Below are 54592 nucleotides of genomic sequence, written 5' to 3' on the forward strand. Positions count from 1 at the left end.
ACCCTCGCAGCATAGGCTTCAACTAAACCAGTCCAACAAACGCGGACCAGTTCACTGCGGCATCCGCCCCCTTCTCGCGTATCTGTCAGCAGTCGAGTTCTAGGCTGGAGGATGTGAGCGACTACATCATCCGACCGGCGCGCACTGCGGACATCACCGGCATCCACTCGCTTCTGGAGCCGCTGGTCGAGCGCCGCATCCTGCTCGGCAAGGATCTCGCCGTGCTCTACGGCGCCGTACAGGAGTTCGTCGTCGCGGAGGTGGACGGGCAGCTGATCGGATGCGGAGCCCTGCACGTCATGTGGGAGGACCTCGGCGAGGTGCGCACACTGCTCGTGCGCGATGACTTCCTGCATCTGGGTATCGGCCGCGCGCTCGTCGAGGACCTGGAGCGACGTGCCGGCGACCTCGGCCTGACCCGCCTCTTCTGCCTCACGTTCGAGACCGAGTTCTTCACCCGTCGGGGCTTCGAGCCGATCGGCGAGCACATCGTCGACGCCGACGTGTACTCGCAGCTGCTGCGCAGCGGCGACGCAGGCGTGGAGGAGTTCCTCGACCTGGCCCACGTGAAGCCGAACACGCTCGGCAACACCAGGATGATCAAGCACCTGAATTAGCCTGGAGTCATGCCCCGTCAGTCCGCCGCCGTGTATCGCCGCCGGAGGCTCGCGGTCCTCGTTCTCGTCCTCGTGCTGGTGGGCGCGGTCGCCGGCGGCGTATGGCTGGCTCTCGCGCAGCCGTGGAAGCCAACGGCATCCGCATCGCCTCGGGCGACGACGACGCCGTCCGCCACGCCGACGCCGTCGGCGGCCACCGCGGGGCCGACGGAGTCGCCGAGCCCGGCCCCTTCCGAGACGCCGGAGATCGTCGCCTGCGAAAAGGGAGATGTCGAGGTGACCGCCGTGACGGATGCGGACGCCTACGCGGCCGGCGAGCTGCCGCAGCTGTCCATCCGGCTCACGAACACGAGCGACGCGGACTGTACGCTCGATGTCGGTTCCAGTACGCAGAAATACACCGTGACCAGCGGCGGAGACGTCTGGTGGCGCTCGACCGACTGTCAGACGGAGCCCAGCGGCATGATCGTCACACTCAAGGCGGGTACGTCGGTGAGCAGCGCCACTCCCGTGACCTGGGATCGCACGCGCTCCTCCGTCGGCACCTGCGACGAGAAGCATCGGGCCCGCGCCCCGGGCGGAGGCGCCTCGTACCACGTGTCGGTATCGATCGGCGGGTTCGACAGTGTCGCCTCGAAGCAGATCATCCTGCGTTGAATCGATTCTTGCTGTCGGCTCTCAGGTGTCGCAAACCAGTATTTTGGGATACCATGGGAACAGTTCTCCAGAAAGTGCGGTGAAGCCATCCCCAGTGGTGTCGGATAAAGCGTCCCCAGCGCTTCGACACTCACCGCGTGAGAACCCGAGGGCCCTTTCGTATTCTCCAGTCCCCACTGGACGATTCGAGAGGGCCCCACTCTTTAAGCTGGAGGCATGGCTAAGAAGAGGGCGGGCGCGAAACGCCCCGCGCCGCAGGATTTCCGCGCCGAGGCACTGGCTCAGGCGCTCGAGAAGCAGGACATGGCCGCTGTCGCTCTGGCCCTGCGCAACGGCAACACAATCGTCCCGCTCATCAAGCCGGGCCCGCGCGACAGCCCGCTCGACGGGGGCGAGGTGTGGACCTATCGCGACCCGCAGACCGGGGATGTCGCTCTTCTGCTGTTCAGTGACGCGAAGAACAAGCCGGCCAACCTGCCGCCGGCGGTCGGCATCTACTCGCCGCTCTGGCTCAAGTCGTTCCTGACCACGCATCGCGACACGATCACGACCGTGTTCCTGGACATCGCGGGTCCGCATGCGATGCAGGCGGCGCCCGACGAGCTGTTGAGGGCGCTCGAGATCTGAGGGCCCAGGGGCCCACTCCTGCGTCCCTGAAGCTGAGCGGCAGAGTCAGAACGGCGGGATGTCGCTGTCGCGCTTCCGCTCGCCCGTCTGCGAGCGGACGTCGTTGAGGGCGTCCCGCAGTGTCTTCGAGCGCTCGTCGACCACCCGCTGATAGCCCAGGCGCGCCGCTTCATTGCGCCGTTGTGCGGCCTGGGTGACGGGACGGATCTCTCCCGCCAGCGACAGCTCGCCCACCGCGGCGATCGTCCGCGGCACGGACCTCTGCCGGATGGACCCCGCCACGGCGATCGCGATGGCGAGATCCGCTGCGGGCTCGGTGAAGCGGACACCCCCGACGGTGGACACGTACACGTCCAGCTTGGACGTGGCGATGCCCGCTCGTCGCTCCAGAATGGCCAGCACCATGGCGACGCGCGACGAATCCAGACCGTTCACCACGCGCCGAGGGTTCGGTGCGTTGGTGTCGATGGTCAGCGCCTGCACCTCGACCGGCAGCGCGCGCCTGCCCTCCATGGCGATCGCGACGCAGGTGCCCGGCTCTGCCGCGCCCTGTGAGAGGAACAGTCCGCTCGGATCCGGGACCTCCGCGATGCCGGCTCCGGTCATCTCGAAGCAGCCCACCTCGTCCGTCGGACCGAAGCGGTTCTTCAGTGCGCGGATGAAGCGCAGCGCCGTCTGCCGGTCGCCCTCGAAGTGGCACACGACGTCGACGAGGTGCTCCAGCACGCGCGGTCCCGCGACCTGACCGTCCTTGGTGACGTGGCCGACGATGATGACCGGGAGGCCGCGGTCCTTCGCGATGCGGATCAGGGTGGCGGCCACCTCGCGCACCTGACTGGGCTGGCCGGCAGCGCCGTCGATGAGACCGGACGCCACGGTCTGCACCGAGTCCACGATCACCAGATCGGGCTTCACATCGTCGATGTGGCCGAGGATCGTGGCCAGGTCGGTCTCGCTGGCGAGGAACAGCTCGTCGTGCAGGGCTCCTGTGCGCTCGGCCCGCAGCCGCACCTGTGCGGGCGACTCCTCCGCGCTCGCATACAGCACCCGGCGTCCGGACCTCGCCGTGGCCGCGGCGACCTCCAGCAGCAGCGTCGATTTGCCCACGCCGGGCTCGCCGCTGAGCAGGATGGCCGCGCCGGGCACGATGCCGCCGCCGAGCACACGGTCGAACTCGCCGACGCCGCTGGTGCGGCGTGGGGCGTCGGCGGTGGTGATCTGCGTGATCGGCCGTGCCGCCCGTCCCGCGAGCGGCGCGACGGCATCGGTCTGCCGGACGATGCCGGTGCGCGCGGCCTGCTCCTGGACGGTGCCCCACTGCTGGCACTCGCCGCAGCGGCCGACCCACTTCGCGGTCGTCCATCCGCACTCCGTGCAGGTGAACGCGGGCGGTGCGGGTTTACGAACAGCCATGCTGCAAGGCTATCCGCGGCATCCGACAGTCAGGCGGACTTGCGCCCCACGTCGCGCAGCATCCCGGCCACGACCAGCGCGAACGCGCCGACCAGCACCAGCAGCCACAGCCCCAGTGAGTACGAGTTCGACTCCGGATGGTACGTGGCTCCCATCACAAGCGGCGGGAAGTAGCCGCCCAGGCCGCCGGCCGCCGCCACCACACCGCTGACCGCGCCCACCTTCTCCTTGGGCGTCGACGGGCCGATCCAGGCGAACACGGCGCCCATTCCGAGTCCCATCGCCGACGCCATCAGAAGGAAGGTCGCACCCGTCAGGATTCCCTCGGCCGGCTGCTGGCCGACCACGTACGCCAGGGTCACGATGCCGCCCAGCGAGATGAGCGAGATGATCTTCGGCCCGAAACGGTCGGCGAGCACGCCGCCGATCGGGCGCGCGACCACGGCGGCCGCCGCGAACAGGGCCGTGCGCATTCCTGCGCCGAGCACGTCCACCTCGTCCGGGTAGATCGTGGTGAGGTACTTGGGCAGGAAGTTGGAGAACGCCACGAAGCCGCCGAAGACGATGCCGTACAGGAACGCCATCTCCCACGTCACCGGCAGCTTCAGCGCGCCGGACACCTTCGGCACCAGCTTCTCCCGGTTGGGCGTCCATGCCGGCGATTCCCGCATGAAGAACCAGACCACAACGGCCATGGCCACCAGAGCGCCGGCGATCACCAGGTGCGTGGGGAAGTAGCCGATCTGCTCGGCCAGACGCGGTGTGGCCAGCGCCGAGACGGCTGTGCCGATCATGCCCATGCCGAACACGCCGGTTGCGAACCCCCGCCGCGACGGCGGGAACCAGGCGCCCGAGAACGGCACGCCGACGGCGAAGATCGTCCCCGCCACCCCGAGGTAGAAACCGGCGACGATCAACAGGGGGAAGCTGCCGATGCTGCCGGCGAACGCGATCAGCAGCACCGCGGGAGCCGACAGCATGAGCACCGCGGTGAACATCAGGCGTCCGCCGAACCGGTCGGTCAGGGCTCCGATGACGATGCGACCCAGTGCCCCGACGAGCACGGGTGTCGCCAGCATGAGCGAGATCTGCCCCTCGTCCAGGCCCATCTCGGTGGCGTAGGTCTGCTGCAGCGGCGAGATCGACATCCACGCCCAGAACCCGATGGTCGAGGCGAGCGTGGCCAGCAGGACCTGCGCGAGTCCGCCCTTGAGGTCGGTTGATGAGGAAGCGGCGAGTGCGGTCGGAGCAGTCATCAGGTGTCCCTTTCGATACGGGCGACGGTAGCGCGGTTCCGGCGCGGTGGCTACAGCGGCGGCCGTATCAAATCCGGATACCGGGGATTCCCGGACGAGTGGATTAAAAACGGCTTGCCCTTGTATCGCCGATGCGTCTCCAGCAGGATGCTGAAGTACCACGAGTACCTCCGGAAGGAGCCGCGATGACCCCCGGCATCCGCACTCAGCAGTCGTCGACAGATGGGCCGCTCGCCGAAGCTCTTCTGAACATGGGGCGATTCGTGCGACCAGGTGAGACCAGCGAGGACCTGCGCGCGGTGTTCCTGAAGGGAGGCCGCGCGGGCGATGCGTTCTACCGCGACCGCTGGTCGCACGACAAGGTGGTGCGCTCCACGCACGGGGTGAACTGCACCGGTTCGTGCTCGTGGAAGGTGTACGTCAAGGACGGCATCATCACCTGGGAGGCGCAGCAGACCGACTACCCATCGGTCGGCCCGGACTCCCCGGAGTACGAGCCCCGCGGCTGCCCTCGAGGGGCCGCGTTCAGCTGGTACACCTACTCGCCGACCCGGGTGCGCTACCCGTACATCCGCGACACGCTGGCTCGCCTGTACCGTGCGGCCAAGACGCGGCATCCGGATCCCGTCGACGCGTGGGCGTCGATCGTCGAGGATCCCGAGACGGCCGTGCAGTACAAGCGCGTCCGAGGCAAGGGCGGCCTCGTGCGCACGAGCTGGGACGAGGTCATGGAGATCGCCGCGGCCGCGCACGTGCACACGGTCAAGAAGTACGGGCCCGACCGCATCGCCGGCTTCTCGCCGATCCCCGCCATGTCCATGGTGTCGCACGGTGCAGGCTCGCGCTTCATGAACCTCGTCGGCGGCACCATGCTGTCGTTCTACGACTGGTACGCCGACCTTCCGGTCGCGAGCCCCCAGGTCTTCGGGGACCAGACCGACGTGCCGGAGTCGGCGGACTGGTGGAACGCCGGCTACCTGATCATGTGGGGCTCGAACGTACCGGTCACCCGCACGCCCGACGCGCACTTCATGACCGAGGCGCGGTACCGGGGCCAGAAGGTCATCACCGTCTCGCCGGACTACACCGACAACACGAAGTTCGCCGACGAGTGGGTCTCGCCGCACCCCGGTACGGACGCCGCGCTGGCCCTGTCCATGGGGCACGTCATCCTGCGCGAGCACTTCGTCGACAAGCGCACGCCGCGCTTCGAGTCGTACATGCGCCAGTACACCGATGCGCCGTTCCTCGTCGAGCTCGAGGAGCGCGACGGGGGCCTGGTCCCGGGCAAGTTCGTCACGGCGTCCGACCTCGACGCCGAGACGGCCGCGCAGTCGCGCGCCGACTTCAAGCCGGTTCTGATGGATGCCGACGGCGAACCGGTCGTGCCCAACGGGTCGCTCGGCCACCGCTTCAGCCCCGACGACGAGGGCCGCTGGAACCTCGACCTGCACGGAGTCGTGCCGCCCCTGTCGGTCGCGGACCTGGCCGACTGGGCGGGAGAGACCGTCGAGGTGCGCCTGCCGCGCTTCGACCTGGACCCGCAGCCCGGACAGGAGCACGCCGGGGGATCGGGCTCGATCACCCGCGGCGTGCCCGTGCGCACCGTCGCCGGCAAGACCGTCACCACCGTGTTCGATCTCATGCTCGCGCAGTACGGTGTCGGCCGCGAGGGACTTCCCGGCCAGTGGGCCACCGGCTACGACGATGCGACCAGCCCGGGCACACCGGCCTGGCAGGAGGAGCACACCTCGGTTCCCGCGCAGCAGGCCGAACGGATCGCGCGCGAGTTCGCGGACAACGCGGAGCGCAGCGGCGGTCGCTCGATGATCCTGATGGGTGCGGGCACCAACCACTGGTTCCACTCCGACACGATCTACCGCACGTTCCTCGCGCTGACGACGATGACCGGATGCCAGGGCGTGAACGGCGGCGGCTGGGCGCACTACGTCGGCCAGGAGAAGGTGCGTCCGCTCACTGGATATCAGCAGTACGCCGGGGCATCCGACTGGGTGCGCCCGCCGCGCTACACGATCGGCACCGCGTTCTTCTACCTCTCGACAGACCAGTGGCGCTACGACGGGCTGCCGGCCGACCAGCTGTCCTCGCCGCTCGGCAAGGGCGCCTTCGCCGGACGCACCACCGCCGACTGCCTGGTGGAGTCCGTGCAGCGCGGCTGGATGCCCAGCTATCCCACCTTCGACCGCAACCCGCTCGACCTCGTCGCCGAGGCGGAGGCGGCGGGCAAGGACCCCGCGCAGCACGTCGTGGACAGTCTGGACGACGGCTCGCTGCGCTTCGCCGTGGAGGACCCGGATGCTCCGGAGAACTTCCCGCGGGTGATGACCATGTGGCGCGCGAACGTGCTGGGCTCCTCGGGCAAGGGCAACGAGTACTTCCTCAAGCACCTGCTGGGAACGGATGCCGCGGTGCGCGCCGACGAGGCGGCCGCGGGGTCGCGGCCCAGGTCGATGACCTGGCACGAGAGGGCCCCGGAGGGCAAGCTCGACCTGCTGATGACGGCCGATTTCCGCATGACCAGCACCACGCTGTTCAGCGACATCGTGCTGCCGGCGGCGACCTGGTACGAGAAGTACGACCTGTCCTCGACGGACATGCATCCGTTCATCCACGCGTTCAACCCGGCCATCGCCCCGCCGTGGCAGACGAAGACCGACTTCGAGACCTTCCGCATCCTCGCCGAGAAGTTCAGCGAGATGGCCCGCACGCACCTCGGCGTGCGCCGCGACGTGGTCGCGACGCCGTTGCAGCACGACACGCCCGACGTGATGGCGACCCCGCACGGCCGCGTGCAGGACCTGCCGCGCGTGCCCGGCGTGACCATGCCGAAGCTGACGGTCGTGGAGCGCGACTATCCGAACCTCGCCGAGCAGTGGAAGGCGCTCGGCCCACTCACCGCGAAGCTCGGGATGACGACCAAGGGCATCACCTACCACGCCGAACCCGAGATCGAGCAGCTGAAGAGCGTGAACGGCACGGTCGGCGCGGGTGCTTACACGGGCTCGGTGCGGCTGGACAGCGACCAGCGCGCCTGCGAGATGATCCTGGCGTTCTCCGGCACGAGCAACGGCCGCCTCGCCGTGCAGGGGTTCAAGGCGCTCGAGAAGCACACGGGACAGAAACTGGCGTTCCTCGCCGACGAGCACGAGGGAACCCACCTGTCCTTCCAGGACGTGTCGGTGCAGCCGCGCAGCGTGATCACCTCACCGGAATGGTCGGGATCCGAGCACGGCGGAAGACGGTACACGGCGTTCGCGATCAACGTCGAGCAGCTCAAGCCCTGGCACACGCTCACCGGGCGTCAGCACTTCTACCTCGACCACGACTGGATGGATGAGCTGGGCGAGGCGCTGCCGATCTACCGGCCGCCGCTGGACATGCACCGGCTGTTCGGCGACGTGGTGCCCGGCACGGCATCCAGGGTCGAAGGCTCTGCCGCAGAGGTGCATGTGCGCTATCTGACCCCGCACTCGAAGTGGTCGATCCACTCGGAGTACCAGGACAACCTCTTCATGCTGTCGCTCTCGCGCGGCGGCCCCACGATCTGGATGAGCCCACAGGATGCCGAGAAGATCGGGGTGCGCGACAACGACTGGATCGAGTCGTACAACCGCAACGGCGTCGTCGTCGCCCGTGCCAACGTGTCGCACCGGATGCCGGAGGGCACGGTGTACATGTACCACGCGAAGGACCGCACCGTGGATGTGCCGATCAGCGAGACGAGCGGTCTGCGCGGCGGCATCCACAACTCGCTCACCCGAATCCTGCTCAAACCCAGCCATCTGATCGGCGGGTACGCGCAGCTGGCATGGGCGTTCAACTACCTGGGGCCGACGGGGAACCAGCGCGACGAGGTCACCACGATCCGCCGCCGCTCACAGGAAGTGCAGTACCGATGAAGGGCGCGGTGTCATGAAAGTAATGGCCCAGATGTCGATGGTGATGAACCTCGACAAGTGCATCGGATGCCACACCTGCTCGGTCACGTGCAAGCAGGCGTGGACGAACCGCACGGGTGTGGAGTACGTGTGGTTCAACAACGTCGAGACTCGACCCGGCGTCGGCTACCCGCGCGGCTACGAGGATCAGGACAAGTGGCAGGGCGGCTGGGTGCGCGACAAGCGAGGCAAGCTGCGACTACGCGCCGGCGGACGCCTGGCGAAGCTCGCCCGCATCTTCTCGAACCCGAAGCTCCCCGAGATCGACGATTACTACGAGCCGTGGACGTACGACTACGACATGCTCGTCAACGCGCCCGCCGGCGAGCACACGCCGGTCGCCCGGCCGAAGAGCCTGATCACCGGCAAGGACATGAAGGTGTCCTGGTCGGCGAACTGGGATGACGATCTGGGCGGATCGATCGAGACCATGCAGCAGGATCCGATCCTGCAGAAGATGAGCGAAGAGGTGAAGGCCGAGTTCGAGAAGGCCTTCATGTTCTATCTGCCGCGCATCTGCGAGCACTGCCTGAACCCCTCGTGCGTGGCGTCCTGCCCGTCCGGTGCGATGTACAAGCGCCAGGAGGACGGCATCGTGCTCGTCGACCAGGACGCCTGCCGCGGCTGGCGGATGTGCGTGTCGGGCTGCCCGTACAAGAAGGTCTACTTCAACCACAAGACCGGCAAGGCAGAGAAGTGCACCATGTGCTATCCGCGCATCGAGGTGGGGTTGCCCACCGTGTGCTCGGAGACCTGCGTGGGACGCCTGCGGTACCTGGGACTGGTGCTCTACGACGCGGACCGGGTCGCCGAGGCCGCTGCCGTCGAGGACGAGCACGAGCTGCTGGCCGCGCAGCGGTCGGTGCTGCTGGACCCGCACGACCCCGAGGTCATCGAGGCGGCCCGACGCGACGGCATCCCGGAGGACTGGATCGAGGCAGCGCAGCGCAGCCCCGTCTGGCGCCTGCTGCACGACTACGAGGTGGCACTGCCGCTGCATCCCGAGTACCGCACCATGCCGATGGTCTGGTACATCCCGCCGCTCTCGCCGGTCGTCGACGTGGTGACCGGATCGGGCAACGACGGGGAGGATGCCAGAACGCTGTTCGCGGCGATCGACAAGCTGCGCATCCCGATCGGGTATCTCGCCGAGCTGTTCACCGCGGGCGACATCGCGCCGGTGGATGCCGCACTGCGCAAGCTCGCCGCGATGCGCTCCTACATGCGCGGGGTCAGCATCGACGACGTGCGCGACGAGAGCATCGCCAACGCGGTCGGCATGAGCGGTCGCGAGATCGAGGAGATGTACCGGCTGCTCGCGATCGCGAAGTACGAGGAGCGCTACGTCATCCCGCCCGCCCACCACGAGCAGGCGCACGACCTCGAGGAGATGGCGTGCTCGCTGGACTTCGAGGGCGGCCCGGGGATGGGCGGCGCGGGCGGCCCGTTCGGCGCGGCGAGCGGGCATTCAGTTCCAGTCGCGGTGGAGAACTTCCATGCGCTCTCCGACCGGCAGACCGCCGACCAGCCCTCCAGTCCCGGGCGGGTGAACCTGCTCAACTGGGACGGCAACGGACGACCCACCGGGCTGTTCCCGCCGTCGGAGCGCGCCGAACCGCGTTCGTATGAGGAGGGGTCGTGAGCGCCGTCCTTCCCCCTCGCGTCACGCCGAAGCGCCGGCTGCCCGAGGTTCTCGCGCCGGCATCCCTGACCCGCGCGCAGCGCCGCACCGTCCATATGCTGACGTCACTGCTGTTGGACTACCCGGATGCGCAGTGGTTCGAGCGGCTGGACGTGTTCGAGGCGAACGCGGTGACACTGCCGGCATCCGTCTCCGAACCGCTGCTGCGGTTCATCGCGCGTGCCCGTCAGGCGGGGGCGTCCGACTGGCAGAAGATGTATGTCACCACCTTCGACATGAAGCGCAAGTGCTCGCTGTACCTCAGCTACTACGCGACGGGCGACACCCGTCGACGCGGCACCGCGCTGGTCACGTTCCTGGACGCTTACCGCGCCGCCGGGTGGGAGTTCGACGCGTCCGAGCTGCCGGACTTCCTGCCTGCGGTGCTGGAGTTCTCCGCGCGCTCGCAGTCGGATGTCGCGGATGCCGTTCTCGCCGCGCACCGCGAAGGCGTCGAGGTGCTGCGCGCCGCGCTGGAGGGCATGGAGAGTCTCTGGGCGGATGTGGTCCGGGTCATCACCCTGTCGCTGCCGAAAGTGGATCAGCGCATCCGCGAGCGCGTGCAGGCGCTCGTGAGCGAGGGGCCGCCGACCGAGACAGTCGGGCTGAGCCTGCCCATGCCGACGTTCGGGGGCGCCGGGGGGCCGGGCCCGGCTTCACGAGGTTTCATCGGAACGGGGGATCGACCGTGAACACCATGCAGATCCTGCTGTGGGTGGCGCTGCCGTACATCTGCGCGGCCGTGTTCATCCTGGGGCACATCTGGCGGTACCGGTACGACAAGTTCGGCTGGACGACCCGATCGTCGCAAAGCTATGAGAACCGGATGCTGCGCTGGGGATCGCCGATGTTCCACCTCGGCATCCTGATGGTCATCGCCGGTCATGTCGTGGGGCTGCTCGTGCCGCGCGAGTGGCTGTACGCCATCGGCATCAGCGAGGAGATCTACCACATCGGTGCGACCGTGCTCGGCGCCTTCGCCGCAGTGCTGACCCTCGCCGGCCTCGCCATCCTCGTCTTCCGGCGCCGCACGGTGCCCGCGGTGTTCCTCGCGACAACAGTGATGGACAAGATCATGTTCGTCTTCCTGGGCGCCACGCTGCTGTTCGGAACCGCCGCGACCGTCGTCCATCAGGTGTTCGGATCCGGCTTCCACTACCGCGAGACGATCTCGCCGTGGATGCGCGAGGCCATCATCTTCCGCCCGCGCCCCGAGTTGATGCTGGAGGTGCCGCTGCTGTTCCAGCTGCACGTGATCACGGCGTGCCTGCTGTTCGCACTGTGGCCCTTCACGCGTCTGGTCCACGTGTTCTCCGCGCCGGTGGGATATCTGTTCCGGCCCTACATCGTCTACCGCTCGCGCGACGACCACCGTGGTTCGCAGTCGCCCAAGCGCGGCTGGGACCCGGTGGGCGCGGCGCCGGATCCGGCGCGCCTGCGAAGGCTGTAGGGATTATTCACGGCCGGTGTCCTCGCCATTGCGGCCACCGTGATCCACAATGGAGGCATGACCGTCGGCGGGCTCGTGTACGGGCCGATCTCGAGCTATTCACGGGTGCGCATTCTGCACCTGCTGTTCGAGGCGACCTCAGCTGAGGTACCCGCCGAGCTCACGATCGACGAGCTGTGCGAGAGGACCGGGCTGCACGCGAACACCGTTCGCGAGCACCTGCAGCGCCTCATCGACGGCGGCTACGTCATCCCGACCATCGAGCACCGGACCACGCGTGGCCGGCCTCGCACGCTGTACAGTGCGGCGACGGGAACGCCGGAGGCTTCGAGCCCCGTCGCCCGCGGCAAGGTGGCGGAGGCGGCGCGGCGCGGCGACATGATGCGCCGCATCATGGCCGAGGAGGACTCCGCGTTGGGGCGCGAGGCGACCAATCAGCTGGACGCCCTGATCGAGCACCTGGAGGAGAGCGGCTTCGAGCCCGTCGTCGACGAGGACGAGCTCACCGTCGATCTTTCCCCGTGCCCACATGTCGTCAGCCGCCCGGAGAATCGTCCCATGCTGTGCCAGGTGCACCTCGGACTGATGCAGGGCATCCTCGCCCAGGCGGGCGGACCGCTGGCCACCTCCTGCGTGCACGCGGCCGCACGGCCGGAGGAATGCACGGTGCAGCTGCGACTCACCACCCGCGCCGCCTGACCTCGGTACCATATGACGCATGACCAAGCATCGTCACGGTGACTCGTGAGCACCTTCGGCACGCTGCTCTCGCCCGCTGAGAGTCTGCGCGAGCAGGTGGAGAGCCAACTCGCATCCCGGATCGTCTCGGGAGAGATCCCGTCCGGACAGGTGCTGACAGTGCCCACCCTCGCCGGCGACTTCGGGGTCAGTGCGACCCCGGTGCGCGAGGCGATGCTGAACCTCGCCCGTCGCGGTTTCCTGCGCCCGATCCGCAACCGCGGTTTCGAGGTGACCGAGGTGTCACCCGACGAGCTGCGAGAGCTGAGCGAGGTGCGGATGCTGCTGGAGGCGCCACCCATGGCGATGGTCGCGGGCACGCTCGACGAGCCCACTGCGGCGGAATTGCGGAAGATCGCCGATCGGATCGTGGAGGCCGCGCGCGCCGCGAAGTTCGATGAATACCTCGCCGCCGACACCGAGTTCCATCTGCGAATTCTGGCGTGCACGGGCAACAGCAAGCTCGTCGAGACCGTGCGGGAACTGCGGCAGCAGACCCGGCTGGTGGGACTCGTCCAGCTCGCGTCGAGCGACGCGCTGGTGTCCACCTCGCTCGAGCACGCCGAGCTGGTCGATCTGCTGGTCAGCGACCGCGGTGAGGATGCGGTGGCGCTCATGCGGCGGCACATCCGGCATGTCGGCGGCGTATGGAGCGGCCAGGACGAGGACTGACGGAAGCGGCCGGAACGGGGACCGGCCAGCCGAGCATCACGGAACGGTATCGAGGGTTCCGCTCATCCCCGCACGTAGGTAATGTGTCACGTGCTATTCCGTGCCCATGCAACGAAGCATCCTGGAGGACCAGCTCATGCACACCCGAACACCCCGTATCCGACGCGCCCTGTCCATCGCCGCAGCCATCGGCGCGATCATCATCACCGTCGGCTGCTCGGGTGGCCTCGCCGGCGACGACGGGGGTGACTCCGGAAGCAGCGACGGCCCCATCAAGCTCGGCATGCTCGCTCCCTTCTCCGGCAGCGAATCGGCGTTCGGCGACTACATGAAGAACGGCGCTCAGCTGGCCATCGACGAGATCAACGACGACGGCGGCGTCGACGGTCGCGAGCTCGTGCTCGTCGTCGAGGACGACGCCTGCGACGCGACCACCGCGGTTTCGGGCGCCAACAAGCTGGTGACCGACGGCATCGTGGCATCCGTCGGCGGATACTGCTCGGGTGCGACGCTGCCCACCCTGCCGATCTTCGACGAGGCCGGCATCCCGATGGTGATCCCTGCCGCCAACTCGAACGAACTGGTCAAGCAGAATCTCCCCGGTGTCTTCCTCATCAACGGCACCGGCACGCAGCAGGCCGCCGCCGCCGTCAAGTATGCGCAGAAGAGCGGTGCGACCACCGTCGGCGTCATCGACGACGCCACCTCGTACTCAGCCGACCTCGCGAAGTCGTTCTCGGACCAGGCCGAAGAGGCGGGGCTGGACGTGAGCCTCAAAGCCACCGTCACCCCGGGCGAGAACGACTACTCGTCGGTCGCGACGCAACTCGCGTCCGAGAAGCCCGACCTCGTGTACTGGACCGGCTACTACCAGGAGGGCGGTCTGATCGTGCGTCAGGCCACCGACGCCGGCTACGAGGGTGCGTTCCTCGTCGGCGACGGCTCCGTGGACGCCAAGTTCGCCGAGATCGCCGGCAAGGGATACACGGAGCACGTCCTGGGCACGTTCACTCAGACCCCGGACATGATCCAGGGCGCCGACACGTGGATCGCGGACTACGAGAAGCTGGCCGGGGGCAAGCCGGGACCGTACTCCACCCAGTCGTACGACGCTGTGCGTGTGGTCGCCGAGGCGATGAAGGATGCGAAGAGCACCGACTTCGACGAGGTCGTCGCCGCTCTCGAAGGGCTGAAGGACTTCAAGACCTTCGCCGGTCCGCTGACCTTCACGAAGGACCACACCCTGTCGGGCGGAGGGTTCGTGATCGTCGGCATCGACCCGGCCACGGGCAGCTTCGTCCTCGAGGACGACCTCCAGGACTGATCCGGCACGCGGGGGCGGTGAGAGCCGCCCCCGCTCCAGGTCTGCGCACCCTTCGACGCGGAAGGATCACCCCGCAGTGATGCAACTCATCTGGAACGGCCTGATCGTCGGTTCCTTCTACGCCCTCGTCGCTCTCGGCTACAGCATGGTCTACGGGATCATCAAGCTGCTGAACTTCGCCCATGGCGACATCTACATGCTCGGCGCCTTCGCGGGTTTCGCGACCCTCTCGGCGTTCGGGATCTCGAACGAGTCCTCGATCCCGCTGCTGCTGGTGATCATGCTGCTGTCGATGGTCACGACCGGCCTGATCGGCGTCGGCATCGAACGCATCGCGTACCGGCCGCTGCGGAAGAGCCCGCGACTGGCGGTGCTGATCACCGCGATCGGCGTCTCGTTCACCCTCGAGTACGCGGTGCGTCAGATCTTCGGGCCCAACCCCGAGGCGTTCCCGGTGCGGCTCGAGTCCAACGGATTCGCGTTCGCCGGCATGCGCATCACCGCCGCGCAGATCGTGCTGGTTGTTATCGCCGCGGCGCTCATGCTCGTGCTGGCGCACATCGTCGAGCGCACCCGACAGGGCCGCGCCATGCGCGCGATCGCCCTCGACCCGCAGGGTGCGCAGCTGATGGGCGTGAACGTCAACCGCGTGATCGCCACGGTGTTCTTCATCGGGTCCGCGCTCGCGGGCGCCGCAGGAGTGATGGCGGGGGCCTACTACGGTTCGATCGACTTCATGATGGGGTTCATCATCGGCCTGAAGGCGTTCACCGCTGCCGTCATCGGCGGCATCGGCAACCTGTACGGGGCTATGCTCGGCGGCCTGCTGCTCGGCTTGCTGGAGTCCTTCGGCTCCGCATGGTTCGGAGGCGAATGGCGGGACGTCTTCTCGTTCGCCTTCCTCATCCTGTTCCTCACGTTCAAGCCGACCGGCATCCTCGGTGCCCGCGTCGTAGAGAGGATGTGACATGTCTCGCTCTGCACTGGCGCGCGACTCGGCGCTGCGCGCGCCCTCGCCGCTGTTCGACCGGGCGCCGGCACCCGGCGGCATCTTCGATTCCAATCGCGGATTCCTGCGGGCGCTGGGCGGGCTGTGCATCGTGCTGCTCGCCGTGCTGCCCTTCCTCGACGCCTCGCGGTACACGATCTCGATCGCCACCAGCGCGCTGATCTACGTCATGCTCGCCATGGGGCTGAACGTCGTCGTCGGGTACGCCGGCCTTCTCGACCTGGGGTACATCGCCTTCTTCGCCGTCGGCGCCTACACCTCCGGAATCTTCACCACCGTGCTCGGATGGCCGATGTGGGCGGCGCTCCCGGCGACGGTGGTCGCCTGCGTGCTGGCGGGCATCATCATCGGCGCCCCCACGCTGCGACTGCGCAGCGACTATCTGGCCATCGTGACACTGGGCTTCGGTGAGATCATCCGCATCACGGCGAACAATCTCGACATCACGGGCGGTCCGTCCGGCATCCACGGCATCCCGACCTGGAGCTTCGGCGGCTGGAGCTTCGCCGACGGGTTCTCCCTCTTCGGGCTGCAGTTCCCCGGGCGCGTGGTGTTCTACTACTTCGTCGCGATCGTGGTCGTGCTGGTGGGCGTGATCGGTGCCGGACGTCTCGCGAAGGGGCGCCTCGGGCGGGCCTGGAAGGCGGTTCGCGATGATGAGGATGCGGCCGAGGCGATGGGCATCAACACGTACATCGCCAAGATCACCGCATACATCATCGGCGCCGTGTGGGCCGGCCTCGCGGGTCAGCTCATGGCCACGCACCTGTCGGCCATCAGCCCGAACAGCTTCCAGTTCCTGTACTCGGCGCTCATCCTCATGGCCGTCGTGCTCGGCGGCATGGGGTCGACCCCGGGCGTCATCATCGGCGCACTGTTCGTCTCACTCGCGCCGGAACTGCTGCGCGACTTCGCGGAATGGCGCTTCCTGATCTTCGGCGTGTTGCTCGTGGTCGTCATGCTGTTCCGTCCCTCGGGTCTGTGGCCGTCCACGGCGATCCTGCCGTGGCTCAAGAAGCACAAGCCCGTGCCCCCGCCCACCGCCGGCTTCATGGCCGTGCCGCCAGCGTCCGCCAATGAGGGCCTCGAGACCGTCGAAGGGGAGGAGAGCCGATGAGCGCGCTGCTGAAGGTCAGGGATCTTCGTCTGCAGTTCGGCGGGGTCAAAGCCGTCGACGGGCTGAGCTTCGCCGTGGACTCGGGAGAGATCCTGGCCGTCATCGGCCCCAACGGTGCAGGCAAGACCAGTGCGTTCAACTGCATCTCGGGGTTCTACCTGCCCACGTCCGGTTCGGTCGTGTTCGACGGCAAGGACATCGTGCGCGAGGCTCCGCCCGTGCTGCGCACGCTGCGGCTGGTGGACATGCTGCAGAGCTTCGGCTTCTATCGCGTGCTGCCCTCGCGGGTGACGAAGTGGGGCATGGCGCGCACGTTCCAGAACCTGCGACTGTTCCGTGAGCTGAGCGTGCTCGACAACGTCAAGACCGCGATGCACGCCAACCTCCGCGAGGGATTCTGGGCGACGCTGCTGCACACGCCGGGATACCGCCGGGCCGAGGAGGAGTGCGCGGAGCAGGCGCGGGGCTGGCTGGACTTCGTCGGCTTCACCGGCGATGAGAACCTCTACGTCACCCAGTTGCCGTATGGCGAGCAGCGCCGTGTGGAGATCGCGCGAGCACTCGCCACCGGTCCCAAGATGCTGCTGTTGGACGAGCCCGCCGCGGGCCTGAACTTCAATGAGAAGCAGGGCCTCATCCAACTCATCCGCCGCATCCGCGATCTCGGCGTCGCGGTCGTGCTGATCGAGCACGACATGGGGCTCATCATGGAGCTGGCCGAGCGCATCGTCGTGCTCAACTACGGCAAGGAGATCGCCGAGGGCACTCCCGATCAGATCAAGAACGACCCGGTCGTGATCGAGGCCTACCTCGGTGTCGAGGACGAGGCGCTGGATGAGACCAGGCTGCAGACCGGCACCGTGGATCTGTCGCTTCTGGACAACGACCGCAAGGAGAAGCGCTGATGAGCACGCTGACCGTCGACGCCGCCGACGTCTACTACGGGCGGGTGCACGCGCTGCGTGAGCTGAGCTTCGAAGTGCGCGAGGGCGAGATCGTGTGTCTCCTCGGCAACAACGGCGCAGGCAAGTCGACCACGATGAACATGCTGTCGGGGCTGGTCCGGCCGAAGAGCGGCGCCGTGCGGTGGGGGGACATGGATCTCACCGCGGCGAAACCCTGGGACATCGTCGCGGCAGGGCTGATCCATGTGCCCGAGGGGCGGCGGATCTTCTCCACCATGACCGTCCACGACAACCTGCTGCTGGGCGGGTACACGGTGCGGGATCAGAAGCTCATCTCCCAGCGCATCGATCAGGTCTATCAGCTCATGCCGCGGCTGGCCGAGCGGCGCAAGCAGCAGGGCGGCACGCTGTCGGGCGGCGAACAGCAGATGGTCGCGATCGGCCGGGCCATCATCGGCGGCCCGAAGCTGCTGCTGCTCGACGAGCCGTCGATGGGTCTGGCGCCGCTGGTCGTCAAGCAGGTCATGGAGACCATCCAGGCGGTCAATGCGCAGGGCACGACCGTGCTGCTCGTGGAGCAGAACGCCCGTGCGGCGCTGAAGATCGCCGACCGCGCGTACGTCGTCGAGACGGGGCAGGTCACCATGGATGGATCTGCCGCAGAGCTCGCCGCGGACGCCAGGGTGATCGACGCCTACCTGGGCGGGTGAGTGCTCGAGGGCTCACCGCGCGCGGGGCGCCCTCCGGCCGGGTGGGGCTTCCGTCGTCGTCATTCGACTAGTAATATGTCACACGGTACAGATGTCGCCGAGGGTCGAAGCCTCGGCCGAGAGCGAGAGCGAGAGCGAGAGCGAGGGTGAGCGGATGCGGATCATCGTGATCGGCGCCGGTGCGGTCGGCGCCGCCTGCGCGCTGGCCCTCACCGAGGCCGGGGCGGAGGTGATCGTGCTGGATCGCACCGGGGTGGCCGGCGAGACCTCGAGCCGCTGCGAGGGCAACATCCTCGTGTCCGACAAGGAGCCGGGTGCCGAGGCGCTGATGGCCATCGAGGCGAACCGCGCCTGGCGCCAACTCGCTGCGCGGCTGGATGCCGACCGTGTGTCGGGGCAGCCCGCCACCGAGTTCGAGGCGAAGGGCGGCATCGTCGTCGCCTTCGCCGGCGGTGCTGCGGCGCTGGAGGAGTTCGCCGCAGGACAGCGCGGCATCGGCATCGGCATCCGAGCCGAGGTCCTCGACGACCGCGCACTGCGTGCCGCCGAACCCCACCTCGCCGCCGACGTCGCGCTCGGCGTGCACTACCCCGACGACGCCCAGGTGCAGCCCAGTCTCGCCACTCAGGCCATGCTCGCCCGAGCGCGTCACCTGGGTGCGCGGCTGCGCATCTGCGAGGTCACCGGCGGCATCGTGGACGCCGGCCGGGTGCGCGGTGTGCAGACGACTGCCGGACGTATGGATGCCGACGTGGTCGTCAACTGCGCGGGCCCGTGGGCGGGCGACGCCGCGGCCCTGTTCGGTTCGGCTCTCGACATCCGTCCCCGCCGCGGCACCATCCTCGTCACGGCCCCGATGCCGCAGCGCGTGTTCCACAAGGTGTACGACGCCGACTACGTCGGAGCGGTCGGGTCGGCGGATGCCGCGCTGCAGACGTCGACGGTGGTGGAATCCACCCCGGGCGGCACCGTGCTGATCGGGTCGAGTCGTGAGCGCGTGGGCTTCTCCGAGGACGGGCTCCTCGCTCCACTGGCGGAGGTCGCCGCCAAGGCCACCCGGCTGTTCCCGTTCCTGCGCGACACCATGCTGCTGCGGACCTACTTCGGCTTCCGCCCGTACGCGCCCGATCACCTTCCCGCCATCGGGGCCGATGCCCGCATCGCAGGCCTGTTCCACGCCGCAGGGCATGAGGGCGCCGGCATCGGGCTGGCACCCACCACGGGAGCGCTCATCGCGCACGCCGTGCTCGGCACGCCCGCCCCGCTCGACCCGACGCCGTTCCTGCCATCACGGTCGACCCTGCAGGGGGTGCTCGTATGAGCGCGGCGGTTCCCGGCATCCGCGATCTCGTTCGTCCGGCCGTCCAGGTCGCAACCGTTGCCGCTGAAACCGGCAACAGACGGCAGAAAGTGCGACCTGGAGATGGCCCGCACGAGGAGGGGGCGGCATGAGCATCCGGATCAGCTTCGACGGCGAGGCGCTCGAAGGGCGCGACGGACAGAGCATCGGCGGCGTCCTGCTCGCCAACGGCCGCCGCACCTGGCGCACCGCGGCCGGCGCGGAGCGGGGCATCTTCTGCGGCATCGGCATCTGCCAGGAGTGCGTCGTGACCGTGAACGGGGTCGAGGGCGTCCGAGCCTGCCAGCGCACGGCCTGCGAGGGCGATCTCGTCGAGCGGGAGGTCCGGACATGCCGCGCATCGTCGTGATCGGGGCGGGTCCGGCGGGCCTCGCCGCCGCGGCATCCGCGTCGAACGCCGGCGCCGACGTGATCGTCCTCGACGAGGGCGAGCGCGTGGGCGGCCAGTTCTGGCGCCACCACCCGTCCTTCACCGACCCGCGGCTGCAGCACCAGCTGGGCCGGTTCGCCGCTCTGCAGGAAGCGCTCGAGGACGTGCGCGTGGTGACCTCGGCGAGCGTCTGGCGCGTCGAGTCGGGGACGCCGCTGCGCGTGCACGCCCTGATCGGTCCCGCCGACGCGGCGCAGCGCCACGGAGAGACCCTGGAGGCGGATGCCGTGGTGCTGGCCACGGGAGCGCATGACCGCGTGCTCCCGGTGCCGGGCTGGACTCTGCCCGGGGTCACCTCGGCAGGCGCCGTGCAGGCACTCGCCAAACGCGACGGCGTGGCTCTCGGCACCCGCACGGTGGTCGCCGGGGCCGGCCCCTTCCTGCTGCCCGTGGCGCAGAGCGTCGCCCTGCTCGGGGGCGAGGTCGTGGAGGTCGTGGAGGCGGCATCCGCCGGCACGATCGCGCGCGGCTGGGGTCGCCGTCCCTGGGAGATGACCGCGGCCGCAGGCAAAGCCGGCGAGCTCGGCTCCTATCTCGGCACGCTCGCCCGGCACCGCACCCCGTATCGTCTGGGCAGCGCGGTCACGCGCATCCACGGCGGCAGCTCGGTCGAGGCCGTCACCGTACAGCGCATCGACCGCGACTGGCGTCCCGTCCCCGGCACCGAGCGCATCATCGGCTGCGATTCCGTCGCGCTGGGGCATGGCTTCACCCCGCGCCTGGAGGCGGCGATCCAGTTCGGCTGCGAGATCACGGGTGCGCGAAACGGCGCGGACCGGTTCGTGCGCGTCGACTCGCAGCAGCTCACCAGCATCCCGGGCGTGCACGCGGCAGGCGAGATCACCGGGATCGGGGGAGCGGATGCCGCGCTCGCCGAGGGCGAGATCGCCGGTCTCGCCGCCGCAGGCGTGCCCGCCGCCGACCTGCGCTACCGCGCACCGCTGACCGCCCGCCGCCGGATGCGTGCCTTCGCCGAGCGACTGGCGACGCACAGCATCCGCCCGGGCTGGACCGCGTGGCTCGATGATGACACGATCGTCTGCCGCTGCGAAGCCGCCACCCGCGGCGCGATCGCCGAGTACGCCGACGCCTCCTCGCGGGGTATGCGGCTCGCCACCCGAGCCGGCCTGGGGCCCTGCCAGGGCCGCACGTGCGGACGCAGCGTCGAGGACATCATCGGCGCAGCATCCGGTTTCGATCGGCGTCCCGTCCTTTCGTCGGTGCGCATCGGCGAACTCGCCGTGCACCGCGCCGCCACCCCACCTATCCCCTGAGAAGAGAGCAAGCAATGACCGAGAAGAACATGGACCTGGGCGGCGTCGTCGTCGCCACCACCCTCGCGTTCAAGGAAGACGCGTCGGCGCCGGCGGGCCTCGCCGTCGACTATGACAGGTTCGGCGAGCACGTCGACTTCCTGATGTCCAACGGATGCCGCGGCGTCGGCCCGAACGGGTCGCTGGGCGAGTACTCGTCGCTGAGCGACGAGGAGCGCCGCCAGGTGATCAAGGTCGCCGTCGAGGCCGTCGACGGACGCGGCATCGTCATCGCCGGCGTGCACGGCGTCGGCAGTCACCAGGCCCGTCAGTGGGCGGAGTACGCCCGCGAGGATGGCGCCGACGGGGTGCTGCTGCTGCCGCCGACGATCTACCGCGCCAACGACCGCGAGGTCATCGCGCACTACGAGGAGGTCGCCAAGGTCGGCATGCCGATCATGGCGTACAACAACCCCTTCGACACCAAGGTCGACCTGGTGCCCTCGGTCGTCGCGAAGCTCGCCGAGATCCCCGAGGTCGTCGCGATCAAGGAGTTCTCCGGCGACGTCCGCCGCGTCTACGAGATCAAGGAGCTGTGCGACATCGACATCATCGCCGGTGCCGACGACGTGCTGTTCGAGCTGATGGTCAACGGTGCGGTGGGCTGGTTCGCCGGTTACCCGAACGCTTTCCCGCGCGAGGCCGTCGAGCTGTACAACCTTCTCGCGAACGGCGACTGGCACGAGGCGAAGGCGCTGTACGAGCAGCTCGTCGCGGTGTTCCGCTGGGACTCGCGCACCGAATTCGTGCAGGCCATCAAGCTGTCGATGGACATCTGCGGCAACTCCTACGGCGGCCCGACCCGTCCGCCGCGCGGTCCGCTCAGCGACGAGCAGCGCGCCCAGGTCACCGCCGACACCGAGCGGGCGCTCGCCGCACTGGCCGCACGCTCTGCCGCGGTCGCGTGACGCGTGTGATGATTCAGGGAGGGGCTGCCGGACTGCGGCATCCCCTCTCGACCCCCTTTCGCCACGGAGGCTGCTGATGCGCGCTCGCCGGACCATCCAGGCCGTCGATTCCCACACCGAGGGGATGCCGACGCGCGTCGTCACCGGTGGGGTCGGACGCATCCCCGGTGCGACCATGAACGACCGCCGGCTGTACGCCATGGAGCACTTGGACGGGCTGCGCGGGTTCCTGATGAACGAGCCGCGCGGTCATGCGGCGATGTCCGGTGCACTGCTGCAGCCGCCCGCGCGCGATGACGCCGACTGGGGTGTCGTGTTCATCGAGGCATCCGGCTTCCTGCCCATGTGCGGGCACGGCACGATCGGCGTGGCGACCGTGCTCGTGGAGACCGGGATGGTCGAGGTGACCGAGCCGGTCACCGAGATCCGCCTCGACGTGCCGGCCGGCCTGGTGATCGCCCGGGTACGGGTGGAGGACGGGCGTGCGGTGGATGTGACCATCGAGAACGTGCCGAGCTTCGTGGATCGGCTCGATGAGCGCATCCAGGTGTCCGGCATCGGCGAGATCACCTACTCGGTCGCGTTCGGCGGCAATTACTACGCGCTGGTCGACCTGGATCAGGTCGGTCTGCCGTTCGACCGGAGTCGTCAGGCGGAGATCCTGGCGGCCGGCCTGCGGATCATGGACGCGATCAACGAGCAGGCACCGCCCGTGCATCCTGTGCTCGAGGGCGCCGACCACGTGCACCACGTGGAGTTCATCGCCCCCGGATCGGATGCCGTGCGATCGCGGCACGCGATGGCGATCCACCCGGGCTGGTTCGACCGCTCGCCGTGCGGCACCGGCACCAGTGCCCGCATGGCCGAGCTGCACGCCCGCGGCGAGCTCGCGCTGCACACCCCGTTCGTGAACGAGTCGTTCATCGGCACGGAGTTCACCGGCCGGCTCGTGGGGGAGACCACCGTGGGAGAGCGCGCTGCCGTCGTCCCGACCATCACCGGGCGCGCCTGGGTGACCGGCCTGGGTCAGTACCTTCTCGATGAGAACGACCCCTTTCCCGAGGGGTTCGTGTTCTGAGCCCGCGCTCTCGACGGTGCGCTCGGGCGGGTGCGCGGGAGGTCAGCGCAGGCTGAAGCCGTCGGGGAGGGGATCGCCGGCGTCGAGCTCGAAGGTCGAGGAGCCGACCCGGTACGCGTTGCCGGTGATCTCGGGGATGACGCCGGCAGCCGTGCGCTCGGCGATCCGCGCGTGGAAGCGCGTGCCGATGATCGAGTCGTGGGTGAGCTGCTCGTCGTCGGCGAGTTCGCCGGTGGCCGCCAGCAGCGCCACGCGGGCGGCGGTGCCCGAGCCGCAGGGGCTGCGGTCCACCTCGCCGTCGGCGAAGACGGTCACGTTGCGCTGGTGCGGACCGGTCGGGGTGCGGCCGAGGTCGTCGAACAGGATCGTCCCGTAGACGCCGCTGAGACGATCATCCGACAGTTGGGCCGACGGATGCTCGTTCAGCGCCCACTTGATCTCGCGGCCGATCGCGATGAGGTCGGCCGTGTGCTCCGGCTTCACGGTGAGGTCGACGGCGGATGCCGGCAGGGTCGCGTAGACGGCGCCGCCGAACACCAGGTCGACCGTCACGTCGCCACGGGAGGTGCGCAGGGAGATGCCGCGTTCGAGCACGCGCGACTCGACGCTGCGGAACACGATGTCCTCGATGCGTCCGGCGCTCTGCCGGACGCGGGCCTGCACGCGTCCGCTGGGCACGTCGATGGTCACGACGGTCTCGCCGTCGGGGTCCGAGCGAAGGCGCCCGGTGCGAACCGCCCACGCGCCGAGCGCGATGGTGCCGTGCCCGCAGGCGGTGGAGAAGCCGTCCTTGTGCCAGAACAGCACGCCGAAGTCGGCGCCGTCGTCATCGGGTGGGGTGATGAAGCCGCCGTACATGTCGTCGTGCCCGCGCGGCTCCAGGCAGAGGAATCGACGGATGCCGTCGGCTTCGCCGTCGATGGCCTCCACGCGTCGCTCGGCGACCGTCGCACCGTGCGTCGGCACGCCCTGCACGATGCGGAACGGCTCGCCGGCGGTGTGCCAGTCCTCGGTGCTCCACTGCATCAGTCTCCTTCAGGGGCGGATGACGAGCCGTGCGACGGCGAGGTCCTGCCAGCCCATGCCGCAGGTCTTCACGATGCGGGGGCGGTCGGTCGCGGGCGCGACGGCTTCGGTGAAGAGTTCGTGCATCGTCACCAGGTCCGTCTCGCGCAGTGCGCCTGCACCGATGGCGCGGATCACGTCACCGGCTTCGCTCAGCCCCACGCGCCGACTCTCGACGACCACCTGCGAACGTCCCACCAGGTCGGGATCGAGTTCGGTCTTCTCCGGCTCATGCGAGCCGATCGCCACGATCGTCGCGTCGTCGCGCACATGGGAATCGGGGAAGAGCGGCTCGGATGCCGTGGTCGCGCACACGATCAGATCGGCCGCGCGCACGTCATCCGGGGTGCCCGTGGTGATCTGGGCGTCGGGTGCGAGGATGCGGGCGGCGTCCACGGCTTCCTGTGCGCGGTTCGGGTCGCGGCCGATCATCCGGACCGTGCGCAGCGGACGGATCGCCTCCAGCGCCTCGATGTGCCGCACCGCCTGAGGTCCGGTGCCGAAGACCACCAGATCGCCGGCGCCGGGCTCGGCGAGCAGGTCGACGACGGATGCCGATACGGCGGGTGTGCGCAGACTCGTCAGCTCTGTGCCGTCCAGGATCGCGGTGGGAGCAAGGGTCTCGCCGTCGAGCAGGATGTACAGTCCCTGGATGCGCTCGAGCCCGCGCTCGGGGTTCGCAGGCGCGACCGTGGCGAACTTCTGACCGACGGCCCCGTCGACGGCCGCGGGCATCAGCAGAAGCTGGCCGTTCGGCACGTCGAGAATGCTGCGAGGGAGCGCGTCGTCGGGGTCGAAGCCGGTACGCAGGAGCCGCTGCAGCTCGGCGATCGCACCCGACATGGTGACCCGTTCGGCGATGCTCCGGGCGGTGACGAGAGTGAGGTCGGCGATGACGTCGGACATGGCCCGAGCCTATCCCGCCGGAGGTAGAATGTCACATTTTACTCGGGGAAGAGTGGCATCGTTTCGATTCGCGCGCAGCCCGCGGCGTGCCGTAAGCTTGTTCGCGGTGACGTGTCCGAGCGGCCGAAGGTGCAACTCTCGAAAAGTTGTGTAGGGTAACCCCCTACCGTGGGTTCAAATCCCACCGTCACCGCCAGAAAAGCCCCCGCAGATCCCTGAGAGATCAGGAATCGCGGGGGTTTCTTCGTCTGCGGCCGGGACCGAAGGACGCTGCGCGTCACGCCCGTCCGTTCGTCTCGAGCACCGGACTGGAGCCCCGCGCCGAGGCGGACTGAAGCCGGCAGGGGCCCGGGCATCGTCAGGGCGCCAGCTCGTCCTCCTCGGGCTCGAACGTGGAAGCGGTGCCGGTGTGTCCGGCGGCGACCCCGTCCTCGGCGTCGGGGACGGTGCCGTCCTTGCCGAGGCCGCCCGGTTTCGTCGTCCCCTCCGAATCGTTCGTCGGCGGCTTCTCCCCTTCCGCGGGTTTCTCTTCCGGCTGCCCGGGCGCGCTCGGGAGCGGATCCGGGTCCGCTGGCTCACCGTCGGTGGTCGGCATCTCCTGGTCCTGGAACTGCCCGTCTGGGAGTGCTTCGTTCGCCGGCTGCGGATCGGCCTGGGAGCCGCCTTCGCCGGACGCCGCGGGATCCTTCTCGTCGTAACCTGTCATCCGGCCAGTGCACACGAGAGACGCGATCTCCGGCAGGGAGGTGACGTCGGTCGTCGTCGCGAGTATCATCCCGCGTAAGCTCGATCATCATGGCGACCGGTTCGACGATCCACACCTTCGATGTGCAACTGGCGGACGTGGATCGCGGCGTGTACGACGACTTCACGCTGCGGATGGCACGGCATCCGTCCGAGACCGCTGCCTACATGCTCACGCGCCTGCTGGCCTACTGCCTGGAGTATGACGAGGGCATCGCCTTCACCGAGGGCATCGCAGCGACCGACGAACCGGCCGTGCTCGTGCGCGACCTCACCGGTCGCGTCACGACGTGGATCGAGGTCGGTGCACCGGATGCCGCGCGCCTGCACTTCGGCAGCAAGCTCGCGGACCGCACCGCGATCTACACCCACCGCGAGCCCGCCAAGGTCATCGCGCAGTGGTCGGGCAAGATCATTCATGACGCCTCTGCCATCGTGCTGCACAGCTTCGACGCCGGGTTCCTCGATGACGCCGCCTCGGCGCTAGCGCGCCGCAACACCGTCACCGTCTCGGTGACGGAGCGGCAGCTGTACCTCGAGCTGAACGGCGCGAACCTCAGCTCGGCCGTGCATGATCATCCCATCCAGCCGTGACGCGTATGCGACACGATGGCGCCGAGACCCTCTGTCATGCGGTACCGTGATTGCATGATCACCCGTTGGTATGCGTATTTTGAGTCGGCTCTGGAGGGGCCGGCGCCGATCTAGCGCGTACCGACACCTTCAGAGCCGACAAGCCAGAGCATTCGCTCTGGCTTTCGCCGTTTTCGGCGGGCTCTGCGCGGGTCCGTCGCCATCCAGAGGACAGGACACCGCTCATGAGGAGCACGCTCACACCGACCACGACCGATCTGCACGTCACGGGGTTCACCCCTATGCCGTCTCCCGCCGAGATCATGGCCGAGTACCCGGCCGGGGACGAACGCGCAGCGCTGGTCGCACGCAGCCGGGACGCGGTCCGCGCCGTGATGACCGGCGCGGACGATCGGCTGCTCGTCGTGGTCGGCCCCTGCTCGATCCACGACCCCGACGCCGGAATGGAGTACGCCGGGCGTCTCGTCCGTGAAGCCGACCGCTACAGCGACGACCTGCTGATCGTGATGCGGACCTACTTCGAGAAGCCGCGCACCACGGTCGGCTGGAAGGGACTCATCAACGACCCGCACCTGGACGGCAGTCACGACATCGAGACGGGCCTGCGCTTGGCGCGCGGATTCCTGCGTGACGTCACCGCTCTGGGGCTGCCCTGCGGAACCGAGTTCCTCGAGCCGATCAGTCCCCAGTACACCGCCGACCTCATCACCTGGGGAGCCATCGGTGCGCGCACCACCGAGAGCCAGATCCACCGTCAGCTCGCATCCGGCCTGTCCATGCCGATCGGATTCAAGAACGGCACCGACGGCGGCATCCAGGTGGCGCTGGACGCCGCATCCGCTGCCTCGGCCCCGCAGGCGTTCCTCGGGATCGGCGCAGACGGGCGTGCCAGCCTCGTGACCACCACCGGCAATCCGGACACCTCGGTGATCCTCCGCGGCGCGTCGGACGGCCCGAACTACCAGCGCGAGCACGTGCGCCGGGCCTCGCAGCGCCTCGCTGCCGCCGGTCTCACTCCGCGGCTCATCATCGACGCCAGCCACGGCAACAGTGGCAAGGACCACGTCCGGCAGGCGCAGGTCGCCGCGGAGCTCGCCGATCAGATCGCCGTGGACGGTGAAGCGATCGCGGGCGTGATGCTCGAGAGCAACCTGATCGCCGGGGCGCAGCGCCTCGACGTAGCCGTGGGCCCCGCCGGGCTGGTTCCCGGGCAGAGCGTCACCGACGCCTGCATGGGGTGGGATGCCACCGCCGCCGCCCTGGCCCGGCTCGCCGAGGCCGTGCGCGTCCGCCGAGGGTGACGGACCGCGTGGTGTCAGCCGCGACGGGAGTCGACCGCCAGGACGGCATCCAGCTCGACAGCGGCGCCGCGGGGGAGGGATGCCAGTCCCAGCGCGCGCCGGGCGGGTGGCGGGTCGCCGGCGAAGACCTTGCGAAGGATCTCGCTGGCGCCGTCCGCGACCTCCCCGTGGCGCGTCAGCTCGGCGGTGCTGCGCACGAACACCGACAACTGCACGACAGAGAGGCGCTCCAGCGTGCCATGGTCCTCGCGGACCGACGCGAGCAGCCGCAGCGCGGCCTCCGCCGCTGCGTCCCGTCCCTGCTCCACGGTCAGTTCATCGCCGATCCGCCCGAGCGTCGTGCTCGTGTGGCCGGCGGTGAACAGCAGATCCCCGGCGCGCACGCACTGGCGCATGATCGGGGACTGCGGCCGTTCGAGGGCGCCCAGTTCGAGGGAGATGGCATCTCTGCCCATGGTCAGATCCTCTCCTCGTGGCCGACGTCGGCAGAGACCGTCACGGGGCTCACGATCCAGTGCACTTCAGCGACGTCGGCTCCGACGTTGACCGTGCGGTGCATCTGGGAGCTGCGGTACTCGATGGTGTCGCCGGCGGACAGCAGATGCGACGCGCCGTCGATCTGAACGTCCACGCTGCCGCGAATCACGATGAGGAACTCCTGCGAGTCCCCGTGGCTGTACGGGTCGGCTCCGGTGGACTCGCCCGGGTCGAACTCGCCGGCGAAGATCTCGATGTGCGAGAGCGGGCGGGGGCTGAGCAGGAACTTCCGCGCGCCTCCCTCCAGGAGGATGGGTCGCGCATGACGACGCACGACGCGTGGGCCCGAGGGCGGATGCTCGTCGAAGAGCTCGCCCAGCGAGACGCCCAGCGCCGACGACACCTCGCGCAGTGTGCCGAAGCTTGCGCTGCACATGCCTCGTTCGAGCTGACTGAGGAAGCTGGCGCTCACCCCGGACACGTCGCCCAACTGGGAGAGGGACAGGCGGCGAAGCTTGCGGATCGCGCGGATTCGTGCGCCCAGCTGAATGCGGTCGGGTCCCGGGTCACGGGTGTCTTTCGTCATCAATCCGTATGATACAGCTTCACGCGGCTTGTAGAGTCACTGTAATTCGATTACAGTAGATTTCGTTGCGCCGCGGGCCCCGACCCGACAGTGCAGTCAACGTCGACAATGCCTTTCGAGGCCCGACCGAGAGGTAGCCCTCTGTGAGCTCCGCATCCCCTCCGAAGGCGCAGTCAGCCGCCCGTCCCGATCTCGAGATCGCCCCGCTGCAGGTCGTACCTCTCAAGCGCTACGGGCGCATGGCGATCGCTGTGGTCGCAGCCGTACTCGCGGGAGCGTTCCTGTACACCCTCATCACGAGCGAGAACCTCGAGTGGAGCGCTGTCGGACGCTACCTGTTCGACCCCGTCATCCTGCAGGGCGTGGTCCTGACTGTTCAGCTCACGGTGCTGGCAGTCGCCATCGGCATCATCCTGGGCATCGTCCTCGCGCTGATGAAGCTGTCGGAGAATCGGGTGCTCATCCTGCTCGCCGACCTGTACCTGTGGTTCTTCCGTGGCACGCCTCAGCTCATTCAGCTGATCTTCTGGTTCAACCTCGCGTTCCTCTTCCCGCGCATCGATCTCGGCTTCGTCAGCTGGGACACGAACACGCTGATCACGCCGTTCATCGCCGCCCTCATCGGGCTGAGCCTGAATGAGGGCGCGTACATGGCCGAGATCATCCGAGGCGGCATCCTCGGCGTCCCGCGCGGACAGCGCGAGGCCGCGATCGCGCTCGGCTTCACGCCTCTGCAGATGATGAGGAAGATCATCCTTCCCCAGACCATGCGGATGGTGATCCCGCCCACCGGCAACCAGGCGATCGCGATGCTGAAGGTCACCTCGCTCGTGTCGGTGATCTCGGCCCGGGACCTGCTCACGAATGCGCAGATGATCTATTCCCGCAACTACCTCGTGATCGAGCTGCTGATCGTCGCCAGCATCTGGTACCTGCTGCTCACCACTGTGTCGACCCTTCTGCAGTCCCAGCTGGAGAAGAAGTACGCCGGGCGCGGCGGTGCGCCCTCCAACCGAGCTGCCAACCGCAGCCTGGTCAAGCGACTCACCCAGATGGGAGCACAGCGATGAACGTCACGGACGATGCGGCAACCGGCCGGCCGATGGTTCAGGCCGTTCAGGTTCGCAAGAGCTTCGGCGGCAACGAAGTGCTCAAGGGCGTCAGCCTGGAGGTGCAGCCGGGTACGGTCACCGCGCTGATCGGTCCGTCCGGATCCGGCAAGAGCACCTTTCTGCGCTGCATCAACGACCTCGAATCGTTCGACTCGGGAGACATCCTCGTCGACGGGGAGCGGGTCGCCTACCGCCGCGAAGGCGACAAGGCCTACGAGCTGCGGCCCTCGGTCGTGGCGAAGAGGCGCGCCAAGATCGGAATGGTGTTCCAAGGGTTCAACCTCTTCGGGCATCTCACCGTGCTCCAGAACATCACCATCGCGCCGGTCCAGGTGCTGGGCCAGGACAAGCGCGTCGTGGAGAAGCGGGCCATGGACCTCCTCGCGAAAGTCGGTCTGTCCGAGAAGTACGGCGCGTACCCCGACTCTCTCTCCGGTGGTCAGCAGCAGCGGGTCGCCATCGCACGCGCGCTGGCCATGGAGCCGACGCTCATGCTGTTCGACGAACCCACCTCGGCGTTGGACCCCGAGACCGTCGGTGAGGTTCTCGAAGTGATGCGCACCCTCGCCGACGAGGGGATGACGATGATCGTCGTCACCCACGAGATCGGCTTCGCCCGTGAGGTGTGCGACCAGGTCGCGTTCCTCGAGCAGGGCGTCATCGCCGAAATCGGCCCGCCTGAGCAGGTGCTCGACAACCCGCGGCACGAACGCACCCAGCGCTTCCTCAGTCGCGTGATCTGACAGTCCCCCCGACCGGCGACCGCGTCGGATCTCCGAACCTGCAAAGGCAGGGCCCACGCGCGCCCGCCGTACCCAAATCGAAAGGAATCACCATGTCCTCATCCGCTCCCCGCCGGGGCATTCTGGCGCTGGCCGCCCTCACCGTCGCCGGACTCACACTGTCGGCGTGCGCCGGTGCGCCCGCCGAGAACGACGCCGCACCGGTGGACGACAGCAAGGTCATCGAAGAGATCCGTCAGCTCCTCCCTGACGACATCCTGAAGGCCAACAAGATCTCCGTCGTCACCGATCCCTCACAGGCCCCTTACGAGTTCGTCGATGACGACGACAAGATCGTGGGCATCAACCCCGACCTCATGGCCGAGGTCGCGGCGGTGCTCGGCATCGAGTACGAGTGGGCGCGCGCGGACTTCGGTGGTCTGATCACCGGCGTGACCACCAAGCGTCACGACATGCTCAGCGAGGCGATGTGGGACACCGAGCAGCGCCGCGAGCAGATCGATTTCGTCGACAACCTCATCTCCGCCAACAACATCGTCGTCGCCGAGGGCAACCCCCTGAAGATCAAGGACCTGGCCGACCTGTGCGGCAAGGACGTCTCCACCCTCGAAGGCTCCATGATGATCGAGCTGTTCGAGGAGTTCCAGCCCGAGTGCGGATCCACGCCGATCAACGTGCTGATCGCCCCCACCACGGCCGATCAGCTGCTGTGGCTGTCGACGGGACGAGCCGTGGCGACCATCGCCAACCCGATCGTCACCGAGTTCAGCCTTGAGCAGGGTACGGCCAAGGGCATCGAGGTGGTCCCCGGAGAGGGGTACCTGAAGAACAACTACGGCTGGGGCTTCCACAAGGACAGCAGCGCACTGCGCGACGCCGTCGCTGCGGCGATCCAGCACCTCATCGAAGAAGGCGTCTACGACACAGTCATGGACAAGTGGAACGTCTCCGACAACAGCCGCCTGAAGGCCGTCGAGATCAACAGTGAGCCCCTGAAATGACGTCCGTCGCTGATGCCCCCACCGACTACGGGCGGGTTCACGAACTGCAGCCGGGGGCCGCGCTGACCGGGCCCGTGGGCCTCGACACGGCTGTCTCCCTGCGCACGCTGGACTCCTCCGGAGGACAGATCAGCACCGAGGTCTCGTACGACGCGCTCGATCCGCGCCGGTTCTTCCCCGTGACGGGTCCGATCGGCATCGACGGCGTGCGCCGGGGCGACATGGTGGGGATCGAGATCCTCGCGATCGATCCCGACCCTCTCGCACACACGTGGACGCGGCCGGGGCTCGGTCTTCTCGAGCACGAGTCGTTCGCGGTGATGAGCGTCGACTCGCGCACTCTGGAAATCCGTCCACGGGGTGAGAACGGCCCGCTCGTGGGGGTCGCGACCGCTCAGACGCACGTGGGGGCGCTCGGACTGCTGCCCTCGACCGTCCAGCAGCCGCGCACCCTCGGTCACTACGGCGGGAACATCGACTTCAGTGCGATCGGTGCAGGAGCCACGGTATGGCTGACCGCCGAGGTCGACGGCGGCGGGTTCTTCGTCGGAGATGTTCACGCCTCCATCGGCGACGGCGAGGTTTGCGGCACCGGTGCGGAGACGGGGGCAGAGGTGACGGTGCGGTTCACCCGCCACGTCGGCACGACGGCTGCGCTGCCGACTGTCCGCGACGCGCAGGGTCGCCTCTGGGTCATCGGGATCGGGTCGTCCGTCGAGGACGCCCTGCGCGAAGCCACGCAGTACTGCGTGCAGCGATTGGCGGCCAGCGACGGCCTCACGGAGCAGGAAGCCTACCTCTCGGTGGGGATGCTGCTGCGCGCCCAGCTCTGCCAGGTGGTCAACCCGCGGACGAGTGTGGCAGTGTCGCTCGAAGGCGGTGCCGACCGCGTGCTCGCCGTGGTGCAACCGGGGTGAGCGCCGCTCGCCGGTCGTGGATCAGGGACACACGCTCCCTTGGGGGCGGGAAAGGGAGATCGTGAGACTCAGAACAGTGCTCGGGGACATCGACCCCGCCGACGTGGATCGTGTGCTCCCACACGAGCATCTGCTCTGCGACTTCAGCCCCGTGACGGGCGATCGCAATCACGTGTTCAACAACCCGGATTTCGCGGTGCGTGAACTCGGCTACATGAATGAGGACATCCCGCCCACCGAGGGCCGGCAGCACGCCCTGGTCGAGGTCACCCTGCGCGACCTCGGCCGAGACCCTGCCGGCCTCGTGCGCATCGCCAGGGCGTCAGGCACCCATGTCGTGATGGGTACCGGATGGTATCTGGAGCCGTACTACCCCAGCCAGGTGTTCGAGACTTCCGCCACCGCGCTCGCCGCGCAGATGATCGACGAGATCCGGCAGGGCGTGCCGCTGGAGGACGGTTCCCGAGTCCGCGCGGGCGTGATCGGCGAGATCGGCACGCACGGCTCCACGCTGTCTCCTGCTGAGGAGCGGGTCCTGAGAGCCGCCGCGCGCGCGTCCAACGCCACCGGTGCCGCCGTGACCACCCACGCCTTCCTCTACCCGACTGGGGTCGACCAGCTCGACATCCTGGAGGAGGAGGGCGTGGATCCCGACCGCATCGGGATCGGCCACGTCGATACGTTCCTGGATCACACGTATCTCACTTCGCTGCTGCGACGCGGCGTCTCGCTGCAGTTCGATACGTGCGGTCGCGAGCACCTGTTCCCCGACACGCTCCGGGTCGAGATGCTCGTGCGCCTTCTGGACGAGGGATGGGAGCGGAAGCTGCTCATCTCCAGCGATCGCTGTCATATGACCGACCTGAAGATCCGCGGCGGGCTCGGCTATTCATGGGCCATCGCGGGCTTCTGCGACCTTCTGCGCGAAGCAGGGGTGGGCGAGGAGTACATCGAGCTGTTCACCAGGACCAACCCGCTCGCGCTCCTGGGCGGCATCCGCGACTGAGCGTTCCCGGCACACGTGGCCGCGGTCGTCGACACGGCCCACGTCGTCGGCACGCCCGACGTCACGTGCTCGGTGCGACCACGGCATCCGCCTCGGCCTGCTCCGCGGGGTTGCGGCGGATGCCGATCCACGACACCACGCCCCCGACCGCGAACAGCATCGCGGTGACCCACGCCGCGCTGTGGAAGCCGTCGAGGTCGAGGGTGCCGCCGACGATCGTGGAGAGCAGCGCGACCACGAGCAGGCCCGCGACGCGGGAGACCGCGTTGTTGACGGCAGACGCGATGCCGCTGCGACTCTCGTCGATCGCGCCGAGGATGGCCGAGGTCAGCGGCGCGACGGTCAGGGACAGACCGAGTCCGAGCACGATCATCGCCGGGAGCACCTGCCACCAGTAGTCGAACTCGGCGTCCACGGTGAGCAGCAGGAGGGCGCCGCCGGCCATGAGCAGAGGTCCGACGGTCATGAAGAGTCGAGGCCCCAGCCGCCCTGCCCATGCACCCGCACGGGAGCTGAGCAGGATCATCAGGATGGTGATCGGCAGGCTCGCCAGTCCCGCTGCGGTCGCGCTGAGTCCAGGGCCCTGCTGCAGATAGACGCCGATCACGAACCCGTTCAGCGACAGTGCTGCGTAGACGAAGAGCGTCGACACATTGCCCCAGCCGAAGTTGCGCACCCGGAACAGTCCGAGCGGCAGCAGCGCGGTGTCGGAGCGCTCCTGCCGGACGAGGAAGACGATCATCATGGCGACGCCGATGACACCGGGAAGCCAGATGGCGGGGGAGGCCCAACCCAGTCGCTCCTGCTCGATCAGTGTGAAGACCAGCGCGCCGAGTCCCAGCGCGCACAGTGCGCCGCTGAGCCAGTCCACGCGCGTCGTGCGCTGATGCTCGGGCAGGCGCAGCCGACCCAGCAGGATGAGGTTGATCGCGATGGGGAGCACGTTGATGAGGAACACGAAGCGCCAGGACAGCAGATCGACGAACAACCCTCCCATGAGCGGACCGATCAGCTGCGCACCGGTGGTGAACGCCGTCCACACGCCGATCGCGCGGGACTGCACCTCGCCGCGCATGGTCGCGGTGATGAGCGCCAGCGAGCTCGGCACCAGCAGGGCGCCCGCCGCACCCTGGGCGGCCCGGGCGACGATCAGCAGGAGCGGGTCGGGGGCGAGGGCGACGGCGACGGATGCCAGCCCGAACGCGATCAGTCCGACGCGCATCACGGTGACTCGTCCGTACGCGTCGGAGACCGAGCCCGCAAGGAGGATGAGCGCGCTCAGGGTGATCAGATAGGCGTCGACGACCCACTGCTGCGTGGCGATGCCGCCCCCGAGTTCACGGCTGATCGCCGGCAGGGCCACGGTGACCACCGTGCCGTCGAGGAACGTCACGAACGAGGCGAGGACCGCGACCGACACGACCAGTCGCTGCAGCGGGGTGAACGGTGTCACAGCCTGACTGTACTCCGGGGCTGCGACGACGGGGAGTGCGGCGCGGAATCCGCCGTCGGCGACCGGATCGAGCATCGACGGCGCCCGCGCAGCGGCGTACCCTGGCGGCAGGCGGGTCCACCTGCCCGCCCGCAGCCGGCGAGAGCCGATGACGAGGAGCGGTGCGCGATGGATTCGATGATGATGGACGCCATGTCCAAGGACATGACGATGCCGGGCATGGAGACGATGGACATGGCAGTCCTGCAGGCCTGCCTGGATGCCTGCGCCGCCTGCGAGCAGGCGTGCACGGTCTGCTCGATGCAGATGATGGACTGCGCGCCGGCGTGCATGAACTGCGCCGACATGTGCAACACGATGATGCGCTCCATGCTGCGGATGCAGGGCATGACCCCGGCCGTGATGATGTCGATGCTCGACGCCTGCATCGCCATGTGCCAGATGTGCATGGACGAGTGCATGAAGCACGCCGATCACAGCGACGTCTGCCGGATGTGCGCTCAGGCATGCAAGGCCTGCATGGACGCGTGCACGGCGATGCGCGAGTCGATGATGAAGATGGCGTCCTAGCGCGCGACGTTGTACTGAGCCGAGCCGATCGCCAGCACGCCGTAGTCGCGGTGCAGTGAGACAGGTGTGCCGGCCTCGGCCTCGAGGGCTGCGCCGCCGGCGTTCCAGACGGTCTCGGTCCCGCCTTCCAGGGTGCGCAGGACCACGACTCCGGATGCCGCATCGGACTCCTCCACGAGCGCGTCCGCCCAGCCGAGCGGCGTCGCGGACGCCATCCGCGCCTGGATCAGGTGCAGGGCGTGTCCGGGAGCGAACGAGGAGCAGGCGTAGCCGTGCTCGCACATGCAGCCGGCGTCCTGACGCACCTCATGGGGCGAAAGGCGGGTCTGCGGGGTGCTCACGGTCGTCTCCTCTGGATCGGTTGGTCCGAGGCTACGATCGGGATGCCGCACTGTCGATCCGCCGCGAAACGCGACGAAACATGGCGCGGGTCAGCTGAAACCGCCGAGCAGCATGATGCAGGGGCCGATGATCACCAGCCACATCGCCGCGGCGATGATCAGGACGCCGGTGGCATAGGGGCGCGTCGCGCGGAAGAACATCATCACGACCGCCGCGATCGCGATCAGCAGGAACGGCCACACCAGCCCGATGATTCCGGCGTCCCCGTTCATCGTGCTGAGGACGGCGAACATCGCGACGATGCCGAGCACATGCGCGACGATGCCGATCGCGATTCCGATGCCCAGCCCGGCACCGAAGCTCAACCCCTTCCGCGTGGGCGCCGGCGGCATCCACGGACCCGGGCCGTACCCCGGTGACCCCGGACCCTGCTGCCACTGCCCGGGGGGCAGTGGTACCGCTGCGTAGGGGTTGACCGGTGCCTGCTCGATCGGGGGATGGCCGGAGGGAGGAGGCGGGGGCGGCGGCCACGCATCGGCCGCCACGGGCGCGATGCCCGGCGGCGTTGCGCCCTCCGGCGGCGTTGCGCTCTCCGGCGGCACGACCGGCTCGGCGACATCCGCCGCGTCGTCTCCGGGCTCCTCCGGGGGTGTAACGGGCTGGTCAGGCGTGCTGTCCATCGCGCACTCTCCTCTCGTCGGTCACAGCACCAGCGGCGCGGAAGCGCCCGGTGCGCAGCATCCAGATCATCCTGGCGGCCAGCAGCGGAACGGTCACCAGCAGAAACAGCTGCGGGCGGGTCAGCCCCATCCACACGATCTCGTTCCCGCGCACGAACTCCACCGCGAAGCGGAACACCGCATACGCGGCGATGTACAGCGTCAGCGTCTCGCCCGCGGCGATCGGGCGGTGGCGCAGCCAGAACCACAGCAGGGCGAAGGCAGCCAGGTGGAAGACGATCTCGTACACGAAGCTCGGATGCAGCGGCACTCCGGTGGGCGATCCGGTGCGCGCCGCGGCATCCGCGTCCAGCACGATGCCCCAGCCGGTGCCGGTGGGCGTGCCGGGCTGTTCGGTGAGCAGGCAGCCGATGCGTCCGACCGCCATCGCCAGCGCGACCGCCGGGGCGAACAGGTCGCCGCTGCGCGCCGGGTACCCGCACAACTTCTTCGCGATGTGCACTCCCAGCCACGCGCCGACCAGGGCGGAGAGCATCGAGGCGTTGCCGCGTGCGAGCTGGTCGATCAGGCTCAGGTTCTGCGAGGGGTCGAGGTGCTGCGCCCACGTGCCCAGGCGGGACAGCACCGCCGCGCCGATCAGCGCCCCGAGCACGAGGTAGGCGATGCGATGGTCCGTCACCTGTCGGCGGCGCTTCTCGATGAGGAAGACGACGCCGGCGGCGGTCAGACCCAGGGCGACGAACGCGGAATGCGTGTCCACGGCGAGCAGCCACGGCAGGAGGTCGCTCAGGATCGGGAACATGTCAGCCCGCCAGCATCCGAACCCACAGCATGACCCAGAACGGGATCGCGACGGCGGCGCCGACCGCGATCACCGACAGGTACGCCAGCACCAAGCGGGTGTCGCCGAGCTTGCACTTCGAGCGCAGCAGGCCGTTGCGGCGGGCCCTGACATAGCCTGCGACGGCGACCAGGGCGAAGGCGAGCACGGCGATCGGACCGAGGAGACAGGAGATGAGCGCGATCGTGGTGAACACGCACAACCGCAACGGGTCGAACGGCGCTGCCGGGTGACCGACGGTCGCGTCGAACTGGTTCAGCCCTTCGACAGGCTCAGGGACCCAAGGAGCATCGGTCATCCGGTCACCACCGGCAGGCGGGTGCGCCCGCCCGTCTCGCGCACCTCGGTCGTGGTGGATGCCGGTCGCCCCGTCGCCGTGGAGATGCGCGTGCGACTCAGCGGAGCCCACGCCTGCAGCGCGCAGAACGGGGCGCACTGGTGCGCGTTCGTCGTCTCGTTGACCGTCGCCACGTGCACGCAGCACTGGATCAGCCGCTCCTCGATCATCGTGTTGATGTCCATGAAGGGCTTCACCGTGATGCGCAGCACCCGATCGGCCAGCATCGCCCGCATCCGCTTGTGCTGACCTGGCAGCTTCGACGCGGCGAGCGTGGCGAGAGTGCCGACCCCGAGGTCGCAGTTCACGCAGATGTCGCGCCAGATGTCGCCCATCGACGGATGCGAGAGCGAGGACTGCTCGCTGAGCAGATCCAGCAGCGAGTTCTTCACCACGTCGCGGATCGCCTTGTTCATGTTCGAGTCGGCGATGCGATTGGCGATCAGGTCGGGGTTGAGGTCGAGGAACTCCTTCAGTCGCTCGTGCCCGATCAGCGCGACCAGCGACTTCCAATCGCCCGAGTCGTCCTTGAGGAAGTAGCCGACCGAGCAGCAGTGCGGATGGCTGCAGGGCAGCGCGGTCAGGTCGCGCCAGGTGATCTCGTCGTCGGTCTGCGGGCCGATCCGTGCGAGCACCCCGGTGTGCGTGAGCCGGTCGACCGGGTCGACGCCGGAGCTGCGCCCCGAGCCGAACACCGGCTGGATGGTCACGCCGCCGACGTACGGCGTCGCCTGCGCCCGCCGGATGACCGCGCCGATCTCGTGGTCGTTCACGCCCAGGGTGGCCGTCATCGTCAGGGTCGTGAAGACCCCGGCGGCGGACAGCCGCTCCAGCGCCCGCTCCTTGAACCGGCGGATGTCCGCTCCGCGGTGGAAGGCGACGGACGACGCCTCCTCGCCGTCGTACTGCAGGTAGATCTCCACCCGCTCGCGGTGCTTCTCGAGGAACGTGACGAACTCGTCGTCGTTGGCGATGCGCAGTCCGTTGGAGTTGAGCAGGATGCGCACGATGGGCCGGGCGACGAGGTGCTCGATGAGCTGCTCCAGCCACGGGTACAGGGTCGGCTCGCCGCCGGAGAGCATCAGCACGTCGATGCGGTCGTTCTCACGGGCCAGCTTCGCGTCGACGGATGCCAGCACCTCCGCCAGTGGCGCGACCGACGATGCCGCCGGACTCGACTCGGCGAAGCAGGTGGGGCAGCGCAGATTGCAGTGGTCGGTGATGTCCTCGAGCAGGATGCAGGTGTGCTGCGTCTGCATCTCGGGCAGGCCGTCCTCGTACGCCTGCGGGATCGGCTTGAAGTTGCCGGCGGTGTCGGGGGTGTGCACCTTGGTCGGCGCCGTCCACTGCTCCAGGTACCGCAGGATCTCGGCGTTCTCGTCGTACATCGTGGAGATCAGTCCGTGCTCGGGGCATCCGCGCTCCAGCCAGACCGTGCCGTCACGGTCGGCGAGCCAGCCGGACAGGCGACGCACCTCGCTGAGAGGCTGGTCCGGCTTCTCCTCATGGCACTTCGGGCAGAACGCGTTCACGTAACGATGAATGCGGTGATCGCGCAACGGCATCCCCGCACCTGGCTTCTTTGCCATGAGACCCCCTTGTTGCCCCTCAGAGTAGCGGGGATCGGGCGGCGTACACTGTTCGACGTGCTGTTCATGGAGAGCGCCCGCGGGGCGCGAGAGGTGATCGTCGGTGCGTCGCGCACCGACGGTAGAGGCTGAGAGCGATCCGGCGGCGGAATCCCGTCACCGGAGAGTCGTCGCACCCTGGCATCCGGTCTGAGGATGCCGTTCCTCTCCCGCCGTCATCGGCGGTCCTTCGCCGTCATCGGCGGTATCGACCCAGAAAGCACATCCTCATGCGTCCCATCGACGAGCGCGCCATCCGCGCGTCCCTCCGCAACGCCTCCCGCAAGGAGGCCAGTTCCCTCACTCTGCCACCCGACTTCGAGGAGATCGATTTCGATCGACTCGACTATCTCGGCTGGTACGACCCGAAGATGCCCCGCCGGGCGTACGTCGTCGCGGAGGTCGACGGCGAGCCGCTCGGCGTGTTGCTGCAGCGCAGCGAGCAGCGCACCGCCCGGCGTACACAGTGCTCGTGGTGCGATGACGTCACGCTCCGCAACGACGTGCAGTTCTTCTCGGCGCGCAAGGCGGGCCCGGCGGGTCGCAACGGCGACACCATCGGCACGCTCGTCTGCGCCAATTTCGGCTGCTCGGCCAACGTGCGCAAGCTGCCGCCGCTGGCGTACGAGGGCTACGACCGCGAGCTCGCGCGCGATCTGCGGATGCTGCGCCTGGGTGAGCACGTGACCGCGTTCCTGCGCGAGCTCGGCTGAGCCGGTGCACGGGCGTGGTGCCGCCGGGGAATACCCGGCGCCACCACCTGTTGGCGTCGACATGACCACATTGGGAATCATCGGAGCAGGACACATCGGCAGCCAGGTGGCACGGGCGGCGACCGCGGCGGGATACGACGTGGTGATCGCGAACTCCCGCGGACCCGAGACGCTGTCCGGCCTCGTCGCCGAACTGGGACCGAGGTCGCGCGCGGCGACCGCCGACGAGGCGGGACATGCGGGTGACGTCGTGGTCGTGACTGTGCCTCTGCACGCCGTGGAGCAGATCCCGGTCGAGCCTCTCGCGGGAAAGATCGTACTCGACACCAACAACTATTACTACGAGCGCGACGGCCACATCGACGCTCTCGACCGCGGGGAGACGACCACCTCGGAGCTCCTGCAGCGTCACCTTCCGACGTCCCGGGTCGCCAAGGCGTTCAATCACATCGGCTCGGGCGACATCACCACGGACGGAATGCCGACCGGTACCCCGAACCGGCGTGCGCTGGCCACGGCCGGTGACGATGCGGAGGCGGTGGAGTTCGTCACGCGCCTGTACGACGAGTTCGGCTTCGACACCGTGAACATCGGTCCGCTCAGCCAGTCGTGGCGGGTCGAGCGCGACCGCCCGGCGTACGGCGTGCGCCAGAACGCGGAGGAGCTCTCCGCGAACCTCGCGCAGGCGAACCGGATGCCCTGACCTCAGCGCACCACGTCGTCGACGTGCGCGCGCGCCGGCCCGGCCAGGCGCGCGGACAGCTCGGTGAAGGCCGCCGCGCTGCGGCCACCGGGCCAGTCGGCGGGCAGCAGCTCGGGGGGAAGGCCTGGATCGATGTACGGCAGCAGGCGCCAGCTGTCGATCAGGCGCACGTAGGCCTCGAACGGCGCGGCGGTGGGAAGGGCAACCACGGAGGCCAGGAAGCGCTCGTGCTCCGCGCGCAGCGCGTGGAGATCCCACCAGGCCGCCACGGTCTCCGCGAGGGGACGTGACGGGCGGGGGTCGGCAGTGCGGAAGAGCGTCGCGAAATCGCGCACGCCGATCTCGTCGAGCAGGTCCTCGACCTCCGCGTCGAGGTGGCCTGGCAGGATCCACAGTCCGGCCGACACGGCCCCCGCGCCGATGAACTGCAGACGGCGGCGCAGCTGATGCCGCAGGTCACGCCGGGTCTCGGGGATGGTGGCCGACACCAGCAGCCACTCGTCTCCGACGCGCATCGTGCGCACCGTGAAGATGCGGTCGTCTCCGCGCTCCAGCATCCCGACCGCCGATGGATTCAGGGCGTAGCGGCCTCCGGTGCCGGCGAGCAGCAGCCCGCGTTGCTTGAGCCGGGTGATCGCCGTGCGCGCACGGGTGACGGGGATGCCCAGGTCGCCGGCGAGGCGCACCAGGGCGCTCGAGGGGATCGCGCCGCCCAGCGGCCGCAGGTAGAGACCGATCACCGTGCGCAGCAGCGAGGTGGCGCTCCCGGGCCGGGCATCGATGTCGTCGAGGACGGGTGCGGAGTCGATCCCGCCGGTGCCGCGCACGGGCGGGGATACCAAGGAGCCGGTCATCTCAGCGCGTCGCGGACGGCGAGGACGCCGCGCAGCGTCTCCTCGTGCGAGGTGCTCAGGGGTGACAGGCCCAGGCGGATGCCATCGGGAAAGCGGAAGTCAGGGATGACGCCCTCCGCCCACAGCACCTGGGTGACCTCCTGGAACGAATCGTGCCCGATGGTGATGTGCCCGCCGCGCTGCGATGCCTTGCGCGTGCTCAGCAGGCGTACGCCGAGGGGGGCGAGCAGCTCGTCGTACGCGCGCACGGCGAAGTCGGTCAGCGAGATCGACTTCGCGCGCACGGCGGCGATCCCCGAGTCGGCGATGAGGTCGAGCATCCCCTGCATGGCCAGCATCGACATCACCGGCGGGGTGCCGCTGAGCAGCTGGCGGATGCCGCCGACCGGCGTGTACTCCGGACCCATCGCGAAGATGTCGGCCGCTCCCCACCAGCCGTGGATCGGCTGCGTGAGGACGCCCTGGTGCTCGGCGCGCAGGTAGGCGAACGCGGGGGAGCCGGGTCCGCCGTTGAGGTACTTGTACGTGCAGCCGACGGCGATGTCGACGCCCCAGTCGTCCAGCTGCATGGGCACCACTCCCACGGAGTGGCAGAGATCCCAGAGCATCAGTGCACCGGCATCCTTCACGACCTTCGTGATCGACGGCATGTCGGCCAGCGCGCCGGAGCGGTAGTCGACGTGGCTGAGCACGACCAGCGCGGTGCGCTCGGAGACCACAGACGCCAGATCCGCTGCGGTGACGCCCGTGACGGCATCCGGCTCCACCCAGCGCAGGGTCGCGCCGGTCTCCTTCGCGACGCCGGCGGCGATGAAGCGGTCGGTGGGGAAGTTGCCCGCCTCGATGACGATCTCATCCCGGCCCGGACGGGCGGCCACCGCGGCGCGCATCAGTTTGTAGAGCAGCACGCTGGTGGAGTCGGCGACCACGGTCTGACCTGCCGCGGCTCCCAGGGCGACCTCCGCGATGCGGTCGCCCAGCACCATCGGCAGCTCCATCCACTGCTCGTCCCATGAGCGGATCAGCCTGGTGCCCCAGTCGTCGCGGATGAACGCGCCGACCTTGTCCGGCAGATCCTTCAGCGGGCGGCCCAGCGAGTTGCCGTCGAGGTATGCGGTCACACCCGGGGCGTCGGCGAAGGCCCGCAGGTGGAGGCCCAGCGGGTCTGCGGCGTCGAGCCGGCGCGCTTCACTGAGCAGGTCGGGCGCGCTGATCCCCGCGACACGGCGGTGCTCGTCCTCGTGCGACTCGGGTGCTTCGGTCATGTCATACCTCCAGATCGACAGGGGTGAGCGGGCGGGCGAGCACGGGATCGCCGCCGGGCAGGAAGAGAGCGCGGGGGTCGTCAGTGCGCGGAGCGAGGGCTTCCAGCAGGCGGACGCCGTCCACGTCGGCCTCACGGAGAGCGTCGATCTCGGCGGCGTTCAGGTCCACGGGCGTCTCGCCGTTGCCCATGTCGGTGCCGTACAGGATCGTGCCGCCCGCCGCGGCGAAGCGCCGTACATTGTCGACCGCGATGGCGTGAGGACCGGCCTCATGGATCGCAAGCGTGGAGATCCACTCGGCGGATGCCGCCTGCTCGGCGATCTCGTCATCGCCGAGACGCTCACTGAACGGAGCGTGCGCCAGCCGCGTCGCGCCCAGTCGCACTGCGCGCTGCGCCTGCCCCGGGCCCTCGGCGTGCGCGACGACCGGCAGCCCCTGGGCGGCGGCGGCCGAGACGATCGCGCGAACGTCGTCGTCGGCGAGCACGGGACCCGCCTGGCTGTTCAGCGCGATCTTGATGAGGGCTGCCCCAGCGTCGGCGGCCTCGCCGACGGCGGCGGCTGCGCTCGCGGCATCCGGCACCTCCCGCACGGACCCCGCCGGCGCCCATTCCCGATCGGAGGGATACCCACCCGGCGCGGTCAGGAACGGGCCCGCGTACTCGATGATCGGTGTTCGCAACTCCGGAGAAATGCCGGGGTTCGCGGCGGAAACCGGGGAGAGCTCAGGAACAGGGCGCGGATCTCCGGAGTTGTGACCCGCCAGCCGGCGGAGCACCGTCGGGTTTCCGCCGAGGTCGATCACACGACCGAGCCGCGATCCGGAGAGCAGGGCGTGGTCGACCAGCTGCAGGTGCACGTGATGGTCGGTGAAGCGGCCCGTGACGATGCCGCCGTCGACCCGGCGGATGTCGATCATTCGGCCCCTGCCGCCGGTCCCCGGCCGATCTCGGTGCGCACGCTGTACAGCTCGGGGAAGAAGGTCAGGCTCAGCGCCCGCTGCAGGAAGTCGACGCCGGTCGAACCGCCGGTGCCCCTCTTCATGCCGATGGTGCGGGTGACCGTGCGCAGGTGACGGAAGCGCCAGAACTGGAAGTTGTCCTCGACGTCCACGAGTTCCTCGCACGCCTCGTACAGCTCCCAGTGCTCCCGCGTGTTCTCGTACACCTCGCGGATCACGGGGATGAGCTCCGGCGTCTCCCGATACGGCTGACGGACGTCGCGCTCGAGGATGGACGCCGGAATCGGCAATCCGCGGCGCGCGGCGAGCCGCAGGAACTCGTCGTAGAGCGTCGGCCGCTCCCACTCCGCGGTCAGCAGAGCCAGGTTCGCGGGATCGTCGCGGAACAGCGAGAGCATCTTCTCGTTCTTGTTCCCCAGCGCGAATTCGACTCCGCGGTACTGCACCGACTGGAAACCGGAGGCGTTGCCGAGGAAGCCGCGGAACTCGGCATACTCCGTGGGAGTGAGCGTGGCCAGCACCGACCACTGCCGCGTGATCACATCCTGGATGTGCTTGATGCGGGCGATCGGTTTCAGCGCTCCGCGCAGATCATCGGCGGCCAGCAGATCGCGTGCCCGGCCGAGCTCGTGCAGCAGCAGCTTCAGCCACAGCTCGGTGGTCTGGTGCTGGATGATGAACAGCATCTCGTCATGGTGCTCCGGGATCGAGACCGGATGCTGTGCTGCGAGCAGCCTGTCGAGGTCGAGATACGACCCGTAGGTCATCTTGTCCTTGAGGTCGGTGACGATGCCCTCTTCGAGTGCGCGCTCATTCGCATGGATGCCCATCTCGTGAAAATATCACTATCGTGTCGGTCGTCACAACAATGAAATGTCTGCCGGTGGCGAGGCGCGGGAGCCGTTCGTCGCGGATCCACCGCCGTTCGTCGCATGGTCGGACCATACGGGCCGCCCGGCCTCTCCGGTGTGCGTCGCGCTTTCTATCCTGACCACACGCAATGTCGCGCGTAAAAGGAGAAACCATGACAGCTGTCTCCCCGAGAGGCGAGGGTGCAGACGGCGCCCTCACGCAGGACACCGCACTTCCGCCCGTCGCCGTCTCCGACGCGGAGCACGAGCGCGAGTCGCGTTGGACCCTGCCGAAGATCCTGCTCTGGACGGCGATCGCCGTGCTGGGCGCCGTCGCCTGGACCATGCTCGCGATCGTGCGGGGCGAGACCGTCAACGCGATCTGGTTCGTCTTCGCCGCGGTCTGCACCTACCTGATCGGCTACCGGTTCTACGCCAAGGTCATCGAGAAGTACATCCTGCGTCCGGACGACCGGCGGGCCACCCCCGCCGAAGTGCTCGAAGACGGCAAGGACTACGTGCCCACCGACCGGCGGGTGCTCTACGGCCACCACTTCGCCGCCATCGCCGGGGCCGGACCCCTGGTCGGACCCGTGCTCGCCGCGCAGATGGGCTTCCTGCCTGGCACGATCTGGATCATCGTCGGCGTCGTGCTCGCCGGCGCGGTGCAGGACTACACGGTGCTCTTCTTCTCGATGCGCCGCGGTGGCCGCTCGATCGGTCAGATGGCCCGCGATGTGCTGGGCAAGTTCGGCGGCGCCGCCGCGATCATCGCCTCGCTGCTCATCATGGTGATCATCATCGCGATCCTCGCGCTGGTCGTCGTCAATGCTCTGGGCGAGAGCCCGTGGGGCGTCTTCAGCGTCGGCATGACGCTGCCCATCGCCATCTTCATGGGCGTCTACCTGCGCTTCCTGCGCCCCGGTCGTGTGACCGAGGTCTCGCTGATCGGGTTCGTGCTGCTCATCGCCGCCATCATCAGCGGCGGCGCGGTGGCCGGAACCGAGTGGGGTCAGGCCCTCTTCACCCTGGATCGGACCACGATCGCCTGGGCGCTCATCGTCTACGGTTTCATCGCGGCGGTTCTGCCCGTCTGGCTGCTGCTGGCACCGCGCGACTACCTGTCCACCTTCATGAAGGTCGGGGTGATCGTCATGCTCGCCGGCGCGATCGTGCTGGTGCGTCCGGAGATCTCGGTGCCCGCGTTCACCGAGTTCGCCGAGACGGGCCTCGGCCCGGTGTTCTCCGGCACGCTGTTCCCGTTCCTGTTCGTCACCATCGCCTGCGGCGCCCTCTCGGGATTCCACGCGCTGATCTCCTCGGGCACCACGCCGAAGCTCATCGAGAAGGAGCGTCAGACCAAGTTCATCGGCTACGGCGGGATGCTGATGGAGTCGTTCGTCGCCATCATGGCGCTCGTCGCCGCGATCTCCATCGACCAGGGCATCTACTTCGCGATGAACGCTCCGGGGGCTCTCACCGGCGGCACCGTCGAGAACGCCGCGGCGTTCGTGAACTCGCTCGGTCTGACGGGGGTGCACGTCACGCCCGACATGCTCAGTTCCACGGCAGCCGCGGTCGGTGAGGAGAGCATCGTCTCCCGCACCGGTGGAGCGCCGACTCTGGCGCTGGGCCTCGCGCACATCATGCATCAGCTGATCGGCGGGCCGGCGATCATGGGCTTCTGGTACCACTTCGCGATCATGTTCGAGGCACTGTTCATCCTCACCGCCGTGGACGCGGGCACGCGCGTCGCGCGCTTCATGCTGCAGGACAGCATCGGTGCCTTCCTGCCGCGCTTCCGCGACGTGAGCTGGCGCCCCGGGGTGTGGATCTGCACGGCGATCATGGTCGCCGGGTGGGGCTACATCCTCATCCTCGGCGTCACCGACCCGCTGGGAGGCATCAACACCTTCTTCCCGCTGTTCGGCATCGCCAACCAGCTCCTGGCCGGCATCGCCCTCGCAGTGATGTTCGCCATCGTCGCCAAGCGCGGCCGGTCGTACATCCGCTGGCTGTGGATCATCGCGGTGCCGCTGGCCTTCACCGCCGTCATCACAATCAGCGCGTCGCTGCTGAAGATCTTCTCGCCGGTCCCCGGAATCGGCTACTGGGCCAACAACGCCAAGTATCGTGCCGCTCAGGCGGCGGGCGACGGCAGCCTGGGCAGCCCGGATGTGGTCGATGCCGTGATCCGCAACACGGCCGTGCAGGGTACGCTCTCGATCATCTTTGTGGTGCTCACCGTCATCGTCATGGTGATCGCCGTCGCCGTCGGCATCCGGGCCATGCGCAGCGGTGTCGTCGATCAGGCCGGTGAGGACCCCGCGGTCCCCTCGCGCCGGTTCGCTCCCGCCGGACTGATCCCCACCCGGGCGGAGCGCGAGCTGGAGGCCCGCTGGCAGGAGCACGTGCGCCTGCCCGGCGGCCGCAGGACGCCGGGTCACTGATGGCCCTTCCCCAGAGGGCATCGGCTCCGGCCTCCCGCTCCGCACGCGCTGCCTGGCAGCGCGTGCGGAGCGCGGCGGGGGGCGTGCGCTGGTACGTCACCACACTGATGGGGGACCGCGCCTACGAGGTCTACGTGGCTCATCAGCGTGCCCATCATCCGGACGCCGCGGTACCGAGCGAGCGGCAGTTCTGGCGGGATCGGATGGCCGAGCAGGACCGCAACCCCGGCGCTCGGTGCTGCTGACCCCTGAACGAGGACGGGTCAGCCGGACGGCCGGTCGTATGCTGAGCGCATGACCGACCAGACGGTGCTCGCGGGCGCCATCGGTGTGGCGGTCGGCGTGCTCCTCGCGCTCGCGCTGGTACTCGTGCGCAGCCTCGCCAAGGGCTCGCGCGATCTCGGAGGAGAGGTCGATCGCGCCACCTCGCGCACCCTGCACATCGCGGGTCAGGCCGCGGCGGAGCTGCGCGGCGGGCAGATCCCCGACACCGCCAGGGCCGCGCGACATCTTCGGGCGCTTCTGGGCGCTCAGGCCGTCGCGATCGTGCTCGGCGGCGACAGCGACGCCGACGTCGCAGCCGACGGGTCGGTCCCGGGTCTGGCGACGTCGGCGAAGCGCATCGCGGAACAGGTGCGCAGCACCGGTCGCCGCCAGGTCTTCCCGCGGCGCACCGCCCGCGACGGCATTCCGCACGAGGCCGTCGGTGCGCCGATGCTCGTCGACGGCGAGGTGCGCGGCGTGCTCGTCGCCTTCGCCGAGACCGTTCGTGGCCCGCTGGTGCGAGCGACCGGCGAGGTGGCGGACTGGTGCGCATCGCAGATCGTGCTCGCCGAGCTGGAGGCCTCGCGGGCGAGTCTCGCAGAGGCGGAACTGCGCGCCCTGCGCGCACAGATCAGTCCGCACTTCATCTACAACTCCCTCGCTGCGATCGCGTCGTTCATCACCACCGATCCCGAGCGCGCGCGCACCCTGGTGCTGGATTTCGCGGACTTCACCCGCTACTCGTTCCGGCAGGAGGGCGAGTTCACCACTCTCGCGCAGGAGCTGGTCAGCATCCGCCACTACCTGGAACTCGAGCGCGCTCGCTTCGGCGAGCGGCTGGACGTTCGCCTGCGGATCGCCCCCGAGACGCTGTCGACCGTGATCCCGTTCCTGTCGGTGCAGCCTCTGGTCGAGAACGCCGTCCGGCACGGCCTCGAGCCGATCGCCGCGGGGGGACGCATCGTGATCGCCGCCGCCGACGAGGTCACCCACACCGAGATCACGGTCGAGGACGACGGCGCGGGGATGGATCCCGAGCAGGTGCGCCAGGCGCTGTCCGGCCCGACGCTGACCACGCACGTCGGACTGCGCAACGTCGACACGCGCCTGCGCCGGTTGTACGGCTCCGCCGGCGGATTGGCCGTGGAGACGAACATCGGCGCGGGTACCATGGTTCGGATGCGGATCCCGAAGTCGCAGCCGATGCACGAGACGGACGCGCCGTGATCCTGGACGTGCTGGTCGCCGACGATGAGCCGCCCGCCCTGGCGGAGCTGGCCGCGTTCCTGCAGGCTGATCCCAGGATCGGAGCGATCCACCGCGCCGCCAGCGGCGCCGACGCCCTCCGCGCGCTGTCGTCCGCCGCGGTCGACGCGGTCTTCCTCGACATCCACATGCCGGGCATCAGCGGGTTCGATCTGGCTCGCGCGCTGGAGCGATTCGCGCAGCGCCCTGCCGTCGTCTTCGTCACCGCCGACGAGGCCGGGGCACTGGAGGCGTTCGACGTCCGGGCCGTCGATTACGTGCTCAAGCCCATCCGCCCCGAGCGGCTGCGCCGTGCGGTCGACAGGATCCTGGCGGTGCGGCAGGGGGCGGAGACCGATGGCGACGAGGATGCCGAGACGGTCCCGGTCGCGGTCGGGCAGACGGTGCGCCTGGTGCGGCGCGGCGACGTCCGGTGGGTGAAGGCGGAGGGCGACTACTCGCGGTTGTGGACGGCAGCCGGGCACAGCCATCTCGTGCGGATGCCGATCTCCGAGCTCGAGGAGCGCTGGGCTTCGGCCGGGTTCGTGCGGGTGCACCGCTCCTACCTCGTGCATGTGGATGCCGTCACGGAGGTGAGGCTGACCGGCTCCGCACCTGCCGTGGTGCTCGCCGAGGTCGAGCTGCCCGTCAGCAGACGGCTGATCCCCGCGGTGCGCAGTCGGCTGGTGAGGGCTGACCGGCGGTGAGCGCAGACGAGGACCCTTCCTCCCGACTCTCCCCGCAGGACAGGGCGCGACGGGTGCGGGTGAGCGCGGATCAGCCTGCTGCGCGGTCGGAGTCGACGGCCACATCGGGGATCGCCCTGCCGGGAGCGCCGGTGCATGAGGCGGACACGGTGTTCCTGAACAGCCTGATCCGGGCTCAGCTGCGACTGGCGGCCGGATGCCTGGCGGGCTTCCTGCTGGTGTCGCTGGTGCTGACCCTGATGGTGCTCGTGATCGCGCGCTCCGCCGATCCGATCCTGTTCGGGGTGCCGTTGTCCTGGCTGCTGCAGGCGTACGCCTACTATCCGGTCGTCCTGGTCTTCGCGATCGTGTACGCGCGCGGGGCCGCTCGCAACGAGAGGCGCTATCGCTCGCTGACGGATGACGGGCGGGGAGCCCGCCTGTGAACCCGGCGCTGGATCTGGCGGCCGTCGCCCTCGTGGTGGTCATGACGGTGGTGCTGGGGGTGATGGGGGTTCGTCTGAGCCGCACCACGAGCGACTTCTTCGTCGCCTCCCGCAGCGTCCGATCGGTGTGGAACGCGTCGGCGATCAGCGGCGAGTACCTCTCGGCGGGCACGTTCCTCGGGCTGTCCGGTCTGGTGCTGCTCGTCGGGGCGGACGGCTTCTGGTTCCCGATCGGGTATGCCGCCGGCTACCTGCTGCTTCTGCTCTTCGTCGCTGCTCCGCTGCGGCGAAGCGGGGCGTACACACTGCCCGATTTCATCGAGGCGCGCCTGGAGTCCCGCGGGGTGCGGCGGCTGTCGAGCCTTCTCGTGCTGATCATCGGCTGGCTGTACATCGTCCCGCAGCTGCACGGCGCGTCGCTGACGCTGCGGGTGGTGGTCGACCTTCCGCCCTGGGTCGGCGCAGTGGTCGTGACCGCCGCGGTCACCGGCATCGTCGCCGCCGGTGGCATGCGGGCCATCACGATCGTGCAGGCGATGCAGTACTGGCTGAAGCTCACCGCACTGCTCGTTCCCGCCGTCGTGCTGCTGATCGTGCTGTCCGGACGCGAACCCGCGCTGGAGCCGGTGCTCGCCTTCCCGATCGAGGTGGGGCCCGCAGCGACGGACGCCTACTCCACCGCCTCTCTGATGTTCGCCCTGCTGCTCGGCACGATCGGGCTGCCGCACGTTCTGGTGCGCTTCTATACGAGCCCCGACGGCGGCTCCGCACGACGGACCACCGTGCTGGTGGTGGCGATGATCGGCGCGTTCTACGCCGTGTCGGGAACCCTGGGTCTCATCGCGCGGATGGAGGCCCCTGACCTCGCCCAGCCGGGCCTGGCCGACACGGTGGCGCTGGCGCTGCCGTCGCGGATCCTTCCCGGACCGGTGGGCATGGTGCTGACCGCGCTGGTGGTCGCGGGCGCGTTCGCGGCGTTCCTGTCGACCTCGTCGGGACTGGTGGTCTCGCTCGCCGGCGTGATCAGCCAGGACGTGTTCGACGGTTCGGTGCGGTCGTTCCGGCTGTCAGCGGTGCTGTGCGCCGCCGTTCCGCTCGCGGTGGCGCTGCTGACCGGACCGGAAGCACTGGTCTCCAGTGTCGGCACGGTCTTCCTCGTCGCGGCGACCAGCCTCACCCCGGTGCTCCTGCTGGGAGTGTGGTGGCGGGGCCTGACCGCCCGCGGGGCGGCGGCGGGCATGCTGGTGGGGGCGTTCACCTGCGGCCTCGCGCTGCTGGGATCGGTGATGCTGGGACCCGGTGCCGTGCTGCTCGCACAGCCGGCCGCCTGGGCGATCCCGCTGACGACCGGGGTGGTGATCGTCGTCTCGCGTCTGGACCGGCGCCGCGCCCCGGCGCGGACCGACCGCTATCTCGCCCGCCTGCACCTGCCCGAGCGGCATCTGCCCGACTCGCCGCGCTGAGGACGCGGGGAGGGTGGGGGAGGCAGGGGACGGGTCAGCGGGATGCCAGGATGTCGGCGGTCGTGGACAGCGTGATCTGCGGGGGATACAGACCCAGCACGTGCAGCGCTGCGGCGTGGTTCTCGGCACTCGAGCCCGCGCAGGCGTCGGTGGCGACGGTGATGCGCGCGCCCGCATCCGCTCCGGGCAGCGCGGTCGACAGCACGCAGCAGTCGGTCGAGACCCCGGTGAGCACGATGCGTGCCCCGCGCCCGATGGTCGCCTCGAGCTCAGGACCCCACTTCCCGAACGTCGGAAGGTCGAGCGTCGGATGCGGCGACAGGCCGATGGCGTCGGGGACCAGGTCGTAGAGCGGGTCGGAGGCGGACTTGTCGGCGAACGGCCAGGCCGCGAAGTACTCGCCCCACGAGGTCGTGCGGTCGGCGGTCGGCATCCAGCGCGTCACGAGGACGCGCTCGCCGAAGGCGTCGGCGAGACGGCGGATGTTCACCATCGCGTTGGCGAAGAACGGGGACCCCCACTCGGAATCGGGCGAGGCGAAGATGTTCTGCGGGTCGATGACGACCAGCCACCGTTCTTCGACAGGCTCAGGCTCTTCGACAGGCTCAGGCTCTTCGCCGGGCTCAGGGACCGGTCGCCGCCCGCTCACGCGCCGGACTCCTGGCGGCGGATCCTTCCGGCACGGGCGAACCAGGTCACGATGAACGACAGCACCAGGGCGAAGAACACGCCGAGGTTCGCGTACGCCCAGTCCCCGTCCTTGCCGCCGATCAGGGGCAGCAGGTAGCCCTGCCAGTTGTTCCAGGCTGCTTCGTCGGCGAACAGGTTCACGACGAACCCCCAGCCGATGATCGAGGTGACGACCATGGTGATGATGGACGTCCAGTCCCAGGCGCCGTAGCGCCCGTTCGCGTCGAAGAGTGCGCTCTCGTCGTAGTCCTTGCGCCGCCGCAGGATGTCGGCGATGAGGATGCCGGCCCAGGATGCCAGCGGCACGCCGAGGGTGATCAGGAACGACTGGAAGGGGCCGAGGAAGCCCTGGTCGCCGAACACCACCAGGACCGTCACGATCGTGAGGATCACGCCGTCGATGCCCGCGGCAGCGGGGCGGGGTATGCGGATGCCCAAGCTCAGCAGCGTCAGACCCGAGGAGTAGATGCCCAGCACCGCGCCCGAGACCAGGGCCAGGACGGCGGTGAGGAGGAACGGCACGAGCACCCAGATCGGCAGAATGACCGCCAATGCGCCGATGGGGTCGTCGCCGACCGCGTCGAGCAGAGCGTCGTCGGAGCCGGCCAGCAGCACTCCGAAGACGACGAGGATGACCGGCGCGATCGCACCGCCGAACGTGTTCCAGAAGACGATGGCGCCGTCCGACGCGGTGCGCTTCTGGTAGCGCGACCAGTCGGCGGCGATGTTGATCCAGCCCAGCCCGAATCCGGTCATCACCATCACGAGCGCGCCGATCACCTGACCGACGCTTCCGTCCGGCTTCGCGAGGACGGCAGCGAAGTCGATGTGCCCGGCGGCGAGGATCACGTAGAGGATGGTGACGACCCCCGTGATCCAGGTGAGCACGGACTGCAGCTTCATGATCGCGTGGTAGCCGAGCACGGATGCCGTGACGATGAGGGCGGCGACGATCACCGTGGCGATGATCTTCAGCGCCACGCTGTCGCCGTCCCCGCCCAGCTGGGTGATGACGGTCGCCGTGGCGAGGACCGCCATGATCGCCAGAAACGTCTCCCAGCCGATTGAGGTCAGCCACGACACGATGCCCGGCACTTTCTGTCCGTGCACGCCGAACGCGGAGCGCGAGAGGACCATAGTGGGCGTCGAACCGCGCTTGCCGGCGATCGCGATCAGCCCGCACAGGAAGAACGACACCACGATGCCGACGATCGAGACGAGTGTGGCCTGCCAGAACGAGATGCCGAAGCCGAGCACGAACGAGCCGTAGCTCATGCCGAACACCGACACGTTCGCGGCGAACCACGGCCAGAACAGGTCGCGGGGTCTGGCGGTGCGGTCGGCTTCGGGGATGATCTCGATGCCGGCGTGCTCGATCAGCGCGGACGGGGGAGTCTTCGAGGGCGAAGTCGCTGAGGGCGCGGACATGGGGGCCTCCGTGATGTCGGGATAGTGCTCATCCTGGCACCGGTCGCACGTGCGCGCGAGAGGCGGGCCGGAGCAATGGTCGGACGGACCTCAGGTGGACAACTCGGCGATCAGCTGCTCGACGCGGCGGCGGATCTCGTCGCGGATCGGGCGCACCGCTTCGATGTCCTGGCCGGCCGGATCATCCAGCTCCCAGTCCTCGTACCGCTTCCCGGGGAAGATCGGACAGGCATCGCCGCAGCCCATCGTGATCACGACGTCGGCCTGCTTCACGGCATCCACGGTGAGCAGCTTGGGTTCACCGTCGGTGATATCGACGCCCGCCTCGCGCATGACCTCGACCGCGATCGGGTTGATCTCGTGCCTCGGTTCGGATCCCGCGGAGCGTACGTCTACGCGGCCGCCGGCGAGGTGCTGCAGGAAGCCGGCTGCCATCTGCGACCGCCCAGCGTTGTGCACGCAGACGAACAGCACGGTCGGTGTGGAATCGGTCACGATGTCTCCTCGGATCCGGGTCGGGCGAAAAGTGCGGCGGTGAGCAGGATGCCGATGACGGCGCCGATGAGCTGAGCTGCGGCGAAAGCCAGTGCGGCGAGCGGAGAGATGCCCGCGAACGTGTCGGTGAACACGCGCCCAAGGGCGACCGCCGGGTTGGCGAACGACGTGGAGCTGGTGAACCAGTAGGCGGCGCCGATGTAGGAGCCGACGGCGACCGCGATGGCGAAGACGCTCTGCGAGGTGCGCACCATGCCGGCGATCAGCAGCGTCAGACCGGCGGTGGCGACTATCTCGCCGAGCAGCGTGCCTGCACCGGCGCGATCGTGGGACGAGATCGCGGTGGGGACCTCGAACATGGCGTTCGCGAGCAGCGCCCCGCCGACACCGCCCGCCAGCTGGGCCGCGACGTACAGCGCGAGGGCGGCGAGGCTCAGGCTCCGATCATCGCGCCGACGCAGGACTGCGTCGGCCACGGAGATCACGGGGTTGAAGTGCCCTCCGGAGACCGGCCCGAACAGCAGGATCAGTGCGCAGAGGCCCAGTGCCGT

Annotated in this window: 56 protein-coding genes and 1 tRNA gene (1 of these 57 cut by a window edge); 36 read left to right on the forward strand and 21 right to left on the reverse strand. The window is 68.8% G+C overall.

Going from position 1 to position 54592, the window contains the following annotated elements; all coding sequences use genetic code 11:
• Positions 1-113: 113 nt before the first annotated feature.
• From ACFQY2_RS07185 to ACFQY2_RS07195, 3 genes are all read left to right on the forward strand, one after another.
• On the forward strand, positions 114-617 hold the full coding sequence (locus ACFQY2_RS07185; protein ID WP_378745051.1) for an amino-acid N-acetyltransferase: 504 nt from the start codon (positions 114-116) through the stop codon (positions 615-617).
• 9 nt (positions 618-626) lie between these two features.
• A complete protein-coding gene (locus ACFQY2_RS07190; protein ID WP_378745052.1) occupies positions 627-1274 on the forward strand; it encodes a hypothetical protein in 648 nt (215 codons plus the stop codon).
• 216 nt (positions 1275-1490) lie between these two features.
• On the forward strand, positions 1491-1901 hold the full coding sequence (locus ACFQY2_RS07195; RefSeq protein WP_378745053.1) for a dehydrogenase: 411 nt from the start codon (positions 1491-1493) through the stop codon (positions 1899-1901).
• Positions 1902-1946: 45 nt separating this feature from the next.
• Here ACFQY2_RS07195 and radA read toward each other — a convergent pair whose 3' ends face one another.
• Together radA and ACFQY2_RS07205 are read right to left on the reverse strand one after the other, a co-directional pair.
• The gene (gene radA, locus ACFQY2_RS07200; RefSeq protein ID WP_378745055.1) at positions 1947-3314 is read right to left on the reverse strand and encodes a DNA repair protein RadA; all 1368 of its coding nucleotides are present in this window, start codon (positions 3312-3314) and stop codon (positions 1947-1949) included.
• 29 nt (positions 3315-3343) lie between these two features.
• Positions 3344-4570: an MFS transporter gene (locus ACFQY2_RS07205; RefSeq protein ID WP_378745056.1), complete on the reverse strand. Its 1227-nt coding sequence runs from the start codon at positions 4568-4570 to the stop codon at positions 3344-3346.
• Positions 4571-4755: 185 nt separating this feature from the next.
• Here ACFQY2_RS07205 and ACFQY2_RS07210 point away from each other — a divergent pair, with 185 nt between their 5' ends.
• The 16 genes from ACFQY2_RS07210 to ACFQY2_RS07285 all read left to right on the forward strand — a co-directional run bounded on the left by ACFQY2_RS07210 (position 4756) and on the right by ACFQY2_RS07285 (position 23224).
• Entirely contained in the window at positions 4756-8490 is a 3735-nt protein-coding gene (locus ACFQY2_RS07210; RefSeq protein WP_378745057.1) for a nitrate reductase subunit alpha, read from the forward strand.
• 13 nt (positions 8491-8503) lie between these two features.
• Positions 8504-10171, forward strand: coding sequence for a nitrate reductase subunit beta (gene narH, locus ACFQY2_RS07215; RefSeq protein ID WP_378745058.1), 1668 nt, complete (start codon positions 8504-8506; stop codon positions 10169-10171).
• Positions 10168-10902, forward strand: a complete 735-nt coding sequence (gene narJ, locus ACFQY2_RS07220; RefSeq protein WP_378745059.1) for a nitrate reductase molybdenum cofactor assembly chaperone — start codon at positions 10168-10170, stop codon at positions 10900-10902. The genes narH and narJ overlap by 4 nt, the downstream gene beginning before the upstream one ends.
• A gap of 5 nt (positions 10903-10907) precedes the next feature.
• The gene (narI, locus tag ACFQY2_RS07225) at positions 10908-11660 is read left to right on the forward strand and encodes a respiratory nitrate reductase subunit gamma (protein ID WP_378746135.1); all 753 of its coding nucleotides are present in this window, start codon (positions 10908-10910) and stop codon (positions 11658-11660) included.
• A 57-nt stretch (positions 11661-11717) separates the two neighbouring features.
• Positions 11718-12359 carry a helix-turn-helix transcriptional regulator gene (locus ACFQY2_RS07230; protein WP_378745060.1) on the forward strand — a complete coding sequence of 214 codons (642 nt, stop codon included), beginning with the start codon at positions 11718-11720 and terminating at the stop codon, positions 12357-12359.
• Positions 12360-12404: 45 nt separating this feature from the next.
• The gene (locus ACFQY2_RS07235; protein ID WP_378745061.1) at positions 12405-13070 is read left to right on the forward strand and encodes a GntR family transcriptional regulator; all 666 of its coding nucleotides are present in this window, start codon (positions 12405-12407) and stop codon (positions 13068-13070) included.
• 106 nt (positions 13071-13176) lie between these two features.
• A complete protein-coding gene (locus ACFQY2_RS07240) occupies positions 13177-14394 on the forward strand; it encodes a branched-chain amino acid ABC transporter substrate-binding protein (RefSeq protein ID WP_378745062.1) in 1218 nt (405 codons plus the stop codon).
• A gap of 79 nt (positions 14395-14473) precedes the next feature.
• Positions 14474-15361: a branched-chain amino acid ABC transporter permease gene (locus tag ACFQY2_RS07245; RefSeq protein WP_378746136.1), complete on the forward strand. Its 888-nt coding sequence runs from the start codon at positions 14474-14476 to the stop codon at positions 15359-15361.
• 1 nt (position 15362) lies between these two features.
• Complete coding sequence (locus ACFQY2_RS07250) at positions 15363-16520, forward strand: branched-chain amino acid ABC transporter permease (protein WP_378745063.1); 1158 nt, start codon at positions 15363-15365, stop codon at positions 16518-16520.
• Complete coding sequence (locus ACFQY2_RS07255) at positions 16517-17425, forward strand: ABC transporter ATP-binding protein (protein WP_378745064.1); 909 nt, start codon at positions 16517-16519, stop codon at positions 17423-17425. The genes ACFQY2_RS07250 and ACFQY2_RS07255 overlap by 4 nt, the downstream gene beginning before the upstream one ends.
• On the forward strand, positions 17425-18135 hold the full coding sequence (locus tag ACFQY2_RS07260; RefSeq protein WP_378745065.1) for an ABC transporter ATP-binding protein: 711 nt from the start codon (positions 17425-17427) through the stop codon (positions 18133-18135). The genes ACFQY2_RS07255 and ACFQY2_RS07260 overlap by 1 nt, the downstream gene beginning before the upstream one ends.
• A gap of 91 nt (positions 18136-18226) precedes the next feature.
• Positions 18227-19456 carry an NAD(P)/FAD-dependent oxidoreductase gene (locus ACFQY2_RS07265; protein WP_378745066.1) on the forward strand — a complete coding sequence of 410 codons (1230 nt, stop codon included), beginning with the start codon at positions 18227-18229 and terminating at the stop codon, positions 19454-19456.
• A gap of 127 nt (positions 19457-19583) precedes the next feature.
• A complete protein-coding gene (locus ACFQY2_RS07270; protein WP_378745068.1) occupies positions 19584-19844 on the forward strand; it encodes a (2Fe-2S)-binding protein in 261 nt (86 codons plus the stop codon).
• Positions 19826-21199, forward strand: a complete 1374-nt coding sequence (locus ACFQY2_RS07275; protein ID WP_378745069.1) for an FAD-dependent oxidoreductase — start codon at positions 19826-19828, stop codon at positions 21197-21199. The genes ACFQY2_RS07270 and ACFQY2_RS07275 overlap by 19 nt, the downstream gene beginning before the upstream one ends.
• Positions 21200-21213: 14 nt before the next feature.
• Positions 21214-22146 (forward strand): dihydrodipicolinate synthase family protein, encoded by a 933-nt coding sequence (locus ACFQY2_RS07280; protein WP_378745070.1) that lies wholly within the window; start codon positions 21214-21216, stop codon positions 22144-22146.
• Positions 22147-22222: 76 nt separating this feature from the next.
• Positions 22223-23224 (forward strand): proline racemase family protein, encoded by a 1002-nt coding sequence (locus ACFQY2_RS07285; RefSeq protein ID WP_378745071.1) that lies wholly within the window; start codon positions 22223-22225, stop codon positions 23222-23224.
• Between the two features lie 42 nt (positions 23225-23266).
• Here the strand turns inward: ACFQY2_RS07285 and ACFQY2_RS07290 are convergent, their stop codons facing one another.
• The gene (locus ACFQY2_RS07290; RefSeq protein WP_378745072.1) at positions 23267-24250 is read right to left on the reverse strand and encodes a proline racemase family protein; all 984 of its coding nucleotides are present in this window, start codon (positions 24248-24250) and stop codon (positions 23267-23269) included.
• Positions 24251-24259: 9 nt separating this feature from the next.
• Positions 24260-25195, reverse strand: coding sequence for an ornithine cyclodeaminase family protein (locus tag ACFQY2_RS07295; protein WP_378745073.1), 936 nt, complete (start codon positions 25193-25195; stop codon positions 24260-24262).
• Positions 25196-25300: 105 nt separating this feature from the next.
• Between ACFQY2_RS07295 and ACFQY2_RS07300 the strand changes: the two genes are divergently transcribed.
• A tRNA-Ser gene (locus ACFQY2_RS07300) sits at positions 25301-25391 on the forward strand.
• Positions 25392-25553: 162 nt separating this feature from the next.
• On the opposite strand, the gene ACFQY2_RS07305 is transcribed toward ACFQY2_RS07300, so the two are convergent.
• Entirely contained in the window at positions 25554-25901 is a 348-nt protein-coding gene (locus ACFQY2_RS07305) for a hypothetical protein (protein WP_378745074.1), read from the reverse strand.
• An 89-nt stretch (positions 25902-25990) separates the two neighbouring features.
• On the opposite strand from ACFQY2_RS07305, the gene ACFQY2_RS07310 reads away from it, so the two are divergent.
• Both ACFQY2_RS07310 and ACFQY2_RS07315 read left to right on the forward strand, forming a co-directional pair.
• Positions 25991-26533, forward strand: coding sequence for a YaeQ family protein (locus ACFQY2_RS07310; protein WP_378745075.1), 543 nt, complete (start codon positions 25991-25993; stop codon positions 26531-26533).
• A gap of 224 nt (positions 26534-26757) precedes the next feature.
• Entirely contained in the window at positions 26758-27834 is a 1077-nt protein-coding gene (locus tag ACFQY2_RS07315; RefSeq protein WP_378745076.1) for a 3-deoxy-7-phosphoheptulonate synthase, read from the forward strand.
• 14 nt (positions 27835-27848) lie between these two features.
• On the opposite strand, the gene ACFQY2_RS07320 is transcribed toward ACFQY2_RS07315, so the two are convergent.
• Entirely contained in the window at positions 27849-28289 is a 441-nt protein-coding gene (locus ACFQY2_RS07320) for a RidA family protein (RefSeq protein WP_378745077.1), read from the reverse strand.
• Positions 28290-28291: 2 nt separating this feature from the next.
• The gene (locus ACFQY2_RS07325) at positions 28292-28897 is read right to left on the reverse strand and encodes a helix-turn-helix domain-containing protein (RefSeq protein ID WP_378745078.1); all 606 of its coding nucleotides are present in this window, start codon (positions 28895-28897) and stop codon (positions 28292-28294) included.
• Positions 28898-29040: 143 nt separating this feature from the next.
• Here ACFQY2_RS07325 and ACFQY2_RS07330 point away from each other — a divergent pair, with 143 nt between their 5' ends.
• The 5 genes from ACFQY2_RS07330 to ACFQY2_RS07350 all read left to right on the forward strand — a co-directional run bounded on the left by ACFQY2_RS07330 (position 29041) and on the right by ACFQY2_RS07350 (position 33676).
• Positions 29041-29967, forward strand: coding sequence for an amino acid ABC transporter permease (locus ACFQY2_RS07330; protein WP_378745079.1), 927 nt, complete (start codon positions 29041-29043; stop codon positions 29965-29967).
• A complete protein-coding gene (locus ACFQY2_RS07335; RefSeq protein WP_378745080.1) occupies positions 29964-30752 on the forward strand; it encodes an amino acid ABC transporter ATP-binding protein in 789 nt (262 codons plus the stop codon). The genes ACFQY2_RS07330 and ACFQY2_RS07335 overlap by 4 nt, the downstream gene beginning before the upstream one ends.
• Before the next feature lie 92 nt (positions 30753-30844).
• Positions 30845-31753 carry an ABC transporter substrate-binding protein gene (locus ACFQY2_RS07340; RefSeq protein ID WP_378745081.1) on the forward strand — a complete coding sequence of 303 codons (909 nt, stop codon included), beginning with the start codon at positions 30845-30847 and terminating at the stop codon, positions 31751-31753.
• On the forward strand, positions 31750-32670 hold the full coding sequence (locus ACFQY2_RS07345) for an acetamidase/formamidase family protein (RefSeq protein WP_378745082.1): 921 nt from the start codon (positions 31750-31752) through the stop codon (positions 32668-32670). The genes ACFQY2_RS07340 and ACFQY2_RS07345 overlap by 4 nt, the downstream gene beginning before the upstream one ends.
• Positions 32671-32731: 61 nt before the next feature.
• The gene (locus ACFQY2_RS07350; protein ID WP_378745083.1) at positions 32732-33676 is read left to right on the forward strand and encodes a phosphotriesterase; all 945 of its coding nucleotides are present in this window, start codon (positions 32732-32734) and stop codon (positions 33674-33676) included.
• Positions 33677-33737: 61 nt separating this feature from the next.
• Here the strand turns inward: ACFQY2_RS07350 and ACFQY2_RS07355 are convergent, their stop codons facing one another.
• Entirely contained in the window at positions 33738-35204 is a 1467-nt protein-coding gene (locus ACFQY2_RS07355) for an MFS transporter (RefSeq protein ID WP_378745084.1), read from the reverse strand.
• 93 nt (positions 35205-35297) lie between these two features.
• Here ACFQY2_RS07355 and ACFQY2_RS07360 point away from each other — a divergent pair, with 93 nt between their 5' ends.
• Positions 35298-35699 carry a hypothetical protein gene (locus ACFQY2_RS07360; protein ID WP_378745085.1) on the forward strand — a complete coding sequence of 134 codons (402 nt, stop codon included), beginning with the start codon at positions 35298-35300 and terminating at the stop codon, positions 35697-35699.
• Here ACFQY2_RS07360 and ACFQY2_RS07365 read toward each other — a convergent pair.
• The 5 genes from ACFQY2_RS07365 to ACFQY2_RS07385 form a co-directional block, all read right to left on the reverse strand.
• Entirely contained in the window at positions 35696-36040 is a 345-nt protein-coding gene (locus tag ACFQY2_RS07365) for a hypothetical protein (protein WP_378745086.1), read from the reverse strand. The two genes, ACFQY2_RS07360 and ACFQY2_RS07365, sit on opposite strands and share 4 nt — an antisense overlap.
• 90 nt (positions 36041-36130) lie before the next feature.
• Positions 36131-36721 carry a hypothetical protein gene (locus ACFQY2_RS07370; RefSeq protein WP_378745087.1) on the reverse strand — a complete coding sequence of 197 codons (591 nt, stop codon included), beginning with the start codon at positions 36719-36721 and terminating at the stop codon, positions 36131-36133.
• Complete coding sequence (locus tag ACFQY2_RS07375) at positions 36705-37523, reverse strand: prolipoprotein diacylglyceryl transferase (RefSeq protein ID WP_378745088.1); 819 nt, start codon at positions 37521-37523, stop codon at positions 36705-36707. Before ACFQY2_RS07375 ends, ACFQY2_RS07370 begins: the two co-directional genes overlap by 17 nt.
• A 1-nt stretch (position 37524) precedes the next feature.
• Complete coding sequence (locus tag ACFQY2_RS07380) at positions 37525-37860, reverse strand: hypothetical protein (RefSeq protein WP_378745089.1); 336 nt, start codon at positions 37858-37860, stop codon at positions 37525-37527.
• On the reverse strand, positions 37857-39488 hold the full coding sequence (locus tag ACFQY2_RS07385) for a radical SAM protein (protein WP_378745090.1): 1632 nt from the start codon (positions 39486-39488) through the stop codon (positions 37857-37859). The genes ACFQY2_RS07380 and ACFQY2_RS07385 overlap by 4 nt, the downstream gene beginning before the upstream one ends.
• A gap of 269 nt (positions 39489-39757) precedes the next feature.
• Between ACFQY2_RS07385 and ACFQY2_RS07390 the strand changes: the two genes are divergently transcribed.
• The gene (locus tag ACFQY2_RS07390; protein WP_378745091.1) at positions 39758-40240 is read left to right on the forward strand and encodes an FBP domain-containing protein; all 483 of its coding nucleotides are present in this window, start codon (positions 39758-39760) and stop codon (positions 40238-40240) included.
• 4 nt (positions 40241-40244) lie between these two features.
• Positions 40245-40943 (forward strand): NADPH-dependent F420 reductase, encoded by a 699-nt coding sequence (locus ACFQY2_RS07395; RefSeq protein ID WP_378745092.1) that lies wholly within the window; start codon positions 40245-40247, stop codon positions 40941-40943.
• 2 nt (positions 40944-40945) lie between these two features.
• Here the strand turns inward: ACFQY2_RS07395 and ACFQY2_RS07400 are convergent, their stop codons facing one another.
• From ACFQY2_RS07400 to ACFQY2_RS07415, 4 genes are read right to left on the reverse strand one after another with little or no spacing between them, the layout of a single operon-like run.
• Positions 40946-41797: a PaaX family transcriptional regulator C-terminal domain-containing protein gene (locus ACFQY2_RS07400; RefSeq protein WP_378745093.1), complete on the reverse strand. Its 852-nt coding sequence runs from the start codon at positions 41795-41797 to the stop codon at positions 40946-40948.
• Positions 41794-43062 (reverse strand): kynureninase, encoded by a 1269-nt coding sequence (locus ACFQY2_RS07405; protein WP_378745094.1) that lies wholly within the window; start codon positions 43060-43062, stop codon positions 41794-41796. Before ACFQY2_RS07405 ends, ACFQY2_RS07400 begins: the two co-directional genes overlap by 4 nt.
• A 1-nt stretch (position 43063) precedes the next feature.
• Positions 43064-43981, reverse strand: a complete 918-nt coding sequence (locus ACFQY2_RS07410; protein WP_378745095.1) for a hydrolase — start codon at positions 43979-43981, stop codon at positions 43064-43066.
• Positions 43978-44853 carry a tryptophan 2,3-dioxygenase gene (locus ACFQY2_RS07415; protein ID WP_378745096.1) on the reverse strand — a complete coding sequence of 292 codons (876 nt, stop codon included), beginning with the start codon at positions 44851-44853 and terminating at the stop codon, positions 43978-43980. Before ACFQY2_RS07415 ends, ACFQY2_RS07410 begins: the two co-directional genes overlap by 4 nt.
• Before the next feature lie 194 nt (positions 44854-45047).
• Here ACFQY2_RS07415 and ACFQY2_RS07420 point away from each other — a divergent pair, with 194 nt between their 5' ends.
• The 6 genes from ACFQY2_RS07420 to ACFQY2_RS07445 are packed head-to-tail and all read left to right on the forward strand — an operon-like array spanning position 45048 to position 51428.
• A complete protein-coding gene (locus ACFQY2_RS07420; RefSeq protein ID WP_378745097.1) occupies positions 45048-47324 on the forward strand; it encodes a carbon starvation CstA family protein in 2277 nt (758 codons plus the stop codon).
• Entirely contained in the window at positions 47324-47569 is a 246-nt protein-coding gene (locus ACFQY2_RS07425; RefSeq protein ID WP_378745098.1) for a YbdD/YjiX family protein, read from the forward strand. Before ACFQY2_RS07420 ends, ACFQY2_RS07425 begins: the two co-directional genes overlap by 1 nt.
• A gap of 49 nt (positions 47570-47618) precedes the next feature.
• Positions 47619-48815, forward strand: a complete 1197-nt coding sequence (locus ACFQY2_RS07430) for a sensor histidine kinase (RefSeq protein ID WP_378745099.1) — start codon at positions 47619-47621, stop codon at positions 48813-48815.
• Positions 48815-49540, forward strand: coding sequence for a LytR/AlgR family response regulator transcription factor (locus tag ACFQY2_RS07435; protein ID WP_378746137.1), 726 nt, complete (start codon positions 48815-48817; stop codon positions 49538-49540). Before ACFQY2_RS07430 ends, ACFQY2_RS07435 begins: the two co-directional genes overlap by 1 nt.
• Positions 49537-49965, forward strand: a complete 429-nt coding sequence (locus tag ACFQY2_RS07440) for a heavy metal transporter (protein ID WP_378745100.1) — start codon at positions 49537-49539, stop codon at positions 49963-49965. The genes ACFQY2_RS07435 and ACFQY2_RS07440 overlap by 4 nt, the downstream gene beginning before the upstream one ends.
• Positions 49962-51428 carry a cation acetate symporter gene (locus ACFQY2_RS07445; protein ID WP_378745101.1) on the forward strand — a complete coding sequence of 489 codons (1467 nt, stop codon included), beginning with the start codon at positions 49962-49964 and terminating at the stop codon, positions 51426-51428. The genes ACFQY2_RS07440 and ACFQY2_RS07445 overlap by 4 nt, the downstream gene beginning before the upstream one ends.
• Positions 51429-51462: 34 nt before the next feature.
• Here ACFQY2_RS07445 and ACFQY2_RS07450 read toward each other — a convergent pair whose 3' ends face one another.
• From ACFQY2_RS07450 to ACFQY2_RS07465, 4 genes are all read right to left on the reverse strand, one after another.
• Positions 51463-51996: a cysteine hydrolase family protein gene (locus ACFQY2_RS07450; protein WP_378746138.1), complete on the reverse strand. Its 534-nt coding sequence runs from the start codon at positions 51994-51996 to the stop codon at positions 51463-51465.
• Positions 51997-52073: 77 nt separating this feature from the next.
• The gene (locus ACFQY2_RS07455) at positions 52074-53546 is read right to left on the reverse strand and encodes a purine-cytosine permease family protein (protein ID WP_378745102.1); all 1473 of its coding nucleotides are present in this window, start codon (positions 53544-53546) and stop codon (positions 52074-52076) included.
• Positions 53547-53636: 90 nt separating this feature from the next.
• Positions 53637-54041 (reverse strand): arsenate reductase ArsC, encoded by a 405-nt coding sequence (locus tag ACFQY2_RS07460; RefSeq protein WP_378745103.1) that lies wholly within the window; start codon positions 54039-54041, stop codon positions 53637-53639.
• Positions 54038-54592, reverse strand: partial view of an aquaporin gene (locus ACFQY2_RS07465; protein ID WP_378745104.1) — the 3' portion only. It continues 165 nt past the right edge of the window; the window shows 555 of its 720 coding nt (coding positions 166-720); the start codon falls outside the window, past its right edge; its stop codon occupies positions 54038-54040. Before ACFQY2_RS07465 ends, ACFQY2_RS07460 begins: the two co-directional genes overlap by 4 nt.

The organism is Microbacterium sp. GCM10027623 (assembly GCF_042666935.1).
GTDB lineage: Bacteria > Actinomycetota > Actinomycetes > Actinomycetales > Microbacteriaceae > Microbacterium.

What these genes read in the sequence shown, in the direction of transcription:
- ACFQY2_RS07190 (WP_378745052.1), top strand. Translation starts at nt 627, where the DNA reads ATGCCCCGTCAGTCCGCCGCCGTGTATCGCCGCCGGAGGCTCGCGGTC.
- ACFQY2_RS07195 (WP_378745053.1), top strand. Translation starts at nt 1,491, where the DNA reads ATGGCTAAGAAGAGGGCGGGCGCGAAACGCCCCGCGCCGCAGGATTTC.
- radA (WP_378745055.1), bottom strand. Translation starts at nt 3,314, where the DNA reads ATGGCTGTTCGTAAACCCGCACCGCCCGCGTTCACCTGCACGGAGTGC.
- ACFQY2_RS07205 (WP_378745056.1), bottom strand. Translation starts at nt 4,570, where the DNA reads ATGACTGCTCCGACCGCACTCGCCGCTTCCTCATCAACCGACCTCAAG.
- ACFQY2_RS07210 (WP_378745057.1), top strand. Translation starts at nt 4,756, where the DNA reads ATGACCCCCGGCATCCGCACTCAGCAGTCGTCGACAGATGGGCCGCTC.
- narH (WP_378745058.1), top strand. Translation starts at nt 8,504, where the DNA reads ATGAAAGTAATGGCCCAGATGTCGATGGTGATGAACCTCGACAAGTGC.
- narI (WP_378746135.1), top strand. Translation starts at nt 10,908, where the DNA reads ATGCAGATCCTGCTGTGGGTGGCGCTGCCGTACATCTGCGCGGCCGTG.
- ACFQY2_RS07230 (WP_378745060.1), top strand. Translation starts at nt 11,718, where the DNA reads ATGACCGTCGGCGGGCTCGTGTACGGGCCGATCTCGAGCTATTCACGG.
- ACFQY2_RS07240 (WP_378745062.1), top strand. Translation starts at nt 13,177, where the DNA reads ATGCAACGAAGCATCCTGGAGGACCAGCTCATGCACACCCGAACACCC.
- ACFQY2_RS07245 (WP_378746136.1), top strand. Translation starts at nt 14,474, where the DNA reads ATGCAACTCATCTGGAACGGCCTGATCGTCGGTTCCTTCTACGCCCTC.
- ACFQY2_RS07250 (WP_378745063.1), top strand. Translation starts at nt 15,363, where the DNA reads ATGTCTCGCTCTGCACTGGCGCGCGACTCGGCGCTGCGCGCGCCCTCG.
- ACFQY2_RS07255 (WP_378745064.1), top strand. Translation starts at nt 16,517, where the DNA reads ATGAGCGCGCTGCTGAAGGTCAGGGATCTTCGTCTGCAGTTCGGCGGG.
- ACFQY2_RS07260 (WP_378745065.1), top strand. Translation starts at nt 17,425, where the DNA reads ATGAGCACGCTGACCGTCGACGCCGCCGACGTCTACTACGGGCGGGTG.
- ACFQY2_RS07265 (WP_378745066.1), top strand. Translation starts at nt 18,227, where the DNA reads ATGTCGCCGAGGGTCGAAGCCTCGGCCGAGAGCGAGAGCGAGAGCGAG.
- ACFQY2_RS07270 (WP_378745068.1), top strand. Translation starts at nt 19,584, where the DNA reads ATGAGCATCCGGATCAGCTTCGACGGCGAGGCGCTCGAAGGGCGCGAC.
- ACFQY2_RS07275 (WP_378745069.1), top strand. Translation starts at nt 19,826, where the DNA reads ATGCCGCGCATCGTCGTGATCGGGGCGGGTCCGGCGGGCCTCGCCGCC.
- ACFQY2_RS07280 (WP_378745070.1), top strand. Translation starts at nt 21,214, where the DNA reads ATGACCGAGAAGAACATGGACCTGGGCGGCGTCGTCGTCGCCACCACC.
- ACFQY2_RS07285 (WP_378745071.1), top strand. Translation starts at nt 22,223, where the DNA reads ATGCGCGCTCGCCGGACCATCCAGGCCGTCGATTCCCACACCGAGGGG.
- ACFQY2_RS07290 (WP_378745072.1), bottom strand. Translation starts at nt 24,250, where the DNA reads ATGCAGTGGAGCACCGAGGACTGGCACACCGCCGGCGAGCCGTTCCGC.
- ACFQY2_RS07295 (WP_378745073.1), bottom strand. Translation starts at nt 25,195, where the DNA reads ATGTCCGACGTCATCGCCGACCTCACTCTCGTCACCGCCCGGAGCATC.
- ACFQY2_RS07305 (WP_378745074.1), bottom strand. Translation starts at nt 25,901, where the DNA reads ATGACAGGTTACGACGAGAAGGATCCCGCGGCGTCCGGCGAAGGCGGC.
- ACFQY2_RS07310 (WP_378745075.1), top strand. Translation starts at nt 25,991, where the DNA reads ATGGCGACCGGTTCGACGATCCACACCTTCGATGTGCAACTGGCGGAC.
- ACFQY2_RS07315 (WP_378745076.1), top strand. Translation starts at nt 26,758, where the DNA reads ATGAGGAGCACGCTCACACCGACCACGACCGATCTGCACGTCACGGGG.
- ACFQY2_RS07320 (WP_378745077.1), bottom strand. Translation starts at nt 28,289, where the DNA reads ATGGGCAGAGATGCCATCTCCCTCGAACTGGGCGCCCTCGAACGGCCG.
- ACFQY2_RS07325 (WP_378745078.1), bottom strand. Translation starts at nt 28,897, where the DNA reads ATGACGAAAGACACCCGTGACCCGGGACCCGACCGCATTCAGCTGGGC.
- ACFQY2_RS07335 (WP_378745080.1), top strand. Translation starts at nt 29,964, where the DNA reads ATGAACGTCACGGACGATGCGGCAACCGGCCGGCCGATGGTTCAGGCC.
- ACFQY2_RS07340 (WP_378745081.1), top strand. Translation starts at nt 30,845, where the DNA reads ATGTCCTCATCCGCTCCCCGCCGGGGCATTCTGGCGCTGGCCGCCCTC.
- ACFQY2_RS07345 (WP_378745082.1), top strand. Translation starts at nt 31,750, where the DNA reads ATGACGTCCGTCGCTGATGCCCCCACCGACTACGGGCGGGTTCACGAA.
- ACFQY2_RS07355 (WP_378745084.1), bottom strand. Translation starts at nt 35,204, where the DNA reads ATGCTCGATCCGGTCGCCGACGGCGGATTCCGCGCCGCACTCCCCGTC.
- ACFQY2_RS07360 (WP_378745085.1), top strand. Translation starts at nt 35,298, where the DNA reads ATGGATTCGATGATGATGGACGCCATGTCCAAGGACATGACGATGCCG.
- ACFQY2_RS07370 (WP_378745087.1), bottom strand. Translation starts at nt 36,721, where the DNA reads ATGGACAGCACGCCTGACCAGCCCGTTACACCCCCGGAGGAGCCCGGA.
- ACFQY2_RS07375 (WP_378745088.1), bottom strand. Translation starts at nt 37,523, where the DNA reads ATGTTCCCGATCCTGAGCGACCTCCTGCCGTGGCTGCTCGCCGTGGAC.
- ACFQY2_RS07380 (WP_378745089.1), bottom strand. Translation starts at nt 37,860, where the DNA reads ATGACCGATGCTCCTTGGGTCCCTGAGCCTGTCGAAGGGCTGAACCAG.
- ACFQY2_RS07385 (WP_378745090.1), bottom strand. Translation starts at nt 39,488, where the DNA reads ATGGCAAAGAAGCCAGGTGCGGGGATGCCGTTGCGCGATCACCGCATT.
- ACFQY2_RS07390 (WP_378745091.1), top strand. Translation starts at nt 39,758, where the DNA reads ATGCGTCCCATCGACGAGCGCGCCATCCGCGCGTCCCTCCGCAACGCC.
- ACFQY2_RS07400 (WP_378745093.1), bottom strand. Translation starts at nt 41,797, where the DNA reads ATGACCGGCTCCTTGGTATCCCCGCCCGTGCGCGGCACCGGCGGGATC.
- ACFQY2_RS07405 (WP_378745094.1), bottom strand. Translation starts at nt 43,062, where the DNA reads ATGACCGAAGCACCCGAGTCGCACGAGGACGAGCACCGCCGTGTCGCG.
- ACFQY2_RS07410 (WP_378745095.1), bottom strand. Translation starts at nt 43,981, where the DNA reads ATGATCGACATCCGCCGGGTCGACGGCGGCATCGTCACGGGCCGCTTC.
- ACFQY2_RS07415 (WP_378745096.1), bottom strand. Translation starts at nt 44,853, where the DNA reads ATGGGCATCCATGCGAATGAGCGCGCACTCGAAGAGGGCATCGTCACC.
- ACFQY2_RS07420 (WP_378745097.1), top strand. Translation starts at nt 45,048, where the DNA reads ATGACAGCTGTCTCCCCGAGAGGCGAGGGTGCAGACGGCGCCCTCACG.
- ACFQY2_RS07425 (WP_378745098.1), top strand. Translation starts at nt 47,324, where the DNA reads ATGGCCCTTCCCCAGAGGGCATCGGCTCCGGCCTCCCGCTCCGCACGC.
- ACFQY2_RS07430 (WP_378745099.1), top strand. Translation starts at nt 47,619, where the DNA reads ATGACCGACCAGACGGTGCTCGCGGGCGCCATCGGTGTGGCGGTCGGC.
- ACFQY2_RS07455 (WP_378745102.1), bottom strand. Translation starts at nt 53,546, where the DNA reads ATGTCCGCGCCCTCAGCGACTTCGCCCTCGAAGACTCCCCCGTCCGCG.